The sequence below is a fragment of the Zunongwangia sp. L-65 genome (assembly GCF_056859415.1).
In genome coordinates this window covers 57,672-115,342 of sequence record NZ_JBSXOK010000075.1, presented here as the reverse complement: position 1 = coordinate 115,342, position 57,671 = coordinate 57,672, and the positions used below count along the sequence as shown (strand labels likewise).

52 protein-coding genes (2 of these 52 cut by a window edge) are annotated in these 57,671 nt (G+C 35.9%); 21 read left to right on the top strand and 31 right to left on the bottom strand.

Annotation, left to right across the window (positions count from 1 at the left end; genetic code table 11):
- The 4 genes from AC13DP_RS17080 to AC13DP_RS17065 form a co-directional block, all read right to left on the bottom strand.
- Window positions 1-205 carry the start of an ABC transporter ATP-binding protein gene (locus tag AC13DP_RS17080; RefSeq protein ID WP_013072535.1) on the bottom strand. Its footprint begins 725 nt before the window's first position, so only the first 205 of its 930 coding nucleotides appear in the window; its start codon is at window positions 203-205; its stop codon lies beyond the left edge, outside the window.
- A 140-nt stretch (window positions 206-345) separates the two neighbouring features.
- The gene (locus AC13DP_RS17075; protein ID WP_347406539.1) at window positions 346-885 is read right to left on the bottom strand and encodes a fasciclin domain-containing protein; all 540 of its coding nucleotides are present in this window, start codon (window positions 883-885) and stop codon (window positions 346-348) included.
- A 217-nt stretch (window positions 886-1,102) separates the two neighbouring features.
- Window positions 1,103-2,221 (bottom strand): molecular chaperone DnaJ, encoded by a 1,119-nt coding sequence (dnaJ, locus tag AC13DP_RS17070; RefSeq protein WP_013072537.1) that lies wholly within the window; start codon window positions 2,219-2,221, stop codon window positions 1,103-1,105.
- 31 nt (window positions 2,222-2,252) lie between these two features.
- Window positions 2,253-2,840 carry a nucleotide exchange factor GrpE gene (locus AC13DP_RS17065; RefSeq protein ID WP_013072538.1) on the bottom strand — a complete coding sequence of 196 codons (588 nt, stop codon included), beginning with the start codon at window positions 2,838-2,840 and terminating at the stop codon, window positions 2,253-2,255.
- 168 nt (window positions 2,841-3,008) lie between these two features.
- Here AC13DP_RS17065 and AC13DP_RS17060 point away from each other — a divergent pair, with 168 nt between their 5' ends.
- A complete protein-coding gene (locus AC13DP_RS17060) occupies window positions 3,009-3,683 on the top strand; it encodes a YceI family protein (protein WP_483068169.1) in 675 nt (224 codons plus the stop codon).
- A 157-nt stretch (window positions 3,684-3,840) separates the two neighbouring features.
- Here AC13DP_RS17060 and AC13DP_RS17055 read toward each other — a convergent pair whose 3' ends face one another.
- The 3 genes from AC13DP_RS17055 to AC13DP_RS17045 all read right to left on the bottom strand — a co-directional run bounded on the left by AC13DP_RS17055 (window position 3,841) and on the right by AC13DP_RS17045 (window position 6,000).
- A complete protein-coding gene (locus AC13DP_RS17055; RefSeq protein WP_228250707.1) occupies window positions 3,841-4,743 on the bottom strand; it encodes a TIGR01777 family oxidoreductase in 903 nt (300 codons plus the stop codon).
- Window positions 4,744-4,815: 72 nt separating this feature from the next.
- A complete protein-coding gene (gene mnmC2 / locus AC13DP_RS17050) occupies window positions 4,816-5,487 on the bottom strand; it encodes a tRNA (5-methylaminomethyl-2-thiouridine)(34)-methyltransferase MnmC2 (protein ID WP_483068168.1) in 672 nt (223 codons plus the stop codon).
- 3 nt (window positions 5,488-5,490) lie between these two features.
- The gene (locus AC13DP_RS17045; RefSeq protein ID WP_483068167.1) at window positions 5,491-6,000 is read right to left on the bottom strand and encodes a DUF4920 domain-containing protein; all 510 of its coding nucleotides are present in this window, start codon (window positions 5,998-6,000) and stop codon (window positions 5,491-5,493) included.
- A gap of 106 nt (window positions 6,001-6,106) precedes the next feature.
- Between AC13DP_RS17045 and AC13DP_RS17040 the strand changes: the two genes are divergently transcribed.
- Both AC13DP_RS17040 and AC13DP_RS17035 read left to right on the top strand, forming a co-directional pair.
- The gene (locus AC13DP_RS17040) at window positions 6,107-7,174 is read left to right on the top strand and encodes a branched-chain amino acid aminotransferase (RefSeq protein WP_228250704.1); all 1,068 of its coding nucleotides are present in this window, start codon (window positions 6,107-6,109) and stop codon (window positions 7,172-7,174) included.
- Between the two features lie 203 nt (window positions 7,175-7,377).
- Window positions 7,378-9,246, top strand: coding sequence for a BamA/TamA family outer membrane protein (locus AC13DP_RS17035; protein ID WP_013072544.1), 1,869 nt, complete (start codon window positions 7,378-7,380; stop codon window positions 9,244-9,246).
- Window position 9,247: 1 nt separating this feature from the next.
- Here the strand turns inward: AC13DP_RS17035 and AC13DP_RS17030 are convergent, their stop codons facing one another.
- A complete protein-coding gene (locus AC13DP_RS17030) occupies window positions 9,248-9,634 on the bottom strand; it encodes a pyrophosphohydrolase domain-containing protein (protein ID WP_013072545.1) in 387 nt (128 codons plus the stop codon).
- 283 nt (window positions 9,635-9,917) lie between these two features.
- Here AC13DP_RS17030 and AC13DP_RS17025 point away from each other — a divergent pair, with 283 nt between their 5' ends.
- The 5 genes from AC13DP_RS17025 to AC13DP_RS17005 all read left to right on the top strand — a co-directional run bounded on the left by AC13DP_RS17025 (window position 9,918) and on the right by AC13DP_RS17005 (window position 14,331).
- Complete coding sequence (locus tag AC13DP_RS17025) at window positions 9,918-10,952, top strand: SRPBCC family protein (RefSeq protein ID WP_228250703.1); 1,035 nt, start codon at window positions 9,918-9,920, stop codon at window positions 10,950-10,952.
- Between the two features lie 6 nt (window positions 10,953-10,958).
- On the top strand, window positions 10,959-11,333 hold the full coding sequence (crcB, locus tag AC13DP_RS17020; protein ID WP_228250702.1) for a fluoride efflux transporter CrcB: 375 nt from the start codon (window positions 10,959-10,961) through the stop codon (window positions 11,331-11,333).
- A gap of 172 nt (window positions 11,334-11,505) precedes the next feature.
- On the top strand, window positions 11,506-11,844 hold the full coding sequence (locus AC13DP_RS17015; RefSeq protein ID WP_013072549.1) for a P-II family nitrogen regulator: 339 nt from the start codon (window positions 11,506-11,508) through the stop codon (window positions 11,842-11,844).
- A 29-nt stretch (window positions 11,845-11,873) separates the two neighbouring features.
- Window positions 11,874-13,088: an ammonium transporter gene (locus AC13DP_RS17010; RefSeq protein WP_228250701.1), complete on the top strand. Its 1,215-nt coding sequence runs from the start codon at window positions 11,874-11,876 to the stop codon at window positions 13,086-13,088.
- Window positions 13,089-13,245: 157 nt separating this feature from the next.
- The gene (locus AC13DP_RS17005) at window positions 13,246-14,331 is read left to right on the top strand and encodes a porin (RefSeq protein WP_483068166.1); all 1,086 of its coding nucleotides are present in this window, start codon (window positions 13,246-13,248) and stop codon (window positions 14,329-14,331) included.
- 87 nt (window positions 14,332-14,418) lie between these two features.
- Here the strand turns inward: AC13DP_RS17005 and AC13DP_RS17000 are convergent, their stop codons facing one another.
- The 3 genes from AC13DP_RS17000 to AC13DP_RS16990 all read right to left on the bottom strand — a co-directional run bounded on the left by AC13DP_RS17000 (window position 14,419) and on the right by AC13DP_RS16990 (window position 17,050).
- Window positions 14,419-15,039, bottom strand: a complete 621-nt coding sequence (locus AC13DP_RS17000; RefSeq protein WP_228250699.1) for a DUF1684 domain-containing protein — start codon at window positions 15,037-15,039, stop codon at window positions 14,419-14,421.
- Window positions 15,040-15,174: 135 nt separating this feature from the next.
- Window positions 15,175-16,638, bottom strand: a complete 1,464-nt coding sequence (locus tag AC13DP_RS16995) for a hypothetical protein (protein ID WP_228250698.1) — start codon at window positions 16,636-16,638, stop codon at window positions 15,175-15,177.
- Window positions 16,639-16,852: 214 nt separating this feature from the next.
- The gene (locus AC13DP_RS16990) at window positions 16,853-17,050 is read right to left on the bottom strand and encodes a DUF1328 domain-containing protein (RefSeq protein WP_041578969.1); all 198 of its coding nucleotides are present in this window, start codon (window positions 17,048-17,050) and stop codon (window positions 16,853-16,855) included.
- A gap of 205 nt (window positions 17,051-17,255) precedes the next feature.
- On the opposite strand from AC13DP_RS16990, the gene AC13DP_RS16985 reads away from it, so the two are divergent.
- Entirely contained in the window at window positions 17,256-18,149 is an 894-nt protein-coding gene (locus tag AC13DP_RS16985) for a class I SAM-dependent methyltransferase (RefSeq protein ID WP_272956980.1), read from the top strand.
- On the opposite strand, the gene AC13DP_RS16980 is transcribed toward AC13DP_RS16985, so the two are convergent.
- Window positions 18,133-18,591 (bottom strand): Lrp/AsnC family transcriptional regulator, encoded by a 459-nt coding sequence (locus tag AC13DP_RS16980; RefSeq protein ID WP_013072554.1) that lies wholly within the window; start codon window positions 18,589-18,591, stop codon window positions 18,133-18,135. The two genes, AC13DP_RS16985 and AC13DP_RS16980, sit on opposite strands and share 17 nt — an antisense overlap.
- A 118-nt stretch (window positions 18,592-18,709) precedes the next feature.
- Between AC13DP_RS16980 and AC13DP_RS16975 the strand changes: the two genes are divergently transcribed.
- Window positions 18,710-19,096, top strand: coding sequence for a hypothetical protein (locus tag AC13DP_RS16975; protein ID WP_013072555.1), 387 nt, complete (start codon window positions 18,710-18,712; stop codon window positions 19,094-19,096).
- Here the strand turns inward: AC13DP_RS16975 and AC13DP_RS16970 are convergent.
- Together AC13DP_RS16970 and AC13DP_RS16965 are read right to left on the bottom strand one after the other, a co-directional pair.
- Entirely contained in the window at window positions 19,093-19,722 is a 630-nt protein-coding gene (locus AC13DP_RS16970; protein ID WP_013072556.1) for a MarC family protein, read from the bottom strand. The genes AC13DP_RS16975 and AC13DP_RS16970 overlap by 4 nt on opposite strands.
- A gap of 174 nt (window positions 19,723-19,896) precedes the next feature.
- On the bottom strand, window positions 19,897-23,343 hold the full coding sequence (locus AC13DP_RS16965) for a methylmalonyl-CoA mutase family protein (protein WP_483068165.1): 3,447 nt from the start codon (window positions 23,341-23,343) through the stop codon (window positions 19,897-19,899).
- A gap of 348 nt (window positions 23,344-23,691) precedes the next feature.
- On the opposite strand from AC13DP_RS16965, the gene purU reads away from it, so the two are divergent.
- On the top strand, window positions 23,692-24,543 hold the full coding sequence (gene purU / locus AC13DP_RS16960) for a formyltetrahydrofolate deformylase (protein ID WP_273299838.1): 852 nt from the start codon (window positions 23,692-23,694) through the stop codon (window positions 24,541-24,543).
- Between the two features lie 45 nt (window positions 24,544-24,588).
- Here purU and AC13DP_RS16955 read toward each other — a convergent pair whose 3' ends face one another.
- Window positions 24,589-26,079, bottom strand: a complete 1,491-nt coding sequence (locus AC13DP_RS16955; RefSeq protein ID WP_228250694.1) for a catalase — start codon at window positions 26,077-26,079, stop codon at window positions 24,589-24,591.
- A 134-nt stretch (window positions 26,080-26,213) separates the two neighbouring features.
- On the opposite strand from AC13DP_RS16955, the gene AC13DP_RS16950 reads away from it, so the two are divergent.
- On the top strand, window positions 26,214-26,918 hold the full coding sequence (locus AC13DP_RS16950) for a DUF4197 domain-containing protein (RefSeq protein ID WP_272958197.1): 705 nt from the start codon (window positions 26,214-26,216) through the stop codon (window positions 26,916-26,918).
- 110 nt (window positions 26,919-27,028) lie between these two features.
- Window positions 27,029-27,244 carry a Lacal_2735 family protein gene (locus AC13DP_RS16945; RefSeq protein WP_274971828.1) on the top strand — a complete coding sequence of 72 codons (216 nt, stop codon included), beginning with the start codon at window positions 27,029-27,031 and terminating at the stop codon, window positions 27,242-27,244.
- Here the strand turns inward: AC13DP_RS16945 and AC13DP_RS16940 are convergent.
- Genes AC13DP_RS16940 through prfA form a run of 3 tightly spaced genes read right to left on the bottom strand, consistent with a single transcriptional unit; the run spans window position 27,241 to window position 29,950 of the window.
- Entirely contained in the window at window positions 27,241-28,011 is a 771-nt protein-coding gene (locus AC13DP_RS16940; RefSeq protein ID WP_483068164.1) for an ABC transporter substrate-binding protein, read from the bottom strand. The two genes, AC13DP_RS16945 and AC13DP_RS16940, sit on opposite strands and share 4 nt — an antisense overlap.
- A 5-nt stretch (window positions 28,012-28,016) precedes the next feature.
- A complete protein-coding gene (gene pyrF / locus AC13DP_RS16935) occupies window positions 28,017-28,838 on the bottom strand; it encodes an orotidine-5'-phosphate decarboxylase (RefSeq protein WP_013072563.1) in 822 nt (273 codons plus the stop codon).
- A gap of 35 nt (window positions 28,839-28,873) precedes the next feature.
- Window positions 28,874-29,950 (bottom strand): peptide chain release factor 1, encoded by a 1,077-nt coding sequence (gene prfA, locus AC13DP_RS16930; protein ID WP_013072564.1) that lies wholly within the window; start codon window positions 29,948-29,950, stop codon window positions 28,874-28,876.
- A 442-nt stretch (window positions 29,951-30,392) separates the two neighbouring features.
- On the opposite strand from prfA, the gene AC13DP_RS16925 reads away from it, so the two are divergent.
- Window positions 30,393-31,043: an ATP-binding cassette domain-containing protein gene (locus AC13DP_RS16925; protein WP_272957729.1), complete on the top strand. Its 651-nt coding sequence runs from the start codon at window positions 30,393-30,395 to the stop codon at window positions 31,041-31,043.
- Here AC13DP_RS16925 and AC13DP_RS16920 read toward each other — a convergent pair.
- The 3 genes from AC13DP_RS16920 to AC13DP_RS16910 form a co-directional block, all read right to left on the bottom strand.
- Window positions 31,040-31,744 carry a hypothetical protein gene (locus AC13DP_RS16920; protein WP_272957730.1) on the bottom strand — a complete coding sequence of 235 codons (705 nt, stop codon included), beginning with the start codon at window positions 31,742-31,744 and terminating at the stop codon, window positions 31,040-31,042. The genes AC13DP_RS16925 and AC13DP_RS16920 overlap by 4 nt on opposite strands.
- A 120-nt stretch (window positions 31,745-31,864) precedes the next feature.
- A complete protein-coding gene (locus AC13DP_RS16915; protein ID WP_013072567.1) occupies window positions 31,865-33,046 on the bottom strand; it encodes an AIR synthase related protein in 1,182 nt (393 codons plus the stop codon).
- Between the two features lie 104 nt (window positions 33,047-33,150).
- Window positions 33,151-35,337, bottom strand: a complete 2,187-nt coding sequence (locus AC13DP_RS16910; RefSeq protein WP_228250689.1) for a glutamine synthetase III family protein — start codon at window positions 35,335-35,337, stop codon at window positions 33,151-33,153.
- A 225-nt stretch (window positions 35,338-35,562) separates the two neighbouring features.
- Between AC13DP_RS16910 and AC13DP_RS16905 the strand changes: the two genes are divergently transcribed.
- A complete protein-coding gene (locus tag AC13DP_RS16905; RefSeq protein ID WP_013072569.1) occupies window positions 35,563-36,573 on the top strand; it encodes a glutamine synthetase beta-grasp domain-containing protein in 1,011 nt (336 codons plus the stop codon).
- Between the two features lie 610 nt (window positions 36,574-37,183).
- Here AC13DP_RS16905 and AC13DP_RS16900 read toward each other — a convergent pair.
- Window positions 37,184-38,131: a calcium/sodium antiporter gene (locus AC13DP_RS16900; protein WP_483068163.1), complete on the bottom strand. Its 948-nt coding sequence runs from the start codon at window positions 38,129-38,131 to the stop codon at window positions 37,184-37,186.
- A 115-nt stretch (window positions 38,132-38,246) separates the two neighbouring features.
- Between AC13DP_RS16900 and AC13DP_RS16895 the strand changes: the two genes are divergently transcribed.
- The 5 genes from AC13DP_RS16895 (at window position 38,247) to AC13DP_RS16875 (ending at window position 43,396) form a co-directional block, all read left to right on the top strand.
- Entirely contained in the window at window positions 38,247-39,242 is a 996-nt protein-coding gene (locus AC13DP_RS16895; RefSeq protein WP_483068162.1) for a carboxypeptidase-like regulatory domain-containing protein, read from the top strand.
- 77 nt (window positions 39,243-39,319) lie between these two features.
- Window positions 39,320-39,685: a BlaI/MecI/CopY family transcriptional regulator gene (locus tag AC13DP_RS16890; protein WP_013072572.1), complete on the top strand. Its 366-nt coding sequence runs from the start codon at window positions 39,320-39,322 to the stop codon at window positions 39,683-39,685.
- A gap of 3 nt (window positions 39,686-39,688) precedes the next feature.
- Window positions 39,689-40,930, top strand: coding sequence for a M56 family metallopeptidase (locus AC13DP_RS16885; protein ID WP_483068161.1), 1,242 nt, complete (start codon window positions 39,689-39,691; stop codon window positions 40,928-40,930).
- 17 nt (window positions 40,931-40,947) lie between these two features.
- Window positions 40,948-43,092 (top strand): M56 family metallopeptidase, encoded by a 2,145-nt coding sequence (locus AC13DP_RS16880; protein ID WP_483068160.1) that lies wholly within the window; start codon window positions 40,948-40,950, stop codon window positions 43,090-43,092.
- Window positions 43,093-43,243: 151 nt separating this feature from the next.
- Window positions 43,244-43,396, top strand: a complete 153-nt coding sequence (locus tag AC13DP_RS16875) for a hypothetical protein (protein ID WP_013072575.1) — start codon at window positions 43,244-43,246, stop codon at window positions 43,394-43,396.
- Window positions 43,397-43,409: 13 nt separating this feature from the next.
- On the opposite strand, the gene AC13DP_RS16870 is transcribed toward AC13DP_RS16875, so the two are convergent.
- The 9 genes from AC13DP_RS16870 to AC13DP_RS16830 form a co-directional block, all read right to left on the bottom strand.
- Window positions 43,410-44,066, bottom strand: coding sequence for a response regulator (locus AC13DP_RS16870; RefSeq protein WP_228250684.1), 657 nt, complete (start codon window positions 44,064-44,066; stop codon window positions 43,410-43,412).
- Window positions 44,051-46,075, bottom strand: a complete 2,025-nt coding sequence (locus AC13DP_RS16865; protein WP_483068159.1) for an ATP-binding protein — start codon at window positions 46,073-46,075, stop codon at window positions 44,051-44,053. The genes AC13DP_RS16870 and AC13DP_RS16865 overlap by 16 nt, the downstream gene beginning before the upstream one ends.
- A gap of 114 nt (window positions 46,076-46,189) precedes the next feature.
- Window positions 46,190-46,393 (bottom strand): hypothetical protein, encoded by a 204-nt coding sequence (locus AC13DP_RS16860; protein ID WP_013072578.1) that lies wholly within the window; start codon window positions 46,391-46,393, stop codon window positions 46,190-46,192.
- Window positions 46,394-46,607: 214 nt separating this feature from the next.
- A complete protein-coding gene (locus AC13DP_RS16855) occupies window positions 46,608-47,459 on the bottom strand; it encodes a M57 family metalloprotease (protein WP_228250682.1) in 852 nt (283 codons plus the stop codon).
- 143 nt (window positions 47,460-47,602) lie between these two features.
- Window positions 47,603-49,423 (bottom strand): discoidin domain-containing protein, encoded by a 1,821-nt coding sequence (locus AC13DP_RS16850; RefSeq protein ID WP_483068158.1) that lies wholly within the window; start codon window positions 49,421-49,423, stop codon window positions 47,603-47,605.
- 29 nt (window positions 49,424-49,452) lie between these two features.
- On the bottom strand, window positions 49,453-50,874 hold the full coding sequence (locus AC13DP_RS16845) for a discoidin domain-containing protein (protein WP_483068157.1): 1,422 nt from the start codon (window positions 50,872-50,874) through the stop codon (window positions 49,453-49,455).
- A gap of 1 nt (window position 50,875) precedes the next feature.
- A complete protein-coding gene (locus AC13DP_RS16840; protein ID WP_483068156.1) occupies window positions 50,876-51,541 on the bottom strand; it encodes a basic secretory protein-like protein in 666 nt (221 codons plus the stop codon).
- Between the two features lie 103 nt (window positions 51,542-51,644).
- Window positions 51,645-53,474 carry a RagB/SusD family nutrient uptake outer membrane protein gene (locus AC13DP_RS16835; protein WP_013072583.1) on the bottom strand — a complete coding sequence of 610 codons (1,830 nt, stop codon included), beginning with the start codon at window positions 53,472-53,474 and terminating at the stop codon, window positions 51,645-51,647.
- An 18-nt stretch (window positions 53,475-53,492) separates the two neighbouring features.
- Complete coding sequence (locus AC13DP_RS16830; protein ID WP_483068155.1) at window positions 53,493-56,705, bottom strand: SusC/RagA family TonB-linked outer membrane protein; 3,213 nt, start codon at window positions 56,703-56,705, stop codon at window positions 53,493-53,495.
- Window positions 56,706-57,151: 446 nt separating this feature from the next.
- Between AC13DP_RS16830 and AC13DP_RS16825 the strand changes: the two genes are divergently transcribed.
- Window positions 57,152-57,671, top strand: the beginning of a protein-coding gene (locus AC13DP_RS16825; RefSeq protein ID WP_483068154.1) for an MFS transporter. It continues 707 nt past the right edge of the window; 520 of the gene's 1,227 nt are visible here — the first part of the coding sequence; the start codon lies at window positions 57,152-57,154; the stop codon falls past the right edge of the window.

Here is a 57,671-nt window from a genome sequence, read left to right as displayed (position 1 = left end):
GCAAAGGTCTTCCATCAAGATATACCTGGCCTTCATCTGGCATCGTTATCTGATTGATTATCCTGATGAATGTGGTTTTTCCTGCACCATTAGGGCCTAACAAACCAAAGACACTCCCTTTAGGTATGGTGATCGATACATTATTTAGTGCAGTGTAACCTCCAAATCGTTTATAGATGTTCTCTGCAACCAAAAGATTTTCCATAAAATAACTTTAGAGGTGTAAAGATATTCAAATACTATTACAGACTTGAAAATTGGTCTGGATAATTTATAAATTCAGCTTTAGGCATAAAAAAACTTCCTTAGTGTAAGGAAGCTTATGAATGTTTTAAAATTTATTTTTTAATAACTGGTAGCAAAATAGTCTGTTGGGGTTACCAGTTGATCGATCACATGAATAATTCCGTTCTTAGATTCGATATCGCTGGCTATGATATTTGCACCCCCAATGGCTACATGTTGGCCATTCAGCTCAGTATTAATTTTAATCGATTTATCTCCAGAAACCGTAATGACTTGCGAGCTATTAAACTGATTTTTAAGCACTTTTTGAGGAATGATATAGTGCTTTACAAATTCTACTAATTTTATCTTATTTTCAGGATTCGTAAGTTGAGACAACTCTCCTAGTTTCATATCTTCGAAAGCCTGATTCGTAGGCAAAAAAATAGTATAACCTTCTACATATTCTACCGATGTATCTAATCCTGAAGCTTTAAGAAAAGTTAGAAACGTAGAAAACCTGCTGTCCATTTCAGCCAATTCTACGATGGTATACTCGTTAGTATCATCCACCATTTCAAAGAATTTCTCTTCCTGTGCATAGGTGAGGGTAGTTAATAATATAACTACAACAGATAGAATCAAATTTTTCTTTTTCATAATTTTCGTTTTTGATTTTTTTGAAAATTACTAAAGAACGTACCTGATTACAAACTGTTTAAAACAGGTTTAGAAAAGGTTTAACGGCGATGTTAAAAAACAAAACCCACCCTTAATTTAATTAAGGATGGGAAAAAAATTGCTATGAAAAAGAAAAATTATCACTAAAAGTCTTAGTGAGAATCAAATATATAAATTTTTTCTTAAAATAAAAGTTCTAAGAAAACATATCTTTAACTTTTTCAAAAAATGATTTATCGCTTTTTTCGGGATTCGGCTGAAAGTTCTCGTCATTCGCCATTTTCTCGAAAAACTCTTTTTGATCTTTAGTTAAGGTTTTTGGGGTCCACACATTTACATGAACCAGCAAATCACCTTTACCATACCCGTTTAAACTATTTACACCTTTACCACGAAGCCTTAAAATTTTTCCGGATTGCACACCTGGTTCAATTTTAATTCTCACCTTTCCGTTTACGGTTTGGATTTCTTTAGATGCGCCAAGAGCTGCTTCAGAAATACTTATATAAAGATCATAATGCAGGTTATCACCTTCTCTTTGTAAACTCTCATGAGCTTTCTCTTCGATAGCTACTAAAAGATCTCCAGGAATTCCATTTCCAGGAGCTTCATTCCCTTTACCAGAGACTTTTAGTTGCATTCCATCTTCTACCCCGGCAGGAATTTTAATAGAAACCATTTCTTCCTGAACTTTCAATCCCTGTGCATCTGCATCTGCCGGTTTTTGATCGATCATTTGCCCACTACCACCACAGGTAGTACAGGGGGAAGCAGTTTGCATTCTACCTAAAATCGTATTGGTCACGCGGGTTACTTGTCCGGTACCATTACAGGTAGAACAGGTTTTATAAGTAGTTCCAGGTGCCTGAACTTTACGCTTTACTTTAATTTTTTTCTCTACTCCATTAGCTATTTCTTCTAACGTAAGCGCTACCCGAATTCTTAAATTACTTCCCTTTGCGCGACGTTGACCGCCACCGCCAAAGCCACCAAAACCTGAGAATCCGCCGCCAAAGCCGCCGCCAAAGATATCGCCAAACTGGCTGAATATGTCATCCATATTCATACCACCTCCGCCGCCAAAGCCACCGCCTTCAAAGGCCTGATGTCCAAATCGGTCGTATTTAGCTCTTTTTTCTTCGTTTCCTAATACCTCGTAAGCCTCAGCTGCTTTCTTAAATTTATTTTCGGCCTCATTGTCACCCGGATTTTTATCTGGGTGATATTTGATCGCCATCTTGCGATAGGCTTTCTTGATTTCAGCTGCCGAAGCACCTTTGCTTATTCCTAATATGTCGTAATAATCCTCTTTCATGGTCTAAGTTTACTTTTAAAAGTTGTACTCCCTACTTACCGGTAACAACTTTTGGATAACGAATAATACGCTCTCCTAATCTATATCCTCGCTCCACAACATCTACAATCTTCCCTTTAAGATCGTCATTGGGAGCAGGAATTTGCGTTATGGCTTCATGAATATCGGCATCAAAAGTGTCTCCACTTTCAACTTCGACAGGTTCCAAGCCTTTATTTTTTAGTGTTTCTCTGAACTTGTTATGAATAAGCTCTACCCCTTTTAAAAGATTTTTGTCTTCAGTCTTATTGATCTCAACTAAAGCCCTGTCAAAATCATCTAAAACTGGCAACATAGCAAGCATTACTTCCTGATTGGCAGTTTTAAAAAGTTCTAAACGTTCTTTGGAGGTTCGCTTTTTATAATTTTCAAATTCAGCAAAAAGACGTAAAAACTTGTCTTTTTCTTTTTGAAGATCTTCTTTTAACTTATCTGTTTCAGAAGTATCTTCATCTGCTACCTCTTTATTTTCAGACTTTTCTGCTTGTTCTTTTTCTACCTCATCGATTGCTTTATCGATATTTTCCTCTACCTGATCCTTTATTGTGTCCTGATCTTTATCGTTAGCTTTCTTTGTCATTTTTTTCTATCAGTTTTTTGATGCTTAACAATAGTCAAATTTATTGCCAAGCGCTTAGTTGTGTCAAAATGTCACCGATAATTTTTAATAATTTTTTAATACAAAAAAATTTAATTCATATTACTTTTGCGCTTCAACCAAATTGCAAAAAAACTAAATTTCAACAAAATGAAAAAAAACATTTTAAAAGGATTTATGGCCTTAAGCCTTATCGTAGGTTTAGGAAGTTGTAAAAACAATAACAATCATGATAGCAAAGCTGAAGATGCTAAAGAAGTAGCAGAAGCAACAGCTGAATCAATGGAATATGTTGTAGATACTACAGCTTCTTCTATTAGCTGGATAGGTAAGAAACCTGCAGGACAGCACACCGGTACTATTAAAGTTGAAGAAGGAACTTTTAAGGCTAATGACAGTATTATCGAAAGTGGAAACTTTACGATAGATATGATGTCTATAGAAGTTACAGATCTTGAAGGTGACGACAAGAAAAATCTTGAAGCACATTTAATGGGTACTGTAGAAGGTAAAGAAGGTGATTTCTTTAATGTAAATGAATTTCCTGAAGCTACTTTTGAAGTAACAGGAATTTCTGAAACAGATGGTAAAACCATGATGGAAGGAAACCTTACGATTAAAGATGAAACCAAAAATATTTCTTTTCCCGTGTCAATCAACAAAACTGACGATGGTTATGAAATTTCCAGTGAAGAGTTTACTATAGATCGTACTAACTGGAATGTGAACTACGGATCTAAATCTGTATTTGACAGTTTAGGTGATAATTTTATCTACGACGATATTACTTTAAAATTAGATATTAAAGCTGATAAAAAAGCTTAATTTAATTTTTATATAAGACTTAAAGCCGGCAATTTGCCGGCTTTTCTATTTTTTAAAAGTGAACACAAATTCCAATCCAACCCATAAGGTATGATTAGAAAAGTGTTCTTTATTCAAAGCTTCTTTTTTTTTTGATTGTCGTTATAAGAAGTTTTTCTTACAACAAATCTTCTAGTGCCGGTTGCAAATGCACATATTCAAAGTGGTATCCCTGTCCTTCAATTTTCTTACTACTTACCAGTTGACTAGATAGTAAAAGCGTGGACATCTCTCCAAATGCAGCTTTAAGCACAAACTTTGGTACATTTGGCAACCATAAAGGTTTATCAAGTTGTTTTGCTACTTCCTGGGTCATTTCTTTATTAGTCACCGGATTTGGTGCTACACCATTAAAAGTACCCGCAAGTTGATTTTCTAAAACATACAGGAAAATCTGGGTCAGATCTTTAATATGAATCCAGGACTGCCACTGCTTTCCGCTACCTAAAGGTGCTCCAATATTAAAATTAACCGGTTCTTTTAGCTTTTCCAGCATTCCGCCATTTTCAGCCATTACCAATCCGATTCTTATTTTTGAAACTTTAAGTCCTAAATCTTTAAAATTGTTTACTGCACTTTCCCATTGTACCACTACCTTGCCAACAAATGAATCATCTATCTTTTCTTCTTCTTCAAAATAAAGCTTTTGTAAAGAACTTGGATATACCCCAATGGCACTGGCTGAAACAATGTGTTTAATTTGGTGATCGTTTTTTGATAAGGTATCAAAAAGCAGGTTGGTACTTTCTACCCTGCTATTTAAAATTTTACGCTTATTTTCAGTCGTCCATCGCTGCGCGATACTGGCACCCACCAGATTAATTATCGCATCCACGTTTTCGATAGCTCGTTTATCGATCTCTCCACCTTGCGGATCCCATAAAAATCCGCGATAATGATCTTTATGCTGAATTTTATCTTTACTAGTTGTAAGATAATTCACATCTATGCCTTTCTCATGGCATAATGCTGAAATTTTTGAACCAATAAGCCCTGTAGCTCCAGTGATTAATACCCGCATTTTTTTCTTTTGAAGATAGCGCTATACTGCAAACTAAGAAATTACTTTAGCGAGCTTTAACAGCGGTATCACCTATTTTTTAACGGCTCTTAACATTTCCCGTTTCCCCGGCGGGCCAGGTAATCTTTCTACCGTGAACCCTACCGCTTGCATTGCTCTTCTAACGCTTCCTTTCGCTGCATAGGTTACCAAAACTCCGTTTAATTTTAACGAATTATACATTTTTAGAAAAATCGGCTCAGTCCACAATTCAGGCTGAACCCTTGCGCCAAATGCATCAAAATATATTAAATCAAAAATAGCACGCTCATCGATTTCCTGAAATGTTTTTTCCTGTTTCTTTAAATTAAAATGAGCAGTTATAGGCAGCATTTTTTCCCATTCGGCATGGTGCATTTTATTAAACACCTCTGCCGCAGTTTTAAAGTCCGGTAATACAGATGCATAATCCAAAATTGCTAATTCTTCAGGTTTTACAGGATACGCCTCAACACCGGTATAATTAATTGTTATTGCGTCCCCGTAAAAAGCGGTAAGTAATGCATTTAAACCGGTTCCAAAGCCAATTTCTAAAATCGAAAGTTCATTCTTATTAAATTCGGCTACCGTGAAATCCAAGCCAGTTCTTATAAAAACATGCATCGCTTCCTGCAAAGCACCATGCTTGGAATGGTATTGTTCATTCCATTCTGGAATATAAATAGTAGACGAACCGTCTCCGGTTTTAATGATTTTTCGTTCCAAATATTACTGTTTTAAAAGTACTCCATTAGCTAAAAATGCCAATTCTTGCTTAGGTTCTGTAATGGCAGCAATCTCTTGTGGAGATTTACCGGCGTCTTCGGCAAAATGCTGTTGATCCTTTACAGATACTTCTTTAAGAAATGCTTTTCCTTCAACCACCACTTGCTTCCCCTCGATATCTTTAGGTACAAAAAAACCGTAATCTTTAAATTTTACACTAACATCTTCATCACCTGGGATTTCTAGATTCATCCAGCAGCCTTTCATTTTACAAACCGAGTTTACCGTAGTGGTAAAACTGGTAGTAATAGTGTCCCCAGGTTTTAACTGGGCATATTGATTGGCCATTGTATTTGCATCTATCGCAGCTTCTGCATCAACGTCGTCACCAAACCTTGCATAGGCCAACTCTTCATTACTGGTTGAAGTCTTTACAGTTTCTTGCTTTTCTTCTGAATTTTTACACCCTATCAGTGCACAGCACAGTACAATTGAAAATATAATTTTTTTCATATTAAATCCTTATTGGTTTTTGCCTGAATATCACCAAAATTACCAAAAGTTTAGATTTTAATTTTACTTTTATTTAGGTAAATTTGAAGTTCTTAAATAATATAAAATGGAAAACATCGCGACGAAAGTAAAAATCACCAAAGCATCTTCTTCTAAATTATCCAGTGTAGATTTTAGTAATCTTACCTTTGGTAAAGTCTTTACCGACCATATGATGGTTTGTGATTATAAGGATGGTTCCTGGCAAACTCCTGAGATTGTTCCTTACGGACCTTTACAAATGTACCCATCTGCAAAAGTATTTCACTATGGGCAGGCAGTTTTTGAAGGAATGAAAGCGTATAAAGACGATGAGGATAAAGTATGGCTTTTTAGACCAGAGCAAAATTTTGAACGTATTAATAAGTCCAGTAAACGTCTTGCTATCCCTGAATTTCCTAAAGGTCATTTTTTTAATGGACTGGAAGAACTACTAAAATTAGACAAGGAATGGATCCAAAAAGGTTTTGGAAACTCCATGTATCTTCGTCCTTTTGTCATCGCTACTGAACCCGGTGTATCTGCTTCTACATCTAGTGAATATAAATTTATGATCTTGTGTTCTCCTGCACAATCCTATTATAGCGGTGAAGTTCGCGTAAAAGTTTCTGAGGATTATAGCCGTGCTGCAGATGGAGGTGTTGGTTTTGCAAAAGCTGCCGGGAATTATGGGGCTCAATTCTTCCCTACAGATATTGCAAATAGTGAAGGTTATCAACAAATTATTTGGACAGACGCGAACACACACGAATATCTAGAGGAAGCGGGTACCATGAACCTATTCTTTAGAATTGGTGATAAATTGGTTACCGCTCCAATTAGTGATAGAATTCTTGACGGTGTTACCAGAAAAAGTATCATCGATCTTGCCAAAGATGCCAATATAGATGTTGAAATTAGAAGAATAAAAGTTTCTGAACTTATTGAAGCAGCGAATGCGGGCGAACTAAAAGAAATTTTTGGATCGGGTACAGCAACTGTTGTGACACCTATTTTAGGTTTTGGTTATAAAGGCGAAAAATACGAATTACCAAAAATTGAAGATTCGTATGCCAAATCTTTTAAGGATCAGTTATTAAAAATTCAATATAATCAGGCAGAGGACAAGTTTGGCTGGAGATACGAGGTAAAATAAAAACACTGGCAAAAGCAAATGAGTTTTTAAACAATTGCGAACCAGGCTCCGGGTTGTAAATCCATTTGGCGCCAAAAAACTATAAAAATGCGCTGAGAATCAGCGCATTTTTTGTGTTTACAAGTCTTATTTCTTTAACATAGGCTAAATATTTCCATTCAAAAAAAATACATAAGTTTGGCCTTTGTAAAATAGATTTAGAGTTGAGATACTGTATTCTTATATTATTCTTCTTCTGCCTAAAAGTATCTGCTCAAAATGATAGTCTGCAGCGATTTCCGGTTCGTGATTCTATTCAAATAGCCAAAGATCGTAATTTCTATAGACAACTTCAGGAGAAAACGAAGAACAGTAAATTTACCAGGATGCTTTACGATTTAATGTTTGATCCTGTAAACCCTGCAGATGCTAAAACAGCTACCAAAAAAATAGAAAACCAACTACAACGTGATTTTTCAAAATACCAGGGAAAAACCATACGTAAAATTTATATTACCTCGCTGGATCCTTTTGGATACAGCGAAAAGGACACCGCTGTAAAGCCTACTCAAAAAATCCAGAAAATAGGGAATGTTTTACATGCACGCACCAAAGAGTTTACCATTAGAGGGTTATTATTAATCAAGGAAAACTCCCAAATGGATTCTTTGGAAGTTTTAGAATCTGAGCGTGTTTTAAGAGCACAAAATTATATAAGGAGAACCCTAATACGCCCCACCAATGTTACGGGCGATCCAAACATGGTAGATTTATATGTATATGTGTTAGACAGCTGGAGCATATCAGCAGATGGCAGTGTTTCCAGCCGCAAAGGTGAATTAAGATTACGGGAATACAATAGTTTTGGTTTGGGACATCGCACTACTCTAGCCTACAAGCAGGGCTATCAGAATGAAATAGGCACAGGATATACCTTAGGATATCGAGCTCAGAATTTATTCAATACCTACATCAATGCTGAAGTTTTAAGGGATTTAGATGTTGATGGGACATATGAAAATTTTGCAAGTATAGATCGGGAATTTTATTCTCCCTATGCGCGTTGGGCGGGAGAAATAAGCATCAGGCAAAGCTTTTATGATGAACATATTTATCTTGGTGATCTGGATACATTACTTCTAGAACCTTTAAAATATAGGGATTTTAATGTATGGGGCGGTTACGCCATTCCTGTTGCCAATAAAGATTCTGAAGAAAAATTACCAACCAACCTCATATTAGCGGGAAGGTACACCAAAAGGGATTATTTAGACAGACCGGGAGAGAATATAGATTCTGTTGCGTATTTTTCGAATAACAATGTTCTTTTAGGTTCTGTGGGAATTAGAGATATTAACTATACGCGAGATCGGTATATTTTTAGAAATGGAGATATCGAAGATATTTCGCTTGGTCACAGCTATTTTATAAATTCTGGAATTCAGCGAAATGCGGGCAATCAGAATTACTTTTATTTAGGGATCGATTTAACCTATTCAGATTACATTAAAAACTTTGGTTATCTAGCAACCAATCTTGGCTACGGAAGTTACTTTTTTAAAAATACAGCACGACAATCACTTTTTAGATTCGGAACCACCTATTTCTCTCCTATTTTCAGGGTCGGGAACTGGTTTTTCAGGCAATTCGCAAAGTCTAACGTCGTAGTTGGTATTAACCGAAAAGATTTTATCAGAGACCGGATCTCCATAAATGATGAAGATGGGATTTATGGCTTTGACACCCATCAGGTTTTTGGAACGCGCAAGTTTGTTTTTAATTTTCAGACACAATCCTACGTGCCTTTTAGTTGGCTGGGTTTTAGGATGAGCCCGTTTATAAATTTTGACCTTGGGTTTATCGGTGAAGCCCCAAAACCTTTTTTCAGTAATGACCTTTATACCAAATTTGGCATGGGACTTATAATTAGCAACGATTATTTTGTATTTGATAATATTCGCTTATCCTTCGCCATTTTTCCTAACATGCCGGGCAGGGGTCGTAATATCCTGGATTTTAACATAAATACCGACAATCAGTTTACCCTAGAAAATTATCGTTATGAACCTCCTCATATTTTGGAATATCGATAGATTATTTATCAAGAATTTCCTTTATATTCGGTTTAAAATAATTAGGCCCTTTTAATACTTTCCCGTCTTCTCTGTAAATTGGTTTCCCATCAGCCCCCAGTTTACTCATATTACTACGCTGAATTTCATCAAAAACCTCCTCTATTTTATGTTGCATACCATGCTCGATAATGGTACCGCACAAAATATAAAGCATATCTCCAAGGGCATCAGCAACTTCAACAAGGTCGCCATTCTGTGCTGCTTCAAGATATTCTTCATTTTCTTCTTTCATTAATTCAAACCTCAGCTTGTTTTTAGCCGCTCCCAAACTTGCTATAGGTTGCTCACTTACCCCTAATCCAAAGGCACTATGAAATTGCGTAACCGCATCAATTCTTTTTTTCATTACTTTATTAGCTTATTCGTTTAAATTTGCATAAAAATAGATAAAATGTTTAGCACAGGACAGTGGATATTTGCAGGATTTTTTCTTATCACTTTTATCATTGTAATGATTTTTATGTACAGAAAAGATTTAAACCTTCATCGTAAGTATTATAAGAACAGTATTTTTGTATTAATAGGATTTATTGCATTCATACTTCTGTTATTTGTAATTAAGCTATATTTAAAATAAATGCTTCGCCGCTATTTTACTATCTTAGCAATAACTGTGATTTTATAAGCCCATGAAGATTTTTAAGTATTTACTTTTTTTAATTCTTATCGTACTTATTGGAGGTTCTATTTATATAGCAACCAAAGATGGAGATTACAAATTTGAAGAGACTCAGGTTTTTAATGCTCCTCAGGAAATTATCTTTAACGAAGTAAATAATCTTAAAAACTGGGAATACTGGGATCCCTGGAATCAGGAATCAGACCATCTGATTATAAGTTACGGAGATACCATACAGGGAGAAGGGGCTGTGCTTTCCTGGGAAAGTGATGAATTAAGCGATGGAAAAGTAGAAACTTTAGAAGCCAAGCCTTTTAAAGAGATTATCCAAAAAATCACCTTAGCACAAACCTTTACCAATACTAGCGGTAAAATCTACTGGAATTTTGAACCCCTGGAAAACAATCAAACCAAAGTAACCTGGGGTATGGAAGGTAAGCAAAACTTTAAGGAAAAACTATCCTTTCTTCTAGCCAAAGAATCCTTAACCCAGATTATGCGACCTAAATTAGAAAAAGGACTTACTAAAATGCAGCAAATAATTACTAACAAGATGAATCAGTACAGCATTAGTGTGGATGGTGTTGTAAATCATGGAGGAGGTTATTATATGTATACTACCACTGCAAGTAAAATCAGTCAGGTAAATGAAAAAATGCGACCTATGGTTACTGAAGTAGCGAATTTCATGCAATCTCAGAACATTGAAAAAATAGGGAATCCTTTTGTTCTTTATAATGAATGGAATCAATCCAATGGTACCGCTATTTTCTCGGCAGGTTATTTTACACCTAGCGAAGTAATCACCCCAATGGATGCCAATGTTCTAAATGGTAACATGCCAAATCAAAAAGTGTTGAAAACCGTTTTAAAAGGTAAATATGACAATTTGGAAGAAGCCTGGAATAAGGCTTATGATTATATTGATAAAAACGGACTTGAAGTTGCGGAAGAATCAAAACCTTTTGAAGTTTATCTAACTAATCCTGATACAACCCCAAATCCTGCTGATTGGGTGACTCATATTTATATTCCGGTAAATTAAAGCTGAATGTTTAAAGGTGCTATTTTAGTATTTCTTGGGGGAGGTTTAGGCAGCGTATGCCGCTATTTGATTAGTAAAGCTTTAAATGGCAGAGGAACAAACTTACCCTGGGGCACTTTTACCGTTAACATTTTAGGCAGTTTTATTATTGGTCTATTATTGGGAATAGCCATAAAAAACAACAATCTTAATAATACGACCAACCTTATTCTTGCCACTGGTTTTTGTGGCGGGTTTACCACCTTCTCTACTTTTTCCTTTGAAAATCAAGCCCTTTTAAAATCGGGCGACTACTACAATTTTGCAATTTATGCCATAGGAAGTTTAATTTTTGGAATTGCGGCAGCAGCTATTGGTCTTTATTTTTCAAAATTGGTGTAATAGCATTTAGAAAGTTTCTACCTAAGACTTCAATTTTTACTTTTTTATTGTACACCCCATAACAAGACGGGGGTAATTTTCTGATATTCACATTTCTTTAAGCTTAACCCCTGTTTTTTTAACTTCATTTAAGAATTTTTAATACTTTTAAATCACTAAACCTGAAATTCTTATGAAGAAAATTGAAGCTATTATCAGAAAGTCAAAATTTGACGAAGTAAAAAAAGCCTTACACAGCACTGAGGTTGTCTTTTTTACGTACTGGGATGTTACAGGGGTCGGAAACGAAAAACAAGGTCATGTATATCGCGGGGTATCTTATAGTACCACCGATATACAAAGACGAAAATTATCTATTGTCGTTTCAGACGAATTCCTGGACAACACTGTAAATGCCATTTTAGAATCTGCCTATACAGGTTCTGTTGGTGATGGTAAAATATTCGTTTCCACAATCGACGAAGCTTACCGTATACGTACTAAAGAAAAAGGGACCGATTCCCTTAAATAATTAACTAACATAGAAATAACTAAATTATTATGGAAATAGATGCTGTATTAGATTTAATGTGGATTGTAATTTGTGGGATACTGGTATTCTTCATGCAAGCAGGATTCACACTGGTTGAAGCCGGTTTTACCCGCGCAAAAAACACATCGAATATTATCATGAAAAACCTCATGGACCTTGCCGTAGGTTCTATAGCTTTCTGGGCTATTGGGTATACTATTATGTATGGAGATTCTATTGGTAGTTTTATAGGAACCCCCAGTTTATTTTATGATGTTCGTGGGGATATGCATAATTTATTCTTTCAAACAGTATTTTGTGCTACCGCGGCAACTATCGTATCTGGTGCTGTGGCGGAAAGAACAAAATTTTCTACCTATCTTATCTTCTCTTTATTAATGACAACCGTTATTTATCCTATATCGGGTCACTGGGTATGGCAGGGAGATGGATGGTTAACTGCACTAGGATTTATCGATTTTGCCGGTTCTACAGTTGTTCATTCTGTAGGTGGATGGGCGGCATTGGTGGCTGCGGCTTTAGTAGGCCCCCGTATAGGAAAATATACCGATGGGAAATCTAATGCAATTCCTGGTCATAACATGCTTTATGGTGCACTTGGTGTATTTATCCTTTGGTTAGGATGGTTTGGTTTTAATCCCGGATCAGAACTGGCTATCTCTGGAGATAGTGCAAATAATGTGGCTGGAATTGTAATCACTACAAACCTTGCCGCCGCTGCCGGAGCCGTAGTTGCTTTATTCCTTACCTGGATTAGATACGGAAAAGCCGACATTTCTATGACCCTTAACGGAGCTTTAGCAGGTCTTGTAGGAATTACCGCAGGATGTGCGGCTGTAGATCCTATGGGAGCATTTATTATTGGAATTATATCTGGAATCGTAGTAGTATTCTCTATCGAATTTATTGACAAAGTACTTAAAATCGACGATCCTGTTGGTGCCATATCTGTACACGGTGTTGTAGGTGCTGTAGGTACTTTACTTGTAGGAGTTTTTGCTACTGATGGCGGACTACTATATGGCGGTGGATTTGGACAGCTTGGCGTACAGGCTATTGGTGTGGTTTCTATTGGCGCATGGGCAATGATCACAACTTTTATACTGCTTTCTATTCTTAAAGCAGTAATGGGATTAAGAGTTACCGAAAAAGAAGAATTAGAAGGGTTAGACCTTCACGAACATGGTATCGATTCTTATCCAGAATTTGGAAGAGATAAATAATAACTCTCCCACACATTAAAATATAACAAGCACACACGTTTACTATTACAGTCTGAAAAATAAAGAAGGAGCACTTGGCGGAGTGCTCCTCTACTATGAATTTTTCTTACTGCTTACTATTAATTCATTTTTGTCGAACAAACTAAATCATGTAAACATGTTAAAATTCACTTTTGCAAATATCCGACTTTTTCTAGTATTTTCCTTGATAGCCTTATTAAATATTGACCTTCAGGCACAAGAAGAAAGTAAAAGTCCTTTTAGTATCTCCGGTACTTTAGATGCTTACTTTAGAACTAACTTTAACGGTATAAACAAGACGGTATATGACGACAATGGCGATCCTCTGGAGCCAGCCGCTGCACCAGTAACTTCTTTTGCTAACGACCCTGGATTTGCCATTGGTATGGCCAATGTTATATTGGGCTACGAAGGGGATAAAGTTGGCTTTGTCGCCGATCTTGTAGTTGGACCTCGTGGTGAAGATGCCGTATTTTTATCTACCGGTTCTCCAGCTATTGTAAACCAGTTATATGTTTACTATAATCTTAGTGATAAAGTACGCTTAACATTTGGTAACTTTAATACCTTTCTTGGCTATGAGGTTATTTCACCTGCCGCCAACTTTAACTACTCCACTTCTTATATGTTTTCTTATGGGCCATTTTCTCATACAGGTTTAAAAGCAGATTTTACCATAGATGAAAACTGGAGTGCCATGTTAGCGGTAATGAATCCAACTGATTATACGGAATTCAATCCTATTGGTAAATATACCTTTGGTGGACAGTTAGGCTATGCTAATGATGCTGGTAGTGCTTATTTAAATCTAATTTATGGCGAGCAGTCTTTATCTGATGATGCGTTATTTCAAGTTGATTTAACTACGGGATGGAACCTAAGTGACGCGTTCTATTTAGGATTTAACGGAACCTATCAAACTACAGACGGTGAGGGATTTGCAGGAGCCGCTATCTATCCGCAGTTAAGTACTTCAGATAGTTTTGCTATTGGATTAAGAGCTGAATACTTTAATGAATTAGCTGATGGTGGACCAGCTTATGGAGCCGATACTAATACCACAGCTATTACATTAACCGGGAGCTATACCTACGGAAACCTAATGATCAAACCTGAATTACGATTGGATAGCGTAGATGGCGCTAAACCTTTTATGGATTCTGATCTTATGAGGCAGGATAACTTATCATCATTTTTAGTTGCAGCGATTTATTCATTCTAATCAATCAACAAATCGACAACTAACTAACCAAATTTTTATGCATAATAAACCTATCTCCTTTTAGTCTCAATTTTTATTATGCACCTGTCAATGCTTAATGTAAGCCTTTACTCCTGCTGTAATAGCCATATCCAGGTTATTTTCAGCAGGGGGCACAGGACAGGAATACCCTCCACTATACGCACAATAAGGATTATAAGCTTTATTAAAATCTAAACTAATTTTTTTCACCCCTTCTTCGGGAATCCTTAAATCAATATATCTTCCACCTGAGTAGGAACCTTCGCCATTAGTAAGATCAGTAAATGGCAAAAACAAATAATCAAAATACTCTGGATTCTCTTTTAAAGACTGACTTTGATACACCGCTAATTTCATCTTTTTACCTTTTAAGGTAAAGTACAGATCGGCATATTTCACATACACGGGTTGACGATCGGAAGAGGTTTGCATTCTAAAACTAGCTTCATACGGAGTTCTCAAAAATTGAGCATCTACAATAAAAGAAGTATCGATCTCGTAAAAATCGTGTTGCGTGAACGACAATCGTTCATCTTCAGATAATGGTGATTCTTCCGGGTCTTTATATTCTTCGTTAAGATCGTGCTGAAATTTTCTTATACTTTCAAGTTGACTTTCGTTGGACTGCTGTGCAAAATTCAGAAATGAAATTAATAAAAATACACAGCTAAAAATGGTAATTTTCATCAATTATTTTTGGTTTTTATAGTATACAATCTTGAAATAGGATATATCTTTTTCTAGCAAAATTCACAATTTGAGCTTATACTGCGGAAAAATCAAGAACCTAGGCGTACCCGCAAGGTATGAATCGGAAAAGCATTAATTACTTCTGGTTGCTTCATTTTTTTCGGTATCTTTTTCTGAATCGAATATGATATATTTTGCTTCGCCGCCATATTCCTCAATTAATAAATTAAATTCAGTACTCATCTGTAAATCCAAGATACCCTCTATTGTATATAACCTATCAAAATCTTTATAACCGGTTTTTAAAAGATCCTCTAAATATAGCATGGCCGTCCCAGCATCACCATCGTGACCAGCGAGCTGAATAATACTTAAATATCCTTCTGGGTTTTGTTTGTCTACGATCGTTTTAAGGATGGAAATAAAAATCTTTGTATCAATAAAACTTTCTGAAACCATCACATTTTTATAAGTCGCGCTAACCAAATCATTTAAATAATTTTCAAGTCGGTAGGCCATATTTCTTTCTATCGTGTTTTTTTGCTGCTGTCCTGCCTTTAAATTCTCCATCTGTTCTGCCCACCAACCAATATTATCAAAATTGTTAGTTAAAATATCCATTTCCAGAAAATGAGCATAGTCTTCTTTTTGAAAAGCTTCTTCCTCTTTTACATCAAACCATTTTCTTCGTTGTTGTTTAAAAGTCCTGTCTTTTCGAATACGCTTTTTCAAATTTTTTAATTGATCGTCAAAACGATTAAAATCATCAAATTTCTCTTCTGCTTTTTTCAGCTGTAGAAAGGCTGTATAATAGGCCCCATTACTTATTAAATTGTCGATGGCTTTAATTTCATTCTTAAATATAGTATTGATAATGGTATCATTTTTTTCTCTTCTGCCATTCTTCATCGCCTCCAGGGTAAATTTCGCCACAGCATTATTAATGGTATAAGTATCCGGCCAGGACTCTGGCCCGCCTTCAAAATAATTAACTTCAGTAGGAAAGTCTTCTCCTTCTAAAAATTCTGCCACTTCCAGTAATCCAAATCTGGAGAAATCCCTGGTGCCCGATATTGCTGAAAAAACATAAGGTTTTTTTCTGTTTTCGATAAACTTTCCATTAATCCAGGTTTTGTTCATGGCTAGAACACCACTAATATTCTCGTTAATTAACGGCAAAGCAGAAGCGATTTCTGCCCCTTTATTAATACCGGCGATATACAATAAGTTAGGATCTACTTTAATGGTACGATAAAATCCGTTCATAAATTTTACGGTCTGTAATATATCTTCCTGAATAGAATCGTTTTCCATCTTTTGATTGCTTGCTGCTATCACATAATACTGATCTTCTGCCGTTTGTCTAAACAACTGCACTGCTTCCCTTCCCTTTCCATCTTGAGCTAAAAGGAAAATAACGGGAGCCGGCTTTTCCACATTATAAGATTTGGGAAGATAAACCGCATAAGTAGTATTTGTAGAATCATTAATTCTTACATTATCGGTTACATTTCCTTTTTGCAGTCTTATCTCTTGCGCACATACTACTGCTGAGAGTAGTAAAGCTAAAAAACAGGTTAATGTTTGTTTATACATAGGTGTTGGATTATCAAATTAATTACCAAAAAACAAGCCTTCAGGCATTTATGAGAAAATTAATGTTCTTGAGACATCCCACTTCAAATAGTTATCGAGATGGCACTGGAATATTTAATCTCCATTATCGAGTAAATATAACTTGTTTTTAAATTGAAAGCATAAAAAAAGCTTTCACTACTGTGAAAGCTTAAACCCTTTGCAAATGCAAATTCTATTCCTTTTTTATTCTTTGTAATCTTAATTTCTTATCTGGGAAAAATAATTTGGCCATCAATGAAATTACAAAAAGGTCTGCTGCAACTAAACAAACTACGCGTATAACTTCAATACCGGTAAATCGCAATCCCGTGAATCCAACAAGACCGGTTATTACTGCCAAGATTAAAAACAACACTGTATACTTTTTCATAATCCTTTTTATTTTTTCTCAAAGATACAGTCTAATCACTGAAAATTTTATTAAAGAAATTCCAATTTACCTAAATTTAACTAATCTAAGACAATAATTTAATAACTGTTAATTTACAGGGTATCAACTATTTATTTTTCATAAAAACTTTACACTTGGTAGAACCTGAAGACTAAAGTATATTTGTTCCATTAAACTATTCGCATTGCAAAAAGGACATTCACACAATTATTTTGGATCGTATCGTGACTTTTGGTGGAACAAAAGTTTTCTTGATCTTACCGCCCAAAGGCTAGAATTACATCAATTTTCGAACATGTTGGATGTTGGCTGTGGGCAGGGACACTGGACAAAAACCCTTGCACCATATTTAGCCGAAAAAGCGAGTATAACGGCTATCGATAATGATAGTAATTGGTTTGAAAAAAATAGCGCACTCAAAGACTACTTTAAATTATCGAATATTGGGTTTAATTTAAAGAGAGGTGATGCTGAAGACCTACCTTTTGAAGATGAAGCCTTCGATTTTGTAACCTGCCAAACGGTTTTAATTCACCTTAAAAATCCTAAAAAGGCCCTTAAAGAAATGACCCGTGTGCTCAAACCAAACGGACTTTTACTTTGCGTAGAGCCTAATAATATCATTCAAACGCTTACTAAGAATTCTATTTCTCAAAACGATAGTATTGAAGAAACTTTAGATCATATAAAGTATCGCCTAATTATCGAAAAAGGGAAAAAGAAACTTGGTGAGGGCGATAATTCTCTGGGTGATTTATTACCCGGCTGGTTTGCATCTGAAGCGCTTAAGGATATTCAGGTTAGATTATCAGACAAAGCGATTGCCATGTATCCTCCTTATGATAATAAAGAGCAAATCGCTACTCTAAAACAATGGATGCAGGGAAGCGCCTGGAAATCTGAAACCCGTAAAGACATCGACTATTTTAATGCAGCCGGCGAAGAATATATGCCGTTTTATTTCGAATATCAGGAAAAATACGACACGCGATCAGATCATATTATGGGTGCCGTACAACGTGAGCAGTATCATGCTGCAGGTGGTTCCCTAATGTACCTTGTTAGTGGGACGAAGTAATTTTACTATTTCTTACCGGTGCATGTTCGATGACATTCGATAAAATAATATGGGTTTTAGTTTCGCCATACGTAATCAATTTATCGATAAAAACTTCCAAATGCCCCTGATCCTGAAAAATTACTTCCATGATAATATTTTCGTTTCCGGTAATTCTGTAACAATTTATTACCTCCTTGAATTCTGTAACCTTTTCCAGAAAAGGTTTTAATCGCCCCATAAAAGCACGTAAGGTAATAATCGCTTTTAAATGGTGTCCTGTTTTTTGGTATGAAACTTCGGTTTTATAGCCTTTTATAATCCCTGCATCCTCCATTTTTTTTACACGCTCTGCCACTGCCGGGGAACTTAATCCTACTTTTCTTCCTATTTCTGAAAAAGAAAGCCTGGCATTATCCTGAAGAGACTCCAGTATCGCCCAATTCAATTTATCTATATTCATATTTAAGGTAAACAAACCAAATATATTTAAAAATTAAAACAAAATAACGTTTTCACCTTAAATATTAAATACAATCTCAGCGATTTCTAGGTAATTTTATAAAAGAAATTCCCCCGTTATGAATGCTTACCAATTGCCAGTTTACAAGAAAGCCTTAGAAATCTTTAAAATTTCAAGTGCTGTATCTTCTTATTTTTCTGACAATAGACATGTTATTGAAATGGAACTTTCTTCAGTGCCCGCCCATAATTATGCAGGCCGCCTGGTAACCGAATCGTTGCAACTCGCTCCCGGGATTGCCGGTGTGATGACAGCCCGAACAAAAGAATTACAATTAAAACGTATCGAGAAGATACGAAAAGCGGCAAAAAGAATTAAATCCAATTGCCGCAATATAGAAATTACCGGTATTAAAGAAACCGAATTTTTAGATTTACTTCGAAGAGAAATTCTTCATTTTGAGCATTTAATTTCAGATTGGATTCACCAAAATCAGAAAAACTAGGATAGCGTTTCTCCACTAAAAAATGCTAATTTTATTCCCTGTATAAGCATATTGGTACCAATAATCGCAATGATTAATCCCATAATCTTTTCGATTACTACAATTTTGTTTTGACCAATAAACCTAACCAGATAGTCGCTGGAAATAAATGCCAGGTGATTTAACCACATAATCAAACCGAACATTACTAAAATAACCAACAAATCTATATAACCGGCATTGGTGGTATAGTTCATGGCAGTTACAATAGAACCGGGACCGGCAAGAATTGGTATAGCCAATGGCGATGTAGAAATCCCCTCATTAAAGTTAATTTCACTTTGGTTATCAATACTGGCTTCCTGCGCTCTAATCATTTCGAAACCAACAAAAAATATAAGAATGCCCCCCGTGATTTTAAAGGCAGGAATCGTTAACCCAAAAAGGCTAAAAATATATTTACCTAAAATCACGAAGCCAGAAACAATGATAAAAGCGGTAAAAGTCGCCTTTTTAGAAATATTCTTTCGGGTTTTACGATCAGCCTGTTTTGTTAGACTAATAAAAACCGGGATATTTCCAATAGGACTATTTATTGCAAAAAAACCGGTAAACACCGCAATTGCAAATAACCAAACATTTTCCATGACTACCAGATTCTTTAAAAATTATACTGCAAAACTCATTTTAAAAAGCCGGCAAAATTAGAGTGGAATTATCGATTTACAAACAAAAAAACCATCTTTTTTCACAATAAAAAAAAGATGGTTTAAAATGTTGATTTTTGGTATTTTAAGATAGAATCCTAGCAAATATTTATCTTACATATTTCTTCGGTATTGTCCACCAACATCAAACATCGCATTGGTGATTTGGCCAAGACTACAAACCTTAGTTGCTTCCATTAAAACTTCAAAAATGTTCTCATTTTGTACAGCAGCCTTTTTGATGGCTTCTAAAGCTTCCTCTGCTTTTGTTTCTTTAGCCTTATGCAGGGTTTCTAAGGTTTTGATCTGGTTTTGTTTTTCCTCTTCAGTTGCTCTAATCACCTCTCCAGGAGTTACCGTTGGCGATCCTGTAGAACTAAGGAACGTATTTACACCTATAATTGGGTAATCACCATTATGTTTCAAGGTTTCGTAATACAAACTTTCTTCCTGTATTTGTCCGCGTTGATACATGGTTTCCATTGCACCCAATACACCACCTCTCTCGGTGATACGATCAAACTCGGCATACACCGCTTCCTCTACCAGATCGGTCAATTCTTCAATAATAAAAGAACCCTGAATAGGATTTTCATTTTTTGCTAATCCTAATTCTTTATTGATAATAAGCTGAATTGCCATGGCGCGTCGCACCGAAGCTTCGGTTGGTGTTGTGATCGCCTCGTCGTACGCATTGGTGTGCAAAGAGTTACAGTTATCATAAATGGCATATAATGCCTGAAGCGTTGTCCTTATATCATTAAAATCGATTTCCTGCGCATGTAAAGAACGGCCTGAAGTCTGGATATGATATTTTAGCATTTGTGCTCTTGGATTCGCTTCATATTTATGTTTTAAAGCTTTAGACCAAATTTTTCTTGCTACACGGCCAATCACCGCATATTCGGGATCTACACCGTTACTGAAGAAAAACGATAAATTAGGGCCAAATTTATTAATATCCATTCCACGGCTTAAATAGTATTCTACATACGTAAAACCATTCGCCAGCGTAAAAGCCAGCTGCGTAATTGGATTGGCTCCGGCTTCAGCAATATGATAGCCTGAAATAGAAACCGAATAAAAATTTCTTACTTTCTCTTTAATAAAATACTCCTGCACATCGCCCATTAAGCGCAGTGCATATTCCGTAGAGAAAATACAGGTATTTTGTGCCTGGTCTTCTTTTAAAATATCGGCCTGAACCGTACCACGAACCGATGCAAGGGTATTGATTTTTATTTCCTGATATGTTTCCCGTGGAAGAACCTGGTCTCCGGTTAGTCCTAATAACATCAAACCTAAACCGTCATTCCCTTCAGGAAGCTCTCCTTTATAAGAGGGACGTTTAATGCCGTTATCATCATAAAGGGCTTTTAGCTTAGCTTCAACCTGAGCTTCTAAACCATTTTCTTTGATATACTTTTCACATTGCTGGTCGATAGCAGCATTCATGAAAAATCCAAGTAACATTGGTGCGGGACCGTTAATCGTCATACTTACAGACGTATACGGATGCGCCAAATCAAAGCCCGAATATAATTTCTTAGCATCATCCAGACAGCAAATAGAAACCCCGGCATTCCCTATTTTCCCATAAATATCGGGACGATGATCGGGATCATTTCCATAAAGGGTAACCGAATCGAAAGCGGTAGACAAACGCTTTGCCGGCAAACCTAAACTTACATAATGAAATCTTCTATTGGTTCGCTCGGGTCCACCTTCGCCGGCAAACATTCTAGTAGGATCTTCTCCCTGGCGTTTAAATGGATATAATCCTGAAGTATAGGGAAATTCTCCCGGTACGTTTTCCTGTAGACTCCATTTTAAAATATCACCCCATGCCGAGTATTTTGGTAAAGCGATCTTTGGAATTTGCGTATGTGACAGGGACTCGGTATGTGTTTCAATTTTAATTTCTTTATCCCTAACCTTAAACGAATAAATAGGTTCGGTATATTTATTTACCTTCTCCTGCCATCCCAGAATAATTTCCCAGTTATAAGGATCAAGATCCATTTTTACACGATCAAATTCTTTAAATAGAAGACCTAAAAATTCATGATTTTCGGTTTGAGTATCGTCTAGCAATTCTTCCTGTACTAGTCCGTTTTTATCAAGATGCGCACTATATTTTTCTTCAGAAATATTCGCAACACTCAATATGGTTTTATAAATACCGAAAAGTTTTTGTGCAATATCCGACTGCTTTATTGCCGTTTCGTTATAAGCGCGATTATTCTCAGCAATTTCTGAAAGGTAGCGTGTACGTTTTGGCGGAATCACAAAAATCTTCTCGCTCATTTCCCGGGTTACTTCAAAAGTAGATTCTAATTTTGAAGCTGTTTTTTCATCAATCTTATCCATGATCTTACGATACAGCGTATTCATACCGGGATCATTAAACTGCGAAGCGATGGTACCAAACACCGGAAGTTTTTCGGCATCTTCATGCCATAACTGGTGATTTCTCTGATATTGTTTTTTTACATCACGTAAAGCATCCTGCGCACCGCGCTTATCGAATTTATTGATTGCTACCAAATCGGCAAAATCCAACATATCGATTTTCTCCAACTGGGTTGCTGCCCCAAATTCGGGCGTCATTACATATAAAGAGACATCAGAATGATCGATAATTTCTGTATCTGATTGTCCAATTCCAGAAGTTTCCAGAATAATAAGGTCGTATTCCGCTTTTTTCAGGACCTCAACAGCTTCCTGTACATATTTAGATAAAGCAAGATTACTTTGCCGTGTTGCTAGCGAGCGCATATACACGCGTGGGTGATTTATTGCATTCATACGAATACGATCCCCAAGTAAAGCGCCACCGGTTTTCTTTTTAGAAGGATCTACAGAAACAATTCCAATATGTTTTTCAGGAAAATCACTTAAAAACCTACGAACCAATTCATCGACCAGACTGGATTTCCCCGCACCACCAGTTCCTGTAATTCCCAATACCGGAATATTTTTCTCGGTTTCGGCAACCGCTTCAAAATGTGTTTTAAATTCATCATGTTTGTTTTCAGCAAGCGATATTAACCGGGAAATGGTATTTGTGTTCTTAGATTTTAAGTTGGAAGCAACATCGGTATCCTTAGGTAAGGACGGTACTTCCTCATCTACAGTCTTTACCAGGTCATTGATCATTCCCTGTAATCCCAGTTCCCGACCATCATCAGGCGCATAAATTCTGGTAATCCCATATTTGTGAAGATCTCTAATTTCTTCGGGAAGGATTACTCCACCGCCGCCGCCAAAAATCTTGATTTGACCGGCATTTTTTTCCTGCAATAAATCGTACATGTATTTAAAATACTCGGTATGCCCGCCCTGATAACTAGTCATCGCAATGGCATGAGCATCTTCCTGTATCGCACAGTTTACCACTTCTTCAACACTACGATCATGGCCAAGGTGAATTACTTCTACCCCGGTAGCCTGGATAATACGACGCATAATATTGATAGCAGCATCATGCCCATCAAAAAGTGAAGCTGCAGTAACAATTCTTATTTTATGTTTAGGTAAATACGGAGTCTGTTGTTCCATTTTCAATAAAGAGTGAAATTATAAGTCGCAATTTACGAAAATTGTAAATAATTTTTGATTATTATGAAAAAAGCATAAATCTTACTTCATATTGGTTCAGTTAAAGCGATTAAACTAATTTTACTGATATTCGATGCTTTGAGTACATTTTAAAAAACTGATAAATAACCTATCCAATAGCGATTTTACAAGGCATTTAGAAAAGTATATTACCTCAGAGCTGAGGCAGCGATTAAAAATTATTTTATTCCGAGGTTAGCCTTGGAGCATTTCATCTGGATTACCGAGTAAAACCTATTAAGTCCAGGTTGGTTTAGCAAACAAAAAAACTGAAACGATCTCATTATCATGCCTAAAGTTACCCTACTTATAAATTGTAAAGACAAGAGCGGAATTATCGCTACCGTAACAAATTTCTTCCATAATAGAAAAGGAAATATTATTTACATCGATCAATATGTAGATACCGAGAACGGGATCTTTTTTATGCGTTTGGAGAACGAGTTTTCAACTGAATATGATATTGCTGATCTACGAGTGGAATTTGATGAAGAGATCGCCGAAACCTACAATATGAACTGGAAGCTATTTGCAGAAGAACGCATCTTAAAAATGGCCGTTTTTGTCTCTAAATATGATCATTGTTTATACGATATTTTAGGAAGATTTAAAGCCGGAGAACTAAATGTTGAAATTCCGTTTATTTTAAGCAACCACAAGGATCTTGCGTCCATAGCCCGGGCGTTCGACATCCCTTTTTACCATGTACCGGTTACTAAAGATAACAAAGCTGAAGCCGAAGCAAAGCAACTGGAGCTGCTAAAGAAATTTGAAGTTGATTTTATTGTACTGGCCCGTTATATGCAGATTGTTTCAGATCAATTAATCAGTGAATTCCCCAACAATATTATTAATATCCATCATTCTTTTTTACCTGCTTTCGCCGGAGCAAAGCCATATCATTCGGCTTATAAACGCGGAGTAAAAATTATTGGGGCCACCTGCCATTATGTTACGGCTGAACTTGATGCGGGTCCAATAATAGAGCAAGATATTACCCGGATTTCGCATTCACACTCCATAAAAGATTTAATCTTAAAAGGAAGGGATTTGGAAAAAATCGTTTTTTCACGGGGCATCAAGCTGCATATTCAACGAAAAACGATGGTCTTCAATAATAAGACCATCATTTTCACATAAAAAAAGCGCTCAATTTGAGCGCTTTTTATTCAATACATTTAAATTTTATCGTGCAAATTCTTCCATATTGATTTCTACTCCAAGTCCGCTGGCAATTCGCCCCCCTAATTCAGGATCAGCTCTAAACCAGTGGCACAGCTGGCGCATTATAATTTCATCCTTCTTTTCGCCTTCAATCTGGCTCATTGATCCAACAGTATTTGAAACCAAATTCGATTTCGCTTCATCACTCATAATCCGGTACAAATTACCGGGTTGCGTATAATGATCATTATCCCCTGCATCCGCCGAATTTCGGTCAAACCATTCAGCTTCTGCATCAGTTATCCTTGGTGCTTTTAATTTATATTTTTCATCTACGTTAATATCGTCAAAGCTGTTTGGATAGTAATTTTCGCTTCTTCCGCCATTACCATCAACGCGCATAAAACCGTCACGTTGATAATTATTTACCATATAAGGGCAACGATTTACCGGTATTTGCTCATAATTGGCTCCTAAACGATAACGATGCGCGTCTGGATAAGACAACAAACGTCCTTGTAACATCTTATCTGGAGAATAACCAATCCCATCTACGATATGTGCTGGCGCGAAAGCAGACTGCTCAATTTGCGCAAAATAATTATCTGCATTCTTGTTCAGTTCCATCTTTCCGACTTCGATTAAAGGATAGTCGTCATGGGGCCAAACTTTAGTAAGGTCAAATGGATTCCATTTATAATTTTGAGCTTCTTCTTCCGGCATTACCTGTATTTTTAATGTCCAGGTAGGAAAATCCCCTTTTTCTATGTTCTCCAAAAGATCTTGCTGCGCAAAATCTGGATTCTCACCTGCCATCTTCACAGATTCCTCATCAGTAAAATTCTTAATTCCCTGATCGGTTTTAAAGTGGAACTTCACATAAAAACGTTCATCTTTATCGTTGATTAAAGAAAAGGTATGTGACCCATAACCATTCATATGTCGGAAACCATAAGGTGTACCACGATCACTCATCAATATAAGTACCTGATGCAGTGATTCAGGATTTAATGACCAGTAATCCCAACGCATGGTTTGAGATTTCATATTAGTGAATGGATGGCGCTTTTGAGTATGTATAAAATCGGCAAATTTCTTAGGATCTTTTATAAAGAATACCGGAGTGTTATTTCCTACTAAATCCCAGTTCCCTTCTTCCGTATAAAATTTAAGAGCAAAACCACGTGGATCACGATCTGAATCTGCAGAACCTTTTTCTCCACCTACGGTAGAAAACCTTGCCAACATATCGGTTTTCTTACCAATTTCAGAAAACATTTTGGCCCGTGTATATTTAGTAATATCATTGGTTACGGTAAAAGTTCCAAAAGCACCGGAACCTTTGGCATGTACCACCCGCTCTGGGATTCGTTCTCTGTTAAAGTGAGCCATAGATTCATGAAGCACATAATCTTCAAGCAATAGTGGTCCTCTTCTACCAACGCTTAACGAATCTTCCTTTTCTACAAAAGGCCTCCCGGAAGCCGTGGTTAATTTTTTCTCGTTAGACATAATTCTAGTTTTAGTTTCAATTTTTTAAAGGTAAATAGGATGTTTTAATAATAGAAATCGATAATTTTAATTTATTCATAAATTTTTATAATAATAGATCTACTTTAGATAGCTTATATTTGAAAAAAAGCTCCATGAAAAAATTACTTTGCCTTATTGCTATTTTCACCTTATTTTCTTGTGCTGAATTGCAGGACATTGCCAGCCAATTACCCCAAAGCGGTTATGGGATGACTAACACTGAAATTGCCTCTGGACTACGCCAGGCCTTAGATTTTGGGATCGACAAGCAGGTAACCAAACTTACCCGTGAAGATGGCTTTTTTAAAAATGAATTAGTAAGGATCACTTTACCGCCTGAACTTCAAAAAGTGGATAAAACTTTAAGAGATGTAGGTTTAGGTAATCTGGCTGATGAAGGCCTAAAAGTATTAAACCGAGCTGCCGAAGATGCTGTTAAGGAAGCTACCCCTATTTTTGTAAACGCTGTGCAGCAAATAACTTTTACAGACGCGCGTAATATCTTGCTTGGGCAGGATGATGCTGCCACCCAATATTTAATAGGAAAAACACAATCACAACTTTACGATAAATTTAGCCCTGTAATTACCTCTTCTCTAGATAAAGTTGGTGCTAATAAGATTTGGAGCAATATCATACAGAAATATAATAGTATTCCGCTCACCAATAATGTGAATCCAGACCTGTCAGATTACGTAACTTCAGAAGCTTTAAATGGCGTTTATACCATGATCGCGGTAGAAGAAAAAGATATTCGGAATGATATTTCTGCGCGTACAACCACACTACTTAAGCGAGTATTTTCACTACAAGATTAAGAAGTCTCAAATATTTTAACATAATGGCAATTTAATCTATAAACTTTAAATTAACCTTAACTGCTACTTAGTATATCTTAAAGCAACTCAGGCTTATCTTTGTTCTATTGATGAAGAACGACTGGATTATGTTTAAAATATTCAAACAAAAGACAAAAGAAGAGTGCATGTGTGAGAAATACACACAGCTTATGCACAGAGCTTATAAATTGGCTCTTGTAGATAAGGAGCGTAGTGATAGGATTAATGCCAAAGCAAAGAAAATATTAAGTGAATTAAGACGTATGCATTATCCTGAAGTGGAAGATTGGGCGACTGATTATTAATTTAAACTTCTAAAATAATCAAAGGCCTTTTTTAATCTTGAGCCATACCAGCTAAAGTATTCCCCATCGACTAACATCGCAGGAATCCCCAATCGTTCTATATGCTTTAAATGATCTTTCTTAAAGGGAAAGGGTTCACTGGACAACAAGACCACATCTGGTGAATACTCGACCAATTGCTCCTCGTCGATGACCGGATATCGATCGTTAGCAATTATATTTTCAAACTTATTTAGTTTTAGAAGATCATTGATAAATGTGTCTCTTCCTGCCGCCATATATGGATCTTTCCAAATTAAGTAAATACAACGTCTCCAGTTTTTATATTGCATTTCTTCAGAAAAAGTTAGCCGTTCATTTTCTAAACAGGTAACTAATTTTAAGGCTTTTTCCTGAACATTAAAAAGTTGCCCATAATCTTTAATAAGCTGAAGGGAAGCTGAAATAGTGGAAACTGCTGAAACATGTACCGGGGCAATTTTTTCTAATTCTGTAACCATATCCCGGGTATTCTCTTCTTTATTGCACAGGATCACATCTGGTCTTAGAGCTTTGATCTTATCAAAATGTACAGATTTTGTGCCTCCTACCACAGTTTTATCCTTTCTAAGATTTTTTGGATGTACACAAAACTTGGTAATACCTACCAAGCAATTTTGTAGACCAAGATCTACCAAAAGCTCGGTTTGACTTGGCACTAAGGAAATGATTCGATTAGGAGTATCCTGAAGTATTAATTTTCGGCCCAAATGATCGAAAATTTTCATCACAACTATTGAAATTTCTGTAATTCTTCAGCCATTTGCTGCTGCAAAATTTCGGCTTTCGCTGCGGCTACTTCCGCAAAATTATTATTTGTGGAAGCATAAATGATCTTACGGCTGCTATTCACTAAAAGTCCTACATTTTTGGTCATTCCGTATTTGCAAACGTCTTCTAAATTTCCTCCCTGGGCTCCAACTCCGGGAACCAGTAGAAAACTTTCGGGTACAATTTTACGAACCTCGGCGATATATTCTGCTTTAGTAGCACCAACCACATACATCAGGTTTTCTGAATTCTCCCAGGTTTTGGAAGTTTCCAGTACTCTTTTATAAATTTCGGTTTCATCAGATTTTAAAGTCTGAAAATCAAAGGCTCCTTCGTTAGAGGTTAGTGCAAGTAAAATAGTATGCTTGTTTTCAAATTCTAAAAATGGTTCAACCGAATCTTTTCCCATATAAGGAGCTACGGTAACCGAATCGAATCCCATATCCTTAAGAAAGGTCTTCGCATACATTTTTGAAGTATTCCCAATATCGCCACGCTTGGCATCGGCAATGGTATAAATTTCAGGATAGTTATCGTGAAGGTAATCGATGGTTTTTTGCAAAGCCTGCCAACCTTTTAGACCACAAGCCTCGTAAAAAGCAGTATTAGGCTTATAGGCCACGCAAAACTGATGCGTGGCATCTATAATGGCTTTATTGAAACTAAATATGGGATCCTCTTCAGAAAGCAGATAAGTTGGAATTTTTTTAAGGTCTACATCTAGCCCTATACATAAAAAAGATTGCTTTGTTTTAATCTGCTCTACTAATTCCTGCGTGGTCATATTTAGGTTTTAAATGGCATTTAAAATGCCTGATATTAAAATATATCTGAATTCTCTTTAAGCTTCTCCGTATTTTCCACCAATCGAAGCTCATCAATAATTTTTTGAATATCTCCATTTACAATATTGGATAGATCGTAAAGTGTAAGATTAATTCTATGATCGGTTACACGTCCTTGTGGATAGTTGTAAGTTCTAATTTTGGCACTACGATCGCCGCTTGAAACCATTGAGTTTCGTTTTGCAGCATCAGCTTCCATTTTTTTGGCCAGCTCTATCTCGTATAAACGGGAACGCAATACTCTAAATGCTTTTTCCCGGTTTTTATGTTGCGATTTTTGATCCTGACACTGGGCTACCAAACCTGTTGGCTCGTGTGTTAAACGTACAGCTGAATAGGTGGTATTTACCGATTGCCCTCCAGGACCCGATGAACAGAAATAATCGATACGAACATCTTTAGGATCGATCTCCACATCAAATTCTTCTGCTTCCGGCAATACCATCACGGTAGCCGCCGAGGTATGCACACGCCCTTGAGTTTCGGTTTGCGGCACACGTTGTACACGGTGAACACCAGCTTCAAATTTCATAGTCCCATAAACGTCTTCTCCAGAAACTTCAAAAATCATCTCCTTAAATCCGCCGCTGGTCCCTTCACTAAAATCTACGATATTATGACTCCAACCTTTACTTTCGACGTATTTGGTATACATTCTGTAAAGATCACCCGCAAAAATACTTGCTTCATCCCCGCCGGTACCGGCACGAATTTCCATCACTACGTTTTTGGCATCTTCAGGATCTTTAGGAACCAACATCATCCGTATCTTCTCTTCAAGCGCTGGCAACTCTTGTTTCGCTTCTTCCTGCTGGAGTTTAGCCATTTCTGTCATTTCAGGATCGCTCCCGTCTGAAATTATCTCTTCAGCTTCTTTAAGATTATCGGTAAGTTCAATATATCTTTCACGCTCGTTCATAAGCGCTCTAAGATCCTTGTATTCTTTATTAAGTTCAACATAACGTTTCTGATCGGCAATAATATCCGGCTGGATAATAAGATCATTCACTTCATCAAAACGTTGTTTAACAATATTCAGCTTCTCTAACATACAATTCTTAAGAATTTAGATCACAAATTTACAATAATTTGACTGAATTTTTATCTTCTCTAAACTTTACCTGTTCGTTTTCTTTATTTTGATGATATTCATAATAAATTAAACTTTTTAACGCTTTCGTTTTAAAGCATCAATCACAATTTTATTATATGCCTAATAGTTTTATCGTATTCATACAATTTTATCGTAAATTTTTAATTGCATCCCTTTTAATCAATTTTCTACTATTCTCCCTTGGAAGTCTACTTTTCGTAATTGTGCTCGATAAACTCTTCATTGCCTTTATTATCTATCTTTTATACCGGTTCACCTCATTAAAAAACGAGCTGGTGTTTTTTTATAATCTCGGTTTTAGCCGTTTGCAGCTTTTTAGCTTAGCCATCTTAGCTGATATTTTTTTGCTTATTCTTTGCTCCTCCATAAACTATTTAATATGATTTTTGAAATTGATAATGTCGAACTGTATTTTGATAATAAACCAATTCTAAAAGCAGCTTATATAAAAGCAGAAACAGGAAAAGTTACTGGATTGTTAGGTAGAAATGGAAGTGGAAAAAGTAGTATTTTAAAAATTTTATTTGGAACCTTAAAACCGAAGTATAAACTACTTAGAGTAGATAACAAACCGGTACTAAAAGCCTTTTACAAAACAGGAAAGATTACTATGTTACCTCAGTTTCCTTTGCTTCCGCCTGGGATTAAGACTAAAAAAGCTTTCTACATGTATAAAGTCGATTTTGGAGAATTTTGTGATGTATTTTCAGAAATGTATGCTACAAAAAATCAAAAAATAAAGGAACTTTCTGGCGGGGAACAGCGGATTATAGAAATCTATCTGGTCTTAAAAAGAAATGTAGATATTGTACTATTAGACGAGCCTTTTGCCCAGCTTTCTCCCTTAATGATCGATAAATTTACAGCGGTTATTCAGCAAGAAAAAAAAGATAAAGCGATTATCATTACAGACCATCGTTATGAGGCAATACTAAAAGTTTCAGATCAGGTTTTTTTATTTCAGAACAAGCAAACTAAAATTGTGAAATCTAAAAATGAATTGATAAAATCGGGATATTTACCTCATTAAATTTTAATATCTACATCGATAAATTCTTCTTTTTTACCGAAGCTTGTAGCAAAAAGCATCAAAAAGCCCGAGCCAAGTACATTAAAAAAACGATCTGCATAATAAAATTCAGGAAAATCCAGATAATAGGCTATAAAATAAGTAAGATCTGAAAATATCATCCAAAGTACGCCACATAAATAGAATACACTTTTTTGATTACTATAGCGATTACTATAGGATACAGCGATGATCGCTGTGAGTATGGTGATAATAGCAAAACCATAAAAAACCGGATTATAAATTTCTGTAGTATGCGTGAAAGTAATCATACTTTCCAGTTCAACCAGTAAGGCTAGATTAATCGCTACCAGTATTAAACCTATAAAAAGTTCTAATGCGGTTATTTTAAACCGTTTTAATTTCACGAGTCCAATGCTTCCCACCACAATAAATGCAGCTCCTCTGCTTATAAAAGTTATTGCATTAAAAACAGGATCTTCAAAATAAATCAGTGAAAAGTCACAAATAGAAAATAATAAAAAAGTAAGAAATAATTTCCAGGAAAAAGGTTTGTGTAATGCAGCAATGATCATAAAGAAGGCGCTACAAATAAAACGAACCCATCGACTTACTTCTTCATTAAACATCGATAGACTTGCTAAATTTACAGCAACCCAAAATACAATGGAAAAAGCAATTAATTTTCGACGTTCACTCATCTAGCATAAAATCAGACATCCACAAATATAATGAGATATTCCAATAAAAAAAGCTATAAAATTAACACTAAACCAATTTATTTTAATTTTCTCACCATATTTTTAGAATAAACGTAAAAATTACGAGTATTGATAATCCCCAAATTCACTTTTTATACTTAAGGATTTTTTATCTGAAGCTTCTACTCTACCCACTACTTTAGCATCGATATTAAACGACTTGGAGATTTGGATAATTTCATCTGCAAGTGCTGGTTTTACGTAGATCTCCATACGATGTCCCATATTAAACACCTGGTACATCTCTTTCCAATCGGTTTTACTTTCTTGCTGGATTAATTTAAACAGCGGCGGAACCTCGAAGAGATTGTCTTTTATAATATGTAGATTATTAATAAAATGAAGAATCTTGGTTTGGGCACCTCCACTGCAATGCACCATCCCGTGAATTTCTTTATTGCTGAATTTAGATAAGATTTTTTGAATGACCGGCGCATAAGTTCTTGTTGGCGACAGTACCAGTTTACCGGCATCAAGCGGGGAATCTTCAACCTCATCGGTTAATTTTTTCCCTCCGGAATAGACTAAATCGCTCGGAATTGAAGCATCAAAGCTTTCGGGGTATTTTTCAGCTAAAATCTTAGAAAAGACATCATGGCGGGCAGAGGTCAAACCATTGCTTCCCATTCCTCCATTATATTCTTTTTCATAAGTAGCCTGTCCAAAAGAAGCTAAACCTACAATTACATCTCCGGGCTCAATATTACTATTATCAATCACTTCGCTACGCTTCATTCTGGCGGTTACCGTAGAATCAACGATAATAGTTCTTACCAGATCTCCTACATCTGCGGTTTCACCACCGGTAGAATGAATTTCTACGCCAAATTCTTTAAGATCCGCAATAAGTTCTTCTGTTCCGTTTATAATTGCTGAAATTACTTCTCCCGGCACCAAACTTTTATTACGACCAATGGTTGAAGACAATAAGATTTTACTGGTTGCGCCAACACAAAGTAAATCATCTATATTCATAATCAAGGCGTCCTGAGCGATACCTTTCCAAACGGAAAGATCACCGGTTTCTTTCCAGTACATATAGGCTAACGAAGACTTTGTTCCTGCCCCATCGGCATGCATAATCACACAATAATCATCATCCCCGGTTAAATAATCCGGAATAATTTTACAAAATGCTTTAGGAAAAAGTCCTTTATCTACATTTTTAATGGCGTTATGCACATCTTCCTTTCCAGCTGAAACACCACGCTGACTATACCTTTTACTTACGTCCTGACTCATGAATTTGGTTTAGGCTCCAAAGATAAACAGTTTTAAATTCTTTAAGAAGTTTTAAAACGAAAAAGCCCCGCAAGTATGCGAGGCTTTAAAGAACTTAGATAATATTATCTGGTATAAAGTAACTCACGATATTTGGTTAATGGCCAAAGTTCATTGTCTACTAATAATTCTAATTTATCGCAATGATACCTAATCTCATCAAAGTGAGGTTTTACCTCGTTACAATAAGATTCGGCTTTCTTCTGGATATCTTCAATTTTGTTTGCTACTTTTCTGGCTTCGATCATAGCATTTACTTTGCTATTAATCACGGCAATATGAGTAGAAACGCTTTCGATAAGCTCTAATTGTTCTTTGGCGTGCTTTTCGTAATTGTCACCATATATACTCTTTAAACCGGTAACATTCTTAATCAGGATATTTTGATAACGAATTGCGGTTGGAATAACATGGTTTCTGGCGATATCTCCTAATACACGACCTTCAATCTGCACTCGCATGGTATACTCTTCAAGCTCGATTTCGTGACGCGCTTCGATCTCAATTTTATTCATCACGCCCAAATCTCCATAAAGCTTAATTGCTTTTTTGGAAACCTGAACTTTAAGTGCCTCTGGAGTGGTTTTATTATTACTTAGGCCCCGCTTAGCTGCTTCTTTTTCCCAGGCTTCGCCATAACCGTCTCCTTCAAACCTGATTTTTTTACTCTGTTTAATATACTCTCTAAGAACGTTGAAGATAGCATCATCTTTCTTCATCTTTTTGTCCTTAATAAGCTTATCCACTTCAGCTTTAAATTCTTTTAGCTGTTTGGCCATAATAGCATTAAGTACCGTCATTGGATTAGCACAGTTTGCGGTAGAACCTACTGCTCTAAACTCAAATTTATTCCCGGTAAATGCAAAAGGAGAAGTACGGTTACGATCTGTATTATCGAGTAAAATTTCAGGAATTTTCCCAACTACATTTAGTTTAAGATCTGTTTTTTCCTGCGGAGAAAGTTTACCTGATGTTACTTTTTCAAGCTCATCTAATACCGCGGTTAACTGACTACCAATAAATACTGAAATGATCGCAGGCGGTGCTTCGTTAGCTCCTAAACGATGATCATTGGATGCGCTGGCAATAGATGCTCTTAATAACTCTTCGTTTTCATAAACCGCTTTAATCGTATTGATAAAGAACGTTAAGAATTGAAGGTTTTTCATTGGAGTTTTCCCAGGAGATAAAAGGTTTACGCCAGTATCTGTTCCTAAAGACCAGTTATTATGTTTACCACTACCGTTGATCCCGGCAAATGGCTTTTCGTGCATTAATACTACAAAATGATGACGCTCTGCAACCTTATTCATCACATCCATAATTAAGGAGTTGTGATCTACCGCAAGGTTTGCTTCCTCAAAAATTGGCGCCAGTTCAAATTGATTTGGAGCAACTTCATTATGTCTTGTTTTTACGGGAATTCCCAGTCGCATACATTCGATTTCCAAATCTCTCATATAGGCTAAAACACGAGATGGGATTGATCCAAAATAGTGATCGTCTAATTGTTGCCCTTTGGCGGGTGAATGTCCTAAAAGCGTACGCCCCGCCAACTGGATATCAGGACGAGTAGCAGCCAAAGCAGAATCGATTAAAAAATATTCCTGCTCCCAACCTAAAGTCGCATTTACTTTAGTCACATTCTTATCAAAATATTTAGCAACATCTGTCGCCGCCTGATCTACTGCCTGTAGAGCTCTAAGAAGCGGAGTCTTATAATCTAAGGCTTCGCCGGTATAAGAAACAAAAACGGTAGGAATACATAAAGTAGTCCCCCAGATAAATGCGGGAGAAGTAGGATCCCAGGCAGTATACCCACGAGCTTCAAATGTATTTCTAATCCCTCCGTTAGGGAAACTTGATGCATCTGGTTCTTGCTGAACTAAAGAACCTCCGCCAAATTTTTCTATAGCAAGCCCCTCTCCAATAGTCTCAAAAAAGGCATCATGCTTCTCGGCTGTAGCCCCGGTTAATGGCTGAAACCAATGTGTGTAATGCGTTACTCCTTTATTAATCGCCCATTCTTTCATTCCCGCCGAAATATGATCGGCTACGGTACGATTAATTTTTGCGCCGGTTTTTACCGCATCCATCACATTATTATATGCTTCTTTGGTGAGGTATTGCTTCATTACCGACTCGTTAAAGACATTACTTCCAAAAACCGAGGAGCGTCTTCCGGGCTCTTCTATATTTAAAGATTTTCGGTTAAAGGTTTCTTCTATTGCCTTAAATCTAAGTGTTGACATGTTAAGCTGTTATGATTAATAAAATTTTGTTACCAAATTTAAATATTTCTCATTAGAAGACCTTAAAAAACATAAAATAATCTACACCCCCTAATTTTTAAGGGTTATTTTTCATAAATTAAAAATTCTTACCAAATCACCCCTTAAAATACATACAATGTATTCAAAATATTATATTTTTGTTAACGTTAGACGTTCAATTTTTTATAAAAACCGAATTAGATTATGAGCAAATCAAAACTGGAGTATATCTGGCTTGATGGTAGCAAGCCGACTCAGAAGTTACGTGGTAAAACAAAAATAGTTACCGATTTTTCCGGAAAACTTGAGGACTGTGAAGTATGGTCTTTTGATGGATCTTCCACAGGTCAAGCTGAAGGAAATTCTTCTGACTGCCTACTAAAGCCAGTATTTATTTGTCCAGATCCACAACGTAAGAATGGTTACCTTGTAATGTGCGAGGTACTTAATGCCGATAGCACTCCACACGAAACTAATGGTAGAGCTACTATAGACGATGAGGATGATGATTTCTGGTTTGGATTTGAGCAAGAATACTTCCTAATTGATAATGAAACAGGTAAACCACTAGGATTCCCAGCTAACGGATATCCTAGACCGCAAGGACCATACTACTGTTCTGTTGGAGCAAGCAATGCTTACGGTAGAGCTATCGTAGAAGAGCATTTAGATGCTTGTCTTGAAGCTGGATTAAACGTAGAAGGTATTAACGGTGAGGTTGCTGCAGGACAATGGGAATATCAAATTTTCGCAAAAGGTGCTGCTGCTGCTGGTGACGAAATTTGGGTTGCTAGATATTTACTGGAAAGAATTGGGGAACAGTATGGTGTATCTGTAGATTTACATCCAAAACCTCTTGGAGAATTAGATTGGAACGGTAGTGGTATGCACGCAAATTTCTCTAATTCTACTTTAAGAAATGCAGGAAATCGTGAAACTTACGAACAAATATGTGAAGCTTTTCGCCCAGTAGTAAAAGAACATATTGATGTTTATGGAGCAGACAACCATATGCGATTAACCGGAAAACATGAAACAGCTTCTATCCACGACTTTAGCTATGGAATTTCAGACCGTGGCGCTTCAATCCGTATTCCAATCGCAACTGTAGAGCGCGGATGGAAAGGATGGTTAGAAGACAGAAGACCTGCTTCTAATGGTGATCCTTACAAAATTGCAAGCCGAATTATAAAAACGGTTAAAAAAGCAGAATAAGCTTTAGGCTAGATTATAATTAATCTTAGATTAGGCGTTTCTTAAAAGAAACGCCTTTTTTATTGAACTTAATCAATTGATTTCAACACTCCCCAAGATTATAAATCCGGTCATGGCTCCTGCTTCTTTCATCTGTTCTCTACTCTCTTTTCCAACAGCGAAGCGATCTCTATTCTAACTACTAAATAGTGAATTCAAGATTTAAGGTTTTAAATTCCAGATTTATCCTAAAGGGAATGAGAAGTCTATTTTCAGTATACAGTTTACAGCCATTCAAAATTTTAATTTGCTAATTGTTTCCTACATCATTGAAGCTATTGTCTATATTATATGTTCTCTACTCTCTTTGCTAACAGCGAAGCGATCTCCATTCTAACTACTAAATAGTGAATTCAAGATTTAAAGTTTTAAATTCCAGATTTATCCTAAAGGAAATGAGAAGTCTATTTTCAGTATACAATTTACAGCAACCAGCCGTCAACTAAAAAGAATTCAAAATTCAACATTTTAAAATCTTGATTCCTTGCTCCTGCTTCTATCGTCTATTCTCTAGATCTCATTGTACTTTCTGCTTTCTGCTTCCTACTTTCTACTTTCTACTTTCTACTTTCTACTTAAAAATAGTCATATAAAGAAACACAGAATATCCGGCTAAAATCACCAATCCTTTTATTCTACCAAATAAAAATTTCTTCGGAAGAAAAGCTAAGGGCACCAATATAAAAGAAAAAGCAATCATCCAGTAAATATCATTACTTAAAACCTGCTGGGATTGCATAACAATAGGCTGAATTAAAGAGGTTATTCCCAATACGGAAGCGATATTAAATATATTAGAGCCAATAAGGTTTCCAAAAGAAAGTGCTTTTTCCTTTTTCAAAGCTGCAATTACCGAAGCCGCAAGTTCTGGTACGCTGGTCCCTATAGCGATCATAGTTACAGAAATCACACGTTCACTAACTCCCAGATCCCTTGCTAGGGAAACCGAGCCGTTCACTAATAGTTCTGATCCTCCATATAAGGCAGCACCACCAATAATCAACCAAATAATGATCTTAAACCAGGAAGTTCCTTTTAAGCTCTCATCCACCTCTTCAACCACTTCTTCTTTTACCTTACGGCTTCTTATAATTAAAAAAAGTAAATAAAGAATCAGTCCCAATACCAAAGCACCTCCTTCAAGGCGATCGATATCTTCATCATTAAGTAAAAAGAAATATAATGCGAAGGAAAACGCCATCATTACCGGCCAGTTAAATTTGTAAAAATCACGATCTACGGTAATGGGTGAAATCATCGCAGTAATACCTAAAACTAAACCTATATTAGCAATATTAGACCCCATGATATTTCCTAAGGAAATATCTGAAAATCCGTCTAAAGCAGCCTGTAAACTTACCAGCAATTCGGGTGCAGAAGTCGCAAAAGACACTACGGTAAGCCCTATCACCATTCGGGAAATATTCATTTTAAAAGATAAAGCGACAGAAGACCGTACTAAAAATTCACCTCCTACTACAAGTAAAGTAAGCCCTATAAGTATGTAAACTATATCCATTTCAGCATTTTTATGCGAATATAACTTAATCTTTAAAGCTATTCTATTTCATAGAATATAGATTTAAAAACTATAGAAGTAGTTAAAAAACTAAATTATTCGTTATATTGCAAACATGAAAAATATCGCCTTTTTACTTCTTTTAATCACCATACCGCTTAAAGCGCAAAAAACATATACCGGTAGGGTTTTAAGTGCAAAGGATTCTACGGCAATTCAAGGAGTTTCTATTTATTTTGATGGTACAAGTTTAGGTACAACCAGTAATGCCAAGGGATATTTCAAAATTAAGAATACCGCTTCGAATATTTCTCCGCTTATTTTTAGATCTATTGGATATACTACCCAAACTGTTCCTAATATTTCGGTTTTTGAAGATGAAAATTTTCCCATTGTTTTTCTCCAAGAGAGTATAGATGAGCTAGAAACCGTGATTTTGGAAACCGATCCATGGACACGAGCACATAAACTTAGGGTCTTTAGAAGCGAGTTTCTTGGAAAAACCAAAGCTGCCGGCAAGTGTAAAATCCTTAACGAGGATGACATTAGGTTAAAATATAGTCCTTCTAAGCATATGCTTATCGCTTATGCCGACAAACCTGTGATTATAGAAAATAAGCATCTTGGCTATATTATTGAATATGAATTGATGGATTTTACGGTAAAATACAGTGGCGGGAGTTCCGGACTTCGACTAGTAGATTATACCTTTTTTGAAGGTAGCAGTTTTTTTAAAGAGCTAAAAACTAAACCAAAAAAGCGTTTTATAAAAAATCGTGAAGATGCTTTTACAGGTTCATTGCTTCAGTTTATGCGCGCCTTATCTAAAAAGGAACTTGAAGCGCATCATTTTAGAATTTTCTACGATAAATTTGAGGTCCAGCCTTATAAATATTTTGATATCCAACCTGATGCAGACTTTACAAAAGTAACAATGCTGGCAGATAAAATAAGTATTTTACATAACAATCAACAATCGTCCATTATTTATAAGAGTCCTTTCTACATTGATCAATTTGGGAATTTCACCCCTACCCGTGCCTTTAGTATTGGAGGCTTTATGGGACAATCCAGAATCGCCAGGTTGTTACCCTTAAACTATGGATTATAAATTATTTACTACATATTTAGTTTAACAACTATTTTTTTCGTTATATTTATCAAACATTTAATTGAGATCATTTTAGCATGGAAAAATTAACAAATAAAGAAGAAGAAATTATGCGCATTATCTGGAAGTTAGAAAAAGCTTTCGTAAAAGAGATCATTCCGCATATCAAAGAACAAAAACTGCATTACAACACCGTTTCTACCATCGTTCGGAACCTAGAGGAAAAAGAGTATGTTTCGCATATCGCCTATGGGAAAACCCATCAATATTACCCTTTAGTCACTAAAGAAGCCTATCGTAAACAGTTTATGAATATCGCAACCAAGCGCTTTTTTGATAATAGCTACAAGAGCGTGGTTTCATTTTTTGCAAAAGAAGAGAAAATAAGCGCCAAAGAACTCAGAGAAATTTTAGAAATTATAGAAAATAAAAAAGAAGATTAAATCGTGGAATTTTGGAATTATATCCTTGAGAATATCCTGTTACTGGCAGTATTTTTTGCCGGCTACGAGCTATTTCTTAAAAATTCCAAATTCTTTACTTTTTCCCGTTTTTATTTGATATTCGGAATACTAATTAGTTTCGTTTTACCTCTATTTCACTACTCTATACAGGTAGAATTACACCCGGAAGATTTTATGGATGGCACTTCAGTTAATTTTGAAAGTCTCTCTCAAAATCTTGCGAATATTAGTCTTCGTAATTCGATAAATTTTGAGGGATTTATTTTTTCAGTTTATCTACTTATTAGCCTGGTCTTTTTTGTACGATTTTTATTTCAATTACTTCAGCTTAAAAAACTAATTATTGCTTCTGAAAGTATTTCAAAAATAAAAGGTCTCAAACTAAAGCGATCTCCAAAAAACTGTGGTGCATTTTCGTTCTTTAACTATATATTTTTAGATAAAATTTCAGAAAAAAAGGACAAAAACTACGTATTAAGGCACGAATTAATCCATGCACAACACTATCATAGTCTGGATGTTCTTTTCATCAATCTGGCATCTATTTTTTTCTGGTTTAATCCGTTAATGTATTACTATAAAAAACGAATTATCGATAATCTGGAATTTATTACAGATGATGCCGTAATGGCAAAAATCAGTAGTGAAAATTTAAAAAATGAACTCAAAAATTACCAATTTCAACTTTTATCACAAAGCTTAGCTATTCAGCATTTACCCATTTTATCATTTAATCATTCATCAATCAAAAAGCGAATCATCATGTTAAACAAAAAAGCAGGCAATAAACTACAGCTTTTTAAAATTTTTCTCTTAATTCCGTGCCTTTGTTTTATCTTTTACAGTTGTAATGTAGACGAAGTTGCGAGCCTCGATGAAAATGCTGAATATTCTTTTTATTTTGATAAGAATACCAGCGAAGAAAATCTTCAAAACAGGGTTAAAATTTTTAATCATTTTTACAAAACTGAAGTTGCTTTAAAAATCACCGATACTAAATACCAAAATCAATTTTTAAATCAATTTACAGTATCTCGTAAATTTAAGGATCAATCCAATTTTACATCGGGATATCAGGCAACTGGAATAGCGGAAGAAAATATTAGTTTTCTTGTAACCTACAGAGAAGGGAAGATTATATTAAACTCCAATAACAGTTACAGGATAGAACTAGATAATGATGCTAATCGTATGATTATTTCTGAATCTGCAAATAAAAAATAATTTAATACCAATCAGCTATGCAAGAATTACTGCTCCACCTTTTAAAATCTTCTGCATTAATCGGAATATTTTATTTTGCCTACCTCATTTTACTGAAACAGGAAACAAGTTTTATGCAAAATCGTAAGTTCCTAATGGTTGGTTTAGTAAGCTCGGTAGTGCTTCCATTTATTTACTTTACGCAGAAAGAATATATAGCAGTTGAAACTAATGAGGTGCCATATATAGCTTTTACTCAATTCACCCCGCAGGATAACATGGTGAACGAAGAACCTATAGATTGGTGGCAGATCGGTTTTTATGTTTATTTCCTAGGTTTAGTGGTTATGGTTTTTAAGTTTTTATTGCAGTTATATAGTCTTCAAAATCTTATAAATTCCGGCAAAAAGAAACGCTACAAAACTTTAAAGCTGGTTCGTACTACTAAGAATATTAAGCCATTTTCATTTTTTAAATACATTGTTTTCAATCCTGATAAACATCGCGAAAAACACCTGAAATTAATCTTAAAGCACGAGCAAATTCACGCAAAACAATGGCATTCTCTAGATGTAATTTTTGCATCTATATTAAGCATTGCGTTTTGGTTTAATCCTTTTATATGGCTTTATAAAAAAGCAATAATCCAAAACCTGGAATTTTTAGCAGATCAAGATGCCGTAGCAAGTATCGCTAGTAAACAAGACTATCAAAAAGCTTTGGTTATGGCCACCGTAGGCTTACAACCGGCTATGACCAATCAATTTTATCAATCATTTATCAAAAAACGAATTATTATGCTAAACAAATCGAAAAAGAAAAACAACCAATGGAAACCCCTTTTGGTCATTCCAATTTTATGCTTGTTTTTATACAGTTTTAATTTAAAAACTGAAAATATTTCTCTTCATTCTTCTACTGAAAAGATCTCGCAATTAAACGATACGCTAAAAAAGAACAGTATTTCTGGAAAAGTATCTTATGAAGAAAATGAAAATGCAAAATTACCAATACGATCAAAAGATTTTGAGATTTTGGGTGAGAACGCGCTATATATTTTAGATCACAAAACCTATACAAAATCTGAACTTACCGGAAACGCCGTAGTGTTTAAATCTATTCAGGTAATAAAACCGAAAACTGCAGAAAAGCAATTTGGTAAAAAAGGAAAAGATGGTGCTGTACTATTATCCAATGCTGAATTGATCGAAGATTTCCAAGGATATTTGAGAGAATTGGATAAACAAGAGGAAGCTATTAATCTTCAGTTTTTAAGGATTACCTCAAGAAAGAAACCCGAAATAATTACACTGCAGAAAGAACAAAGTTCTGTACAACCCCTTCAGAGCAAAGCAGTTTCTTCTGATACAATTGAGGAAAATAATTCTAAAACTACTCAAAATGATGAAAAGGTTAAAATCGTTAGTTACTCTAAATTACTGAAGGATACCTTATATGTTTTAAATGGTGTTCCCAAAAAAGACAAATCCTTTCTTCAGCATTTAAAGAAGGAAAATATTGAAAATATCACCTATATACAAGGCGATAAAGCTAAAGCGCTCTACGGGTCGAGAGTGTCCGAACACGGTGTGAAACTTTTTACTACTAAAGTTGAAGATTCTAACGCTCTCCTTCGTAAAAAGTCAAATCCAATACAATTTATTCGAATAAATGACTCTGCAGTCATAGATGGCAATCGACCTTTATATGTTTTGAATGGTAAAGTAGTTTCTTTGAAAGAATTTAAGCAGATACAACCTGAAAATATTAAAGCTGTTTATGTCATAAAAGGCAAAAAGGCTGCTGCTAAATATAAAGATGAAAATGCAGCATATGGTGTCGTGGAAGTTTACACCATAGATTTTAAGCGAGAATTACCTGGGCAATCTGCTACTAAAGTCTTCGTATATACTATTCATCAGTATGAGACCGATGCAGCGATTAATAAAATGATTGCCCTGATTAAAAAAGAATATGATATTGAAGTAGATATTAAAAAATTACATCGAAATACTGATGGCATGATCAACAGTATTAAGATGAAAGCTAAACATACTGGTTCTTCCTCTTGGAACGTTACCTATAGCTCTTCTAACAGTAGTGATCATGTCGAAACAATTTACATGATTATGGATACTGAAAGCGGTGATTTTAAAATTACGAATCAAAAACCTGAAGAGTAAATTCCCTAAAAAAGCACGTTGTACCTTTATAAAAATGGTTTTTAACACCAGCCTTGGTTCCTGTTAATTTTGAATATCAGGTGAAGCTTACAATAACTTCTTTTTTATTGAGAGTCAATATTTTAATATCTTTGAAATAAACTGACCAAAAATGAAAAAGAAGTTGTTTAAAACCTTAGCAAAACTCAACAAAAAAGTACTGCCCAGTTATTCTAAAAAGGAATTAGATTTGGCAAAAGCCAATAAATTGCAAATGGCAATAATTGGATGGAAAACCTGGGTTACAAAAAACGCTTTAGATTAATTAATGACTCCGCTTATAGAAAACCGTACTCTGCCGCTTTGTCTAAAATAGGCTTATCTCCAGATTCTTCAATTCCAAAGATTTTTCTAATATTTCGTTTCCGCTTCTCTATTGCAGCCAGAGAAAGGGGTATGTAATCTACCAGGTTCTTGGTTTTGGTTCCTTTCGACAGATAATATAAAATTTTACGGTCATTTTCGTCTAATGTAATATTTTGTGTCATTTGTGTTCTAAACAGTTCGCGAACCGTTTTACTGTAAAAAGGAATTCCGCTATTAATAGATGAAATTGCCGAACAAAGCTCTGTTGATCCCACATCACTTTTAATCATTAGGGATTCTGGATTTATGCTTCTTAGAATATTCTGTAATCTGTATTTTTCATTAAACATCGTAAGCACTATCAGTTTAGACCCTGGCGCTATTTGGCGAATCCTAACTCCTAAATCTTCCCCAGAAATTATTCTTCCATCTTTAGAAGCCGGTATTTTTATATCAAGAATAATAATATCAAAACATTTTTCTGCCTGATTGATTTGATGTAGAGCACTATCGACAGTATTAGCCGTGTGCAATAACAAGTTAAATTCGCAAGATTGCAATGTACTTTTATAGCCTTCGATGATGATGGGATGATCGTCTACAATTAACACTTTTAAGCGCTTAGCCATATTTTCCTATTTTGGTTTATTGGTATCTCTATTTTAATAATAGTTCCTTCCCGGCCACTTTTAAAATTTATTTTACCGTGAAGGTTTTGTACTCTGGATTGCATGTTTTTTAAACCAATACCTTTAACATTGGCCTTTACGTCAAAACCATGCCCATCGTCTTTTATCATTGCCAAAAGCATATTTTCCTGTTTTCTAAAAATCACTACAACCTGTTTTGCATTGGCATATTTAGTCACATTATAGGTAGATTCCTGCATAATACGGAACAAATTAATTTTGATCTTGCTGCTTATTTTATCCCATTCTATAGCGCTGTCGTTGTTTAAAACGACTTCAAATTTACCTAAAATCGACTGCTCGTTTAACAGCTCGTTCACCAAGCTTATAAACCCAGATCGTGAATCAAAAATATTCGCGTCAAGATCATGAGAAATACTTCTTACTTCTTCCCCAAGTCGCTTTAACTCGTTTATATAATTATCACGAACTTTTATCGATTCCTTATCTATTTTATTATTCAAACTACTTAAAATAAGACGAATACCAAATATTTTACCCAGTATACCATCGTGCAATTCGGCTGCAATACGTTTTTTTTCTTTTTGGCGACCTTCTTCCAGTTTATTTTGTTGATCAATTAATAAGTTATAGATCTCCTCGTTGGATTTTTGCTGCTGTTTTTCTAATTTCAGTTGTTTGTTTTTTATTTTTTGATGGCGAACCACAAATCCTAATATCAAAATGATTAATAAGAACGCTGAACCTAATATTATCCATTTTCGTTGCGCACTTAGATATTCATTTTGGGCGATAAATTCATCTGTTTCATATCTAATCCTGGCGAATTGATTACGGGCTGCCCTTTCTTCTTTTTGCAGGCTATCCTTAAGGGAAATATAACGTTCCAGGTGATCATAACTACGACCTTTATCTAATCTTGCCTGTAATCGCAAAGATTCTAACAATCCATGTACATTTCCTTTTCGTTCTGCCAACATTCTTGCTTTTTCAGTATACTTCAGGGCTTTTTGCGGGTCTTTATCTTCATAGTATTCAGCAAGATGCATACTCGAAAAAATTAATCCGTTTTCATCATCAATCGACTCCCTAAGATGTGAGGCTTTAAAAAAGTCTTCGGGAAGATTTTCTTCTTTTCCTATCTTAAATTCTGCAAAAGCTTTATTATCAATAATCTTTGCATAAAGCTGTGGTTCTTTTTCAATTAGTTTAGAAAATTTTAAAGCTGCGGCATAGGCTTTTAACGCATCCTGATAACGCGCCATATTCTCATAAACTACTCCGATATTATTTAAGGTTGATGCCTTTTGATAAGTATTATCACCTAATTCCTGCTGAATTTCATAAGCTTTTGTATGGTAGGTAAGTGAATTTTCATAATCATTCATCTGATTATAAACCACGGCAAGGTTATTATAACAACGGTAAATATATTTCTTAGCACCTACAGGTTTAAGAACCTTAAGTGCTCGAATAGTGGTCACTTCGCTTCCCACATAATCTTTAACGTTTGTCTGAAGGATAGCCATATTAATTAGCAATCTTGCAGCATTAATAGGTTTATCTTTGGCAAGATAAAGGTCACTTGCTTCTTGATAAGCATTATAACTTTCCCGATAACCGCCAATTTCAGAAAAAAAGAAGCCACGATCCCAAAAAGCGCCTGCCAGTCCTATACTATCCTTTAAATTTCTAGCATATTTAATCGCTTTTGTATTGGCCGTTAAAAATAAGGCTGAATCGATAGCCGCACCATAGTAGGACGCCTGGAGATAATTTTTCTTTTTTAGAGTATCGTTTTTTAATATTGCCGTTTGCTGTAAAAAGGTTGCGAGGTTCTTTTTACGTAATGTGATATCTAATGAATCATTTTTAAAATCATCTGATATCCTGACATCTTTAGCAGAAATTTTTTCATCTGAAGACTGATGTTGCCTACAGGATATTATCAATAAAACAATTACTATAAAAAATAAATTCTTCTTCAAAACTTGATGGTTTAAAGCCCAAATTATGAAGTGTTTTGCTTATAGTGAACGATTAAAATTTGGACGTTGATCAATTTAAGAATTTATTATGAATTATCAACGCCCTAACTTTGGCTATTCTTCTACATCTTCTTCCGGTGGATCTCTTCTTTCCTGTTCATTTTCTTCGCGCCCCGTAAAATCGTCAGAATAGGTTTCTTCAAGATCAATAATTTCAGTTTGTTGGGTAGCTTCTGGTTGAGGTAAGGATTCGGGTTCACAGGAATATGTAGTTGCCAGTAAAACCCCAAAGGTGAAAAGTGTAAATAAATTTTTCATGTGTGGTTTGTTTAAATTATTTTATCTAATTCAGGTAACTCTCCCCCATAGGAGAAGTTATGAAGTCTTTGTGAGAAGAGAAAAGAGTATATAGAGCACCCGGCTTTAGGCTGTTTGCCTAATATTTAAAAGGTAGATATGGGTAATTGAATAGAAAATTGAGTTCCTACCGGGTGTTCTAGAACTAACTAAAAATTAACAATAATAAACATGTTTAGTAAAGATATTCGAGTGCGATAATATCATAGTATCCAAAGTTTCCGCTCTCGTTTGCACCAAAGCAGGCAAGCATAACTGAATCTGGATCATAACCTGTAGGTGTTCCTGGGATATGCACTGCTCCATCCGGATCAGCAGACTCTCCGCTTTGCCCACAACTTTGTCTGGAAAACCAGTCGGTATGTCTTAAACCAAGAGTATGACCGATTTCATGTGTCATCACATGCTCATTTGTTGCGGTACTGTAATTCTCCATTCCCGAAAAGATCTGCACCCATTTGTATGGATTTCCGCCTGAAGGGAATCCGGCAACACCACCGGCCTGTCCATTGGAATTTTTATATACTACAATATCATAAGCATCGTAATCAGTACCAAAGGTAAGTGTAAAAGTTAGCCCCATATTCAAAGCATTATAATTCGCTACAGCCCTTTGTAATGCCTCACGCATTTTAGAGGAAAGATTCTGACCATAGCCTGTACCGGTAAAGCCTATAATATTTATGGTTCTTGGGCTATTGACCAAATTATATGTACGATATTGTTTAGAGGTAATATCTGCTGAACTTAATTTATTCAATTGCTCTTCAGATATTGCAATATCATTTTCGATTAAAAAAGAAGCTTCCTTTTTACCTCCTGGTAAGACAAGCTCAAAGGGCTCTACGTAATCGGAGTTAAGGTTTAGGTTGGCAACTTTCTCTATGATCTCTTTGGAAACTTGTTGTGAAGCCGGAGCTTCATTATTAAGCAGTTCCTGAGTTTCTGGAGTTGCATCTTCTTTTTGACATGAAGCAAACAGTAATCCAGTTGCCATCAAAACGAGTGGTAGTTTTTTTAATTTCATAAAAGTAGGTTTTTAATTATTACTCAAATTTAACCTACTATACTTCAGGTATTTGAAATTAAACCGTAGAATAATTACGGGAAACCCGTAAATAAAAATCCCCGGAAAAACTTCCGGGGATTCAAAAAATAAGCAGGACTAATTTACTCCAGACCGATAAGTCGCCATTCACTCATTTGGAAAATTGAGGAATCACCATATATATCTAATACAGTTAACTTATAATAGGTGTAAGCAGTATCGTTAGAGAAATTAAATTCTTTAGTTTTATTTCTGCTTTCGAATGACTGATCTGTACGGCTATCTAATTCATCCCAATTCTCTCCGTCATTAGATCCGGAAATCGTCCATGAAGCGGGATCCCGGGATGGAGCGTCATCACCAGAAGTTAGAGTATACCTCACCACTATTTTTGCTTCAGGCAATTCCTGTTGCATCCAAAGTCCAGATTCAAAATCAAAAGCTAAGTATTTTGAATTTGTATCACCGTCGATCAAGCTTGCAGAAGTCTCATCAGGATTACTGGTGTTTTCATTATTTACAGTAATCGTTGCATTTACGGTATAATCTACTGGCTCTGGGGCTGTAAGTGTTTCGAGTACTAATAACCTCCATTCACTTAACTGAAAATTATAATCCCCATTATATCCTGTAATATTCAATCTATAGTATAAATAGCTTATATCATTATCAAAATCGAATTCTCTTGTTTGATTTCTATCAGAGAAAGTTACGTTGGATTTTTCGTCCAATACCGTCCAGTTAGTACCGTCATTAGAGCCTAAAAGTTGCCAGGCATTAGGATCTCTAGAGGGCGCATCATTTCCAGAAGTTAAGGTATACTTATTAACGGGCTCTGGTGCGGTAAGTTGCTGTTGTAACCAAAAATCACTTTCCCCAATTATATTTTGAACATTTCCTGTAAGGTATTTAGAATTGGTATCATTATCAATCAATTTTGGAGATCCTTCATTTGCTCCTGCCCCGCTTCCATTTTCTTTACTTACGGTGATACTGGCTCCAACTGTAACATCGCGAAGTTGCGAGACAGCCTCAAAAGGATAGGCTAAATCAGGAAATGAAACACGAGCCTGCAATAATTCGTTCTCTACATCTTCTGTCCAGTTAAAAGCGCTCTCAGCTATAGGTTGAAGATCTTCTCCAGCCGCACCACTCATAAAGTGAACAAATTCTCCTAAATTCATGCTTCTTGCATAACGATCCCCATCTTTGGGAAAGTTTTGAGAAGTAATATTATAAAAATTATTCAAAAAAGAAGTTTTACCATAAGTTTCGTAAACTGGCTGAAACCAATCCCTAAACCAGTATACACCGTTAATCTGGGTATTTGAGTACCGATCTTTTACGGTGGTCGCTTCAGCTTCCATATCGATATTTAAGTAAGTATCGTATACAAAGATTTTATTGAATTCGTCCATCCATAAATCTTCTGCTGGAGAGCCTTCAACACCTTTAGCCGAATATTCAACCAGCTTTCCTATTTGTGAAATAATTAGCGTAGTCTTCTCTTCTTCCATTTCAGCATCATTTAAAGGAATATCAATAACACCTCCATTTACATCAGATTCAAAGTCTGTTAAAAATTCTGCCCGATCTGTTACTCCTGTATGAAAAACAGCATATAAAATATTATTACCTACATTGTTGTAAGCACTTATAGCATTATCCCAAACATTCTGGGTAAATAGGAAAGGCCAATCTATAGCCCTATCTACGTAATCATCGTAATAAACGGCAACGTTTGTTTCATAATATTGTCGATTTAAAGACTCTTCATGGCCAAACCAGTTTTCATTAAATCCTCTGGCCGGAGCATTTGCCCCATCTGTATTTACAACAGCATCTGGCATTCCTTCAACGATACTACTATCATCTGTTTCACAGGAAGTGATCCCCACCATAAATAAGGAACCAAGAAGTATTTTAAAAGTATTTTTTTTCATAACTCTATAGTAAAAAGTTAATTATCATTTTAGTCATTAATGTATAATAGGCTCCATTCACCTATTTGTAGATCGGTACTACCTGCATTCTCCGTTATTTTCAATTTGAAATAAGAATAGTTCATATCCTGATCGAATTGAAAAATTTTATTTTGAAAACGTTCCTCAAAAGCTATATCTGTTTGCACATCAATGCTCTCCCAGTTTTCTCCGTCTATAGAACCTAACAACTCCCAGCTTTTAGGATCTCTTTCTGCAAAATCATTAGCAGATGAAATTGCATAAGCATTAACAGTAGTAGTCTCTTCAAAAGACAAAATCGCCTGGAAATCATTAGAATACGGTCTTAGAAAAAATTTAGTGCTTAGTAAACCATCCGTAAGTTTTAAAGATCCTTCCGGAGCATCTGCTCCATTTGAATTTTCAGCACTTACGTTTAAGGTACCTTCTAAAGCAAAATTTATCGGCTGATTCTCTTCTGGAATTTCTGAATATTCATAATCCAATTCAGGGAAATCTTCACGAGCTTTGGTAAGTTGCTCTTCATAAATTGAGCTCCAGCCAAAAGCGATCGTTGCTTGTTCCTTAAGATTATGATTCGCAGCGCCACTCCAAAAATGAATAAACTCTCCCATATTCATTCTTCGTGAAAATCTGTTGTGAGCAGCATTTGTTGGAAAATGATCAGCTAGTAGATCATAAAAATTATTCAGCAATGCAGATTCTCCATAATTTGAGTAGATAGGATAAAACCAATTTCTAAACCACATCGTACCTGGACGAGGATAATCATCTACATTATTCATAAAATCATCATAGGTATGTTTGGCGAACTCTTCTTTTCCTATTCCTTTATAAACATCGTATACAAAAATCTCTGCCCATTTACTGTCCCCCCAAATATCCCATGCCGGATTATATTGAATGCCGTTGGTAGCACCTTCAACAATATGGCCTACTTCATGGATCATCATGCTTAAACCTAAATCTGGATCTTCTTCTTGCCATGTATAAGGCCCACAGTCTACAACATTTCTAAAGTCATGACTTTCGTCCATAAATGTTGAGGGATGCCCTCCAGAGTATTTATTGGTATGTAATATGGCATATAACTTTTTATCTTGGCCATAAGAACCGTATACGGTTTTCACATACTCCCATACATCTGAAAATGTAGTATTAGGCCATGTAATCGAACGGTCCACTTCACTATCATAATACAATGCAAGATCATCATCTTCGTAAACCAGTTGAACTAACTCTGTATGATCAAACCAATGCTCCTGCCACATAGCTGGAGCTGCATAATCGTCTTGTACTTCTTCAACTGTTTCTTCTGCTTCCTCGCGATCATCTTCAGGTGATACTTCATGCTCACTTGAGGAACATGAATTCATAAAGAAAAATAGCGTTAAAACAGAGAAAACAATATGGTATGGAAATTTGATCATATTAAATTTCAGGATTTTTTGAATATTGATCCCACAAAGAATCTATCCCTTTACCCGTAAGTTTTATCCAAGAATCCTCTGAGTATGTTTTAGATCTCATTTGTTCGTCTAGTTTATAAACAATAGCATCATAGTAATTTTCACTTAACCAAACTAAAAATCTGGCGGTAATCCGATAACTATTGGTATAACTTTGATTTTCATTAAAATCGGTTAAAGACCATCCGGCTCCCGGATTATCCACTCCATATTTAAATCGCACATAATCTGCTACACCTTCAGAAAGCCAAACTGGCCCACCACCCTGTGGGTATGACTGAATAAGATGCATCACCTCGTGCGTGATAAGATCAATATCAGTTGGTTTTTGTTTTAACCACCGGCTACTTACTGTTATTTCTCCGTTAAAAGCATAAGCCACACCTGTGTAAGAAGTATCGATATTAATGGTAATATGCTTTTGGGCACCTGGATTAAAATCTTTTAAAAGCTTTGGATAAACTGTAAATACGGTAGAAACAAATTTATCCTCGGTTCCCTCTTTTAATGTGGAATCAAAATTTTTAAAAGTAATCCTAAGATTGTCTTTAGAATATTCCTCAACTTCCTGAGCATTTACTTGGAAGTTGACAAAAAAAAGAACCATCACTAATTTTATTATTTTCATCTTTAAATATTTTAGTAGAGTTATCCGCACTTAAGTCTCCTCCCACGCAATACACGTGGGAAAGAGCCTTTGTGAATAAACTAACTCAATTCAAACTTAAAACTTACCATCCTGGATTTTGCATAATAGCAGGATTTGCATTGATTTCGTCCTGAGGAATAGGCCATAAATAATGTCTTTGATTGAATATCCTATTCTCAAAAACGACTTCATTATAAAAATTAGCTTCTTCTTCCGCGTTTATATCAAGACCATGAGCAGGTCCATCGAAATACAATTCACCATTTTTCCAGCGTCTTACATCAAAATATCTTACACTTTCAAAGGCTAGCTCTACTCTTCGCTCTTTATGAATGGCTTCGCGCATGGCATCCTGAGTACCAGGAACTGCTATACCTCCTTCACCATAACCAGGTATTCCTGCTCGTTCCCTAATCGCATTTAGATAAATAAGAATATCTGGGTTACCGGGATCTACTTCATTTAAAGCTTCGGCATAATCCAAATAGATTTCAGCCAGTCTTAACATAGGTATAGTTCGGTTTTGATTTGATCTCGCTCCCGTAATCATATTTTTACGCACAATATATCCAGTAGGAGGATAGTCGTTTCCTCCTGCTGCACGTCCAGAGTTACCATTATACCAAGTCTCTGTAATGATATTGCCCACAGAGGTAGTATTAAGCCATAAGCTATTGTTATAGGTTATCCCCACATAAAATCTAGGCTCCCTGTTTACCCACTGGTTATAGGTTGATCGTTGTGTAAAGTCATAAGGAGCTCTGAAATCAGAAAAACCAGTTTCCATAAAACCAGAATTGGGATCGTCGATTGATCGTCCATTACTCATAAAATAAGCATCGACCATCTCTTGCGTAGCACTTAATCCACCTGCACCCTTTACTTCACTATTACTAATTCCTGAATGTAAAGGCGTAACATCGTAATGATAATAAATTGTTCCTCGCGTTCTTGCATAAATAATTTCTTCATTCCAGTCTTCCAACATTACATCCCGGGTAGAAAGGTAAGGGCTAAATGATCCAGTGTTATCATTTTTTCTGAATAACTGAAAGGTTCCTGGAACGAATTCGTCTATAAATGCTTTGGAAGCATTTGCAGCCTGCTGCCATTTAGAGGTTTGGACAGACTGATCTATTAATGAAGTTCCTTCTTCGTTTACTAATTCTGAATAATCGGTATTTCCATTAAATAATGGGCTTGCATTCAACAATAAAGTTTTCTCTTTTATGGCGAGTGCAAAAGGACGGCTCATCCTTCCTGCATTTTGTCCTTTAAAAGCGACACCATCAAGGCTATTGGCTGCTGCATCAAGTTCAGAAACAATATAGTCTACGCATTCCTGCATGGTATTCCTGTTTAAACCTTCAAGATCTGCATCCGGTGATATAGGTTGATCACCAATAAGTACAACTGGCCCCCAAGAACGTATGAGATTATAATAGAAAAAAGCACGTAATATTCTAGCTTCGGCCACAAAACGCTCGACACGGTCTGGTGGACAATCCTGACATTTATCTATATTTTCGATAAAAGTAGAAGAGGCTCTGATTCCCCGATAGAAATTGGACCAAAGCGAGTTAACATTGCCTGTTGTGGCGTTCCAATCCCCTATATTTAAATAATTCCCCATGTGAAAGGACCAAACATATTCGGCTTCATCTGAGGCTCCTGTCCAGGGCCCAGAATGTTCTGTGGTAGTATATCGTTGAGCCATCTCATTAGGAATACGGCTATAAATATTCGCTAAATACGATTCTACATTCACTCGCTTTGCAAATGTTGCTTCAAATGTTAGGCGATCATCCGGCACCTGATCCAAAAAATCATCATTACAGGAGATCAATAACATAAATAGTAAAAGTCTTAATGTATATTTCATTTTAATAAGTTTAGATTTTGTTACGCTCATAATTCCTCGATTTTAGAATTAAAATCTAAAGTTTGTACCCAAGGATACTACCGATACGTTGGGATATTGGCCTCCATTGTGTCCTGTACCATTATCAGTATTGAGTTCTGGATCCCATAAATCAAAATTAGTAAAGGTTAGCAGGTTAGTTCCTCTCAGATAAAATCTTACATTTCCCAGACCTATTCTTTCTGAAATAGTATTGGGTAAAGTATATCCAATTTCAGCAGTTTTAATTCTTAGAAAATTTTGATCTCTTTGCCACCAGGTACTTACCTGAGTATTATTACTTTGCCCCACTCCGGAAGATCCATAAGAAAGCCGGGGAAAAGTGGCGTATGGATTATCATTTTCTGGAGTCCATCGGTCTTCAGCAATTGCAAACAAATTACCACGACCACCATCTCCAGAGAATGGTTGCAATCCTATGCCTCTAATCTGAATATCCGCTGCATTTTGTCCCTGGAAAAACACACTTGCATCAAAACCTTTATACTGTGCACTTAAACCAAAACCGTAGGTGAGATAAGGAACATCCCCTTCACCGATTTGTTGTTGATCGTACGCATCTATACGACCATCACCATTAAGATCTTTATATTTTATATCTCCCGGCATAATTTGGCCGAATTGTTCCGAAATTCCTTCTCCATCATTAGGGGTAATAAATCCGTCTCCGTCAGTGTCATCTTCCAAAGTATATAAACGTTCGGCCACATATCCCCAACGCGCCAGTAACCCAGAACCTCTGCGATCGAGCCATGGATAGGGTTGTTGCGGTACTCCGTTTTCGATTACTTTATTTTTATTATAAGAGAAGGTTCCTCTAAAGCTCAGGCTTAATTCGTTAAAGGTTTTGTTATATTCTATTGTTCCATCAAAGCCTTTATTTTCACTATCACCTAAATTCCCGTAAGGATCACTAACAAGCCCTATATAACCAGGAACGTCGGAACGTTGTAGAAATGTTCCCTTATTGCGTTCCCTAAAGACATCAACTATTAATTTAAAACTGTTTTCAAAAGCATTAATTTCAATCCCTAAATCTTGTTTTCTGGATTCTGCCCAGGTTACATTAACGCCTTGATAGGTTTCGGCTATTCCTCCAAAAGAAGTTCCTGCATTTTCTCCGAAACTATAGCCGTCCTCCCCGGTTTCTACCCGACTTAAATAAGCAAACCTTCCTGCTCCAGAAGCCGAACCCACCAAACCATCAGAATACCTTATTTTAAAATAATTAATAGTATTTGATATAGACTCAAAAAATTTCTCATTGGATAATACCCAACCAAAGGCTAATGAAGGAAAAAAACCGTAACGATCATTTGGACTAAAGTTTTCTGAACCGTTATAACCGGCATTAGCTTCCACGAAATATCGATTATCATAAGAATAAGTAGCCCTACCCGCAAGTCCCTGATTCCTATAAGGTATAGACCCTACAAAATCTCCAGCGAAAGCATCAACAAAGTCGGTTCTGTTAAATAATAATAAACCTGTTACCTGGTGTCTACCAAAATTGCGGTCGTAATTTAAACTCGCTTCCAGATAAAATCGGCGATTTCCTCCGTTTTCCCTGCTATAACCTAAAAAGTTTCCCCCTTCAAAAGTCTCATTAAGAATAATTTCGCCATCTTCAGTATAAGGATATTCCTGATTAACATAATAAGTACTTTCTCGCTTACTTCTAATAATATAATGCTGATTAAACGCATCGAAGGAGAATAAGCCACTTAAAGACAGGCCATCGGTTAAAAAATTTAAATCCTGGGTTAATCTTAAGTTAGAATATAACTGGTTTTTATTTTCAGAGCGATAACCACGTTTTGTAACATCAGCGTAAGGGTTTCGTAAATCTCCATTCGGACTTATTCCGGGAACATACCCTCCGGGATATAACACAGGATACTCAACCGGTGGAACGAGCATTGCCTGAGTAAAAACAGAATTCGCTCCTGTTCCAGAAGGATTATTACCATTAAATGTAGGCCAGTAGGGATAGTTCCCATCCGAGATATATCCCTGTACTCCCAAGTGTGCTTTTGTTGTGGACGTAATATCTACCGTAAGGTTAGAGGTGAAATTATATCTTTTATATTTTGTATTCGAATCATAATCTTCCAAGCCGTCAGTTGTAAACATTCCTTTTTCATCATAATAACCGATAGAAATATAATACTTGGCAGCTTCTGCCCCTCCGCTTACATTAGTGGAAATACGACGATTACGACCAAAATCATTGAATATTTCTTCAAACCAGTCTACATTAGGATACAATAACGGATCATAATTATTCGCTGTCCGTTCTATTGTTTCCTGAGTATATCTGGCCGGTTGGCCTCTAGTAGTTAAGGCCTCATTAGCAAGTTCCATATACATTACCCCATCAGCTAAATCTGGCATACGGGTAAAGGTGGAAATCCCTTCATTATAATCTACAGATATTTGAGGTTTTCCCAACTCGCCTTTCTTTGTTTCAATTAAGATCACTCCATTTGCTCCTCGTATACCATAAACAGCAGTGGCAGATGCATCTTTTAATACTGTAAAAGACTCGATATCCCGAGGATCGAGGTTATCTAAAGAACGTTGCACTCCATCCACCAATATTAGTGGAGCATTACCACCGCTAATATTGCTAATTCCTCTAATCCAGATATCTGCTCCATCATAACCAGATAACCCCGAACGTTGTACACCGGTTAAACCGGCAACTCTTCCCGCCAGCATTGTGGACAAATTAGCGACCGGTTGTTGTAGTTCGGCCGGCTCTATAGTAGATTGTGCCCCTACTACACTAATTTTCTTTTGTTTACCATAGCCTACAAGAACCACCTCATCTAATGATTGTAGATCGTTTTTCATGGATACGTCCAGAACGGAGCTTCCATCTACAGCTTGTTCCAGGGGATTCATACCTACATAAGTGAATACTAATGTCGCTCCTTCCTTCACCGTAATGGTATAATTACCATCGAAATCTGTTTGCGTTCCATTTTGTGTTCCCTTTTCCATTACCGAAACTGCCGGTAAAGGCATCGAATTGTTATCTGTCACCGTACCTGAAACAGTAATCGTTCCCTGTCCATAAAAATTCTGGACATTCAGAGTCATTAAAAAAAGAAGTAATAACGCGCTTTTAGGAATCTGCCGTAAAGCATTATCCTTAAAACCACAGATTTTGTTAAAACTTGCTTTCCACCCTTTTTGTAAGAGTAATTGTTTTTCCATGCTTAGTTAGTTTTAAAATTAAAATAAAATCAACTAAAATATTTTAGTTAATCGTTTTAGCCAAGAAAATACAATAATTCCACACATTCAAGTAAAAAGTTAATTTTAACATAATTAATTATTAATATTATAAAAAGCTAAATATGTAATTACTGAAATTTTAAAATCAAGAACATCGGAAAATTAAACCCTCAATGAGGACTAATCACATTTCAGCTGTTATAAATAATAAAGAAACTCTGCTATTACGATTACCAAAACAACATTCTGCCGTAGCGACCTCTTAAAGTACCCAAAGAATGATACCAACACAAAGATTTGGAATATTCAACATCTCAAATAAGCATGTAATTATATTTTTTAAAAGAACTGAAAGACCACTCTATAAATTTCGACTCAAACCTCAAAAATTAAGCTTTTATTTGTTGCACTCTTAACCCCAACCAATGCATTTAAGACAAGCCTCAGAGAACCGAAAACAAATCGCTACAGTCATCACTTTTTTTACCATTCCCCTATCAGGATTCATGACCGATATTTATTTGCCTTCCTTTCCATCAATGGCACAAAACCTTTCGGTTTCTGAAAAAAGTATTCAGCTTACATTAACCTGTTTCTTTTTAAGCTACGGTTTTGCCCAATTAGTTGTAGGTAGTATTTTAGATAGTCTAGGCCGTTATAAACCAATATTATTTTCTTTAATTGCTTTAATCATTAGCAGTCTCGCGATTACCTGGACAGATCAGGTTTGGCTCATCTGCTTTTGGCGAATCGTACAGGGATTAGGAACTTCGTTTATCGTTGTGGCAAAAAGAGCCTATTTTGTAGATCTTTACGATGAAGAAAAACGGAAGCACTTTTTAAGCTTTTTTACTATCGTTTGGTCATGCGGACCTATAATTGCTCCCTTTCTTGGTGGCTATTTAGAGAGTTTATTTGAATGGCAGGCCAATTTTTATTTTCTCG

Excerpts from the sequence above, each read along its gene's own strand:
- AC13DP_RS17075 (WP_347406539.1), bottom strand. The coding sequence starts at position 885 with ATGAAAAAGAAAAATTTGATTCTATCTGTTGTAGTTATATTATTAACT.
- dnaJ (WP_013072537.1), bottom strand. The coding sequence starts at position 2,221 with ATGAAAGAGGATTATTACGACATATTAGGAATAAGCAAAGGTGCTTCG.
- AC13DP_RS17065 (WP_013072538.1), bottom strand. The coding sequence starts at position 2,840 with ATGACAAAGAAAGCTAACGATAAAGATCAGGACACAATAAAGGATCAG.
- AC13DP_RS17060 (WP_483068169.1), top strand. The coding sequence starts at position 3,009 with ATGAAAAAAAACATTTTAAAAGGATTTATGGCCTTAAGCCTTATCGTA.
- AC13DP_RS17055 (WP_228250707.1), bottom strand. The coding sequence starts at position 4,743 with ATGCGGGTATTAATCACTGGAGCTACAGGGCTTATTGGTTCAAAAATT.
- AC13DP_RS17045 (WP_483068167.1), bottom strand. The coding sequence starts at position 6,000 with ATGAAAAAAATTATATTTTCAATTGTACTGTGCTGTGCACTGATAGGG.
- AC13DP_RS17040 (WP_228250704.1), top strand. The coding sequence starts at position 6,107 with ATGGAAAACATCGCGACGAAAGTAAAAATCACCAAAGCATCTTCTTCT.
- AC13DP_RS17030 (WP_013072545.1), bottom strand. The coding sequence starts at position 9,634 with ATGAAAAAAAGAATTGATGCGGTTACGCAATTTCATAGTGCCTTTGGA.
- AC13DP_RS17025 (WP_228250703.1), top strand. The coding sequence starts at position 9,918 with ATGAAGATTTTTAAGTATTTACTTTTTTTAATTCTTATCGTACTTATT.
- crcB (WP_228250702.1), top strand. The coding sequence starts at position 10,959 with ATGTTTAAAGGTGCTATTTTAGTATTTCTTGGGGGAGGTTTAGGCAGC.
- AC13DP_RS17015 (WP_013072549.1), top strand. The coding sequence starts at position 11,506 with ATGAAGAAAATTGAAGCTATTATCAGAAAGTCAAAATTTGACGAAGTA.
- AC13DP_RS17010 (WP_228250701.1), top strand. The coding sequence starts at position 11,874 with ATGGAAATAGATGCTGTATTAGATTTAATGTGGATTGTAATTTGTGGG.
- AC13DP_RS17005 (WP_483068166.1), top strand. The coding sequence starts at position 13,246 with ATGTTAAAATTCACTTTTGCAAATATCCGACTTTTTCTAGTATTTTCC.
- AC13DP_RS17000 (WP_228250699.1), bottom strand. The coding sequence starts at position 15,039 with ATGAAAATTACCATTTTTAGCTGTGTATTTTTATTAATTTCATTTCTG.
- AC13DP_RS16995 (WP_228250698.1), bottom strand. The coding sequence starts at position 16,638 with ATGTATAAACAAACATTAACCTGTTTTTTAGCTTTACTACTCTCAGCA.
- AC13DP_RS16990 (WP_041578969.1), bottom strand. The coding sequence starts at position 17,050 with ATGAAAAAGTATACAGTGTTGTTTTTAATCTTGGCAGTAATAACCGGT.
- AC13DP_RS16980 (WP_013072554.1), bottom strand. The coding sequence starts at position 18,591 with ATGAATATAGATAAATTGAATTGGGCGATACTGGAGTCTCTTCAGGAT.
- AC13DP_RS16975 (WP_013072555.1), top strand. The coding sequence starts at position 18,710 with ATGAATGCTTACCAATTGCCAGTTTACAAGAAAGCCTTAGAAATCTTT.
- AC13DP_RS16970 (WP_013072556.1), bottom strand. The coding sequence starts at position 19,722 with ATGGAAAATGTTTGGTTATTTGCAATTGCGGTGTTTACCGGTTTTTTT.
- AC13DP_RS16965 (WP_483068165.1), bottom strand. The coding sequence starts at position 23,343 with ATGGAACAACAGACTCCGTATTTACCTAAACATAAAATAAGAATTGTT.
- purU (WP_273299838.1), top strand. The coding sequence starts at position 23,692 with ATGCCTAAAGTTACCCTACTTATAAATTGTAAAGACAAGAGCGGAATT.
- AC13DP_RS16955 (WP_228250694.1), bottom strand. The coding sequence starts at position 26,079 with ATGTCTAACGAGAAAAAATTAACCACGGCTTCCGGGAGGCCTTTTGTA.
- AC13DP_RS16950 (WP_272958197.1), top strand. The coding sequence starts at position 26,214 with ATGAAAAAATTACTTTGCCTTATTGCTATTTTCACCTTATTTTCTTGT.
- AC13DP_RS16945 (WP_274971828.1), top strand. The coding sequence starts at position 27,029 with ATGAAGAACGACTGGATTATGTTTAAAATATTCAAACAAAAGACAAAA.
- AC13DP_RS16940 (WP_483068164.1), bottom strand. The coding sequence starts at position 28,011 with ATGAAAATTTTCGATCATTTGGGCCGAAAATTAATACTTCAGGATACT.
- pyrF (WP_013072563.1), bottom strand. The coding sequence starts at position 28,838 with ATGACCACGCAGGAATTAGTAGAGCAGATTAAAACAAAGCAATCTTTT.
- prfA (WP_013072564.1), bottom strand. The coding sequence starts at position 29,950 with ATGTTAGAGAAGCTGAATATTGTTAAACAACGTTTTGATGAAGTGAAT.
- AC13DP_RS16925 (WP_272957729.1), top strand. The coding sequence starts at position 30,393 with ATGATTTTTGAAATTGATAATGTCGAACTGTATTTTGATAATAAACCA.
- AC13DP_RS16920 (WP_272957730.1), bottom strand. The coding sequence starts at position 31,744 with ATGAGTGAACGTCGAAAATTAATTGCTTTTTCCATTGTATTTTGGGTT.
- AC13DP_RS16915 (WP_013072567.1), bottom strand. The coding sequence starts at position 33,046 with ATGAGTCAGGACGTAAGTAAAAGGTATAGTCAGCGTGGTGTTTCAGCT.
- AC13DP_RS16910 (WP_228250689.1), bottom strand. The coding sequence starts at position 35,337 with ATGTCAACACTTAGATTTAAGGCAATAGAAGAAACCTTTAACCGAAAA.
- AC13DP_RS16905 (WP_013072569.1), top strand. The coding sequence starts at position 35,563 with ATGAGCAAATCAAAACTGGAGTATATCTGGCTTGATGGTAGCAAGCCG.
- AC13DP_RS16900 (WP_483068163.1), bottom strand. The coding sequence starts at position 38,131 with ATGGATATAGTTTACATACTTATAGGGCTTACTTTACTTGTAGTAGGA.
- AC13DP_RS16895 (WP_483068162.1), top strand. The coding sequence starts at position 38,247 with ATGAAAAATATCGCCTTTTTACTTCTTTTAATCACCATACCGCTTAAA.
- AC13DP_RS16890 (WP_013072572.1), top strand. The coding sequence starts at position 39,320 with ATGGAAAAATTAACAAATAAAGAAGAAGAAATTATGCGCATTATCTGG.
- AC13DP_RS16880 (WP_483068160.1), top strand. The coding sequence starts at position 40,948 with ATGCAAGAATTACTGCTCCACCTTTTAAAATCTTCTGCATTAATCGGA.
- AC13DP_RS16875 (WP_013072575.1), top strand. The coding sequence starts at position 43,244 with ATGAAAAAGAAGTTGTTTAAAACCTTAGCAAAACTCAACAAAAAAGTA.
- AC13DP_RS16870 (WP_228250684.1), bottom strand. The coding sequence starts at position 44,066 with ATGGCTAAGCGCTTAAAAGTGTTAATTGTAGACGATCATCCCATCATC.
- AC13DP_RS16860 (WP_013072578.1), bottom strand. The coding sequence starts at position 46,393 with ATGAAAAATTTATTTACACTTTTCACCTTTGGGGTTTTACTGGCAACT.
- AC13DP_RS16855 (WP_228250682.1), bottom strand. The coding sequence starts at position 47,459 with ATGAAATTAAAAAAACTACCACTCGTTTTGATGGCAACTGGATTACTG.
- AC13DP_RS16850 (WP_483068158.1), bottom strand. The coding sequence starts at position 49,423 with ATGAAAAAAAATACTTTTAAAATACTTCTTGGTTCCTTATTTATGGTG.
- AC13DP_RS16845 (WP_483068157.1), bottom strand. The coding sequence starts at position 50,874 with ATGATCAAATTTCCATACCATATTGTTTTCTCTGTTTTAACGCTATTT.
- AC13DP_RS16840 (WP_483068156.1), bottom strand. The coding sequence starts at position 51,541 with ATGAAAATAATAAAATTAGTGATGGTTCTTTTTTTTGTCAACTTCCAA.
- AC13DP_RS16835 (WP_013072583.1), bottom strand. The coding sequence starts at position 53,474 with ATGAGCGTAACAAAATCTAAACTTATTAAAATGAAATATACATTAAGA.
- AC13DP_RS16830 (WP_483068155.1), bottom strand. The coding sequence starts at position 56,705 with ATGGAAAAACAATTACTCTTACAAAAAGGGTGGAAAGCAAGTTTTAAC.